Genomic DNA, 56753 nt, shown 5'->3' on the forward strand with positions numbered 1-56753 from the left:
GCACGCCGCGCCAAGGGCCGCAAGCGCCTGGCCGTCTAAGGCCGTTACGGTCTACAGCCTGCTCCCCGGTTTGAACCGTCAGGGTCGAAACGGGGTGCTTGCATGCAACGGCTGAAAACCCGTCCGCAGTTCCAGGCAGCCATGGCAGGGGGCACTGTCTCCCGCACAGCGCATTTTGCGTTGCACCGTCTGGTTCTGGACACTGGCGGCAGCACGCCTGCTGGACAAGCCGATGCACCTACAGGGCCCGGTTCCTTGCCGTCAACGCAAGGGCCGCAGGCCCTGTTTGCCGTGCAGGGCGTCTGGCTGGGTGCCATGGTGCCCAAGCGCTGGGCGCGCCGCGCCGTGACGCGCAATACCATCAAGCGGCAGATCTACACGGTGGGCGCCACGTTTGAAGCGCGGCTTCCCCAGGCGGCCCATGTGGTGCGCCTGCGCACGGCGTTTGACCGCAAGCAGTTCGTGAGCGCCACGTCCGACCAGCTCAAGCAGGCGGTGCGTGCAGAGCTTCTGCAGCTGTTTGGTTATGCCGCCCGGCGTTCGGGTGGTGCGGTCTCTGCCCCCGTTTCACCGGTGGCGGCAGAGGCGGTTGCACCATGATGCAGCGCTTGTTGATCGGTGTGGTCAAGGGCTATCGGCTGTTTCTCAGCCCCTGGCTGGGTTCGGCCTGCCGGTTCGAGCCCACCTGTTCGGTCTATTCGCTGCAGGCGCTGGAACAGCATGGCGCTGCGGCAGGCAGCTATCTCACGGTGCGCAGGCTGGTACGCTGCCACCCCTGGTGTGACGGGGGCCATGACCCGGTCCCGCAACAATTGCCGCGCAGCATGCGGCTTTTCTCGCGGTTTTCCCATTCCACCAACCAACCATCCTCACCAAAGAAGTCTTCATGAACGACATTCGCCGCACCATCCTGTGGGTGATTTTTGGCTTTTCCATGGTTCTGCTGTGGGACAAGTGGCAGCTGCACAACGGCAACAAGGCCACCTTTTTCCCCTCCACGCCTGCCGTGACGGCGCCCGCCGCTGCCGGTGCTGCGTCCAGCGCGACCGGGGCCGCCAGCGTGCCCGCCACGAGTGCGCCCGTGGCCGCTGCGGCGTCGGGTGCCTCGGCCGTGCCCGGCCAGCCCGCTGCGGCGGCAGCGCCCGCCACCCGCGAGCGCGTGGAGGTCAAGACCGACCTGTACCGCCTGGTGTTTGACAGCGAGGGCGGCTCGCTCACGCATGCCGAACTGCTCAGGCACGCCGACATGACCGACAAGGCCCGCAACTTCCTGCTGCTGGACGAGAGCGCGCAGCGCGTCTACGTGGCGCAGACGGGCCTGATCGGCGGGACCTTCCCTACCCACAAGACCGCGATGACCGTGGTGCCCGGCCCCCGCGAGCTCAAGGACGGCGAAGACGAAATCAGCATCCGCTTTGAATCGCCCGTGCAAGGTGGTGTGAAGCTGCTCAAGACCTGGACCATCAAGCGCGGCGCTTACGACATTGCCGTCAAGCATGAGGTTGTCAACGCCGGCAGCGCCGCCGTGTCGCCCCAGCTGTACCTGCAACTGGTGCGTGATGGCAACAAGCCGCCGGGTGAGTCGTCTTTCTATTCCACCTTCACGGGCCCGGCGGTCTACACCGACGCCAAGAAGTACCAGAAGATCGAGTTCAAGGACATCGAAAACGGCAAGGTCGATATCCCCAAGGATGCGCCCAATGGCTATGTGGCCATGGTGCAGCATTACTTTGCCACGGCCTGGTTGCTGGCCGATGGCGTGCAGCGTGAGCCTTTCACCCGCAAGGTCGACGCCAATCTGTACTCGGTGGGCATGCTCACCTCCCTGGGCGCGATCGAGCCAGGTGCGACCAAGACCCTGGACGCGCGCCTGTTCGCCGGCCCGCAGGTCGAGACCATGATGGAAAAGCTGTACCCCGGCCTGGAGCTGGTCAAGGACTACGGCTGGCTCACCATCCTGTCCAAGCCGCTGTACTGGCTGCTGGACCAGCTGCACAAGCTGCTGAACAACTGGGGCTGGTCCATCGTGGCGCTGGTGTTGCTGCTCAAGATCGCGTTCTACTGGCTCAACGCCAAGGCCTACGCCAGCATGGCCAAGATGAAGGCCATCAATCCCAAGATCATGGAGATGCGCGAGCGCCTGAAGGACAAGCCGCAGCAGATGCAGCAGGAGATGATGCGCATCTACCGCGAGGAGAAGGTCAACCCGATGGGCGGCTGCTTCCCCATCATGATCCAGATCCCCGTGTTCATCGCCCTGTACTGGGTGCTGCTGTCCAGCGTGGAAATGCGCAACGCGCCCTGGATCGGCTGGATCCACGACCTGTCGGCGCCCGACCCGTTCTTCATTTTGCCGCTGCTGATGACGCTGTCGTCGCTGCTGCAAACGGCCCTGAACCCCGCGCCACCCGACCCGATGCAGGCCAAGATGATGTGGTTCATGCCGTTGATCTTCAGCGTGATGTTCTTCTTCTTCCCGGCCGGCCTGGTGCTGTACTGGTTGACGAACAACATCTTGTCGATTGCACAGCAGTGGCTCATCAACACCCGCATGGGCGTGCCGCCGCAGTTCAACCTTCCCAGTTTCAAGTGATGCCGCAGCGGCAACGCTGACATCCATGAACTGACCCCCCGAAAGGCCGCGCAAGCGGCCTTTTTCTTGCCCATCAACCTTGTACAGTCGCCACCATGCTTGCCCGCCACCATGACCCCATCGTCGCCATCGCCACCGCCCCGGGGCGCGGGGCCGTCGGCATCGTGCGGGTGTCCGGCCGGGCCATCGGTGGGCTGGTGCAGGCGCTGTGCGGCCGGGCGCTGAAAGCCCGGGAGGCCACCTACCTGCCCTTTCGGGATGCGCAGGGGCAGGCCATCGACCAGGGGCTGGCGCTGTACTTCCCCGGCCCGCACAGCTACACCGGCGAAGACGTGCTGGAGTTGCAGGCCCATGGCGGCCCCGTGGTGCTTCAATTGCTGCTGGCGCGCTGCCTGGAGGCGGGGGCGACCGCCGACCCCGCCACTGGCCAGCCTTGCCTGCCCGGCCTGCGCCTGGCGCAGCCGGGTGAGTTCACTGAACGTGCCTTCCTGAACGACAAGATCGACCTGGCCCAAGCCGAGGCCATCGCCGATCTGATCGACGCCAGCACCGAGGCGGCGGCCCGCAGCGCCAGCCGGTCGTTGACCGGCGCTTTCTCTGCGGAAATCCACAGCCTGCGTGACGCGCTGATCCACCTGCGCATGCTGGTGGAGGCCACGCTCGACTTCCCGGAAGAAGAAATTGACTTCCTGCGCAAGGCCGATGCGCACGGGCAGCTATCAAAATTGCAGCAAACGCTGGCCTCCGTGATGCAGCGCGCGCGCCAGGGCGCGCTGCTGCGCGAGGGCATCAAGGTGGTCATCGCGGGCCAACCCAACGCGGGCAAGAGCTCGCTGCTCAACGCGCTGGCGGGCGCGGAGCTGGCCATCGTCACGCCCATTGCCGGCACCACGCGCGACAAGGTGCAGCAGACCATCCAGATCGAGGGTGTGCCCCTGCACATCATCGACACCGCCGGCCTGCGCGACAGCAGCGACGAGGTGGAGCGCATCGGCATTGCACGCGCCTGGGACGAGATTGCGGGGGCCGATGCCGTGCTGTTCCTGCATGACCTGGAGCGCATGGGTGCTCCTGAATACATAGCTGGTGACGCAGGTATAGCAAGCGCCATGGCCGAAAAAATGCCAAAAAGTATTCCAGTGATCGATGTCTGGAACAAGCTCGACCGCGCCCCGGCGGGAGCACCGGCCCCAGCGGCCGTGGAAACCCGGCCAGGTGTGCGCCTTTCTGCCCGCACGGGCGAGGGTCTGGATGGCCTGCGGCGCCTGCTGCTGCAGGTGGCGGGCTGGCAGTCCGCGCCGGAAGGCCTCTACATCGCCCGGGCCCGGCATGTCGAGGCGTTGCAGGCCGTGGGGGCCCACCTGCAAGAGGCAGCCGACCAGTTGCAGGCGCAGGGGCCGGCGCTGGATCTGCTGGCCGAAGAGCTGCGCCTGGCACAGAACGCCCTCAGTGCGATCACTGGCGAGTTCAGTTCGGACGACCTGCTGGGCGTCATTTTCTCCAGCTTTTGTATCGGCAAATAGGCCCGCAAAAAGCGTGCGGGGGGCGGCCACACCGCCGCTGCCCTCGGTGGATGGACGTGCTGGGCTCCGGCCAGGAAGCAGAGGCCGCCGCTTGTCGCTTATGTTGTAAACGGACGTAAACAGCGCTTGTGCGCAATCTGTAACAAGGGTACTTTCGGCGAACCATGAATGCTTCCACGCCTGTCACGCCTGTTGTTTCCAAGATAGACCTGTCGGGTCTGATCGATGCCATTGCCCAGGCCAGCGCCGACGACAGCATGATCAATCCGCTGACCCCTGCGCAGTGGGATGTCCTGTCGTCTTACCTGTTGCCCGTGGTGATGCCTGCTGGGCAGGTGCTGTTCACCCAGGGCGCCACGGACCGTACCCTGTATCTGGTGGAAAGCGGCAACCTGAGCGTGCACTACCAGGACGAAAAGGAGCGCTTGCGCCTGGCCATCGTGGGGGCGGGCTCCGTGGTGGGCGAGGGCGCGTTTTTCTCGCACCGCGCCCGCAGCGCCACCGTGCAGGCCAGTGCGCCGTGCAAGCTGTGGAGCCTGCCGGCGATCCGCTTTACCGAACTTTCCATCCGCCAGCCCGCCATTGCGCTGGGCCTGGTGATGGCCGCTGGCGCCGTATTGGCCAAGCGGCTGGGCAATCGCCGCCGCCGCGTTGCGGCCACCTGACAGACCACCGATGCAGTTGCGGCCTGCGGGCTTGTGCGGGGCAAAAATGTGTGTACAGCAAGTTACACTCAATTTGGATTTTTCTGGCGCCGTCCCGTAGAAAGCAAGCCATGTCTCTGTTCAGTTGGTTTAGCCGCAAACCTGCTTCCCCCAAGCCCCGGCCCATGGCCGAACCGTCGGGCCTGTTGAATGCCGATGCCACGGTACCTCTCTCGCCAGGCCGCCAAGGCAAACCTCTGGTGGAGCCCCTGCCGCCAGAACATGCCGCCAACCGCAAGAACGAGCGCATGGAGCGCCGCGAGCTGCTCTACACCGTGGTCCGCGACGCGATGGTGCGGGCTGGTGTGCTGTCGGCCAGCTACAAGTTCAAGGTGCTGTCGCTGGACCAGCGCGGCCGCCAGTTCCTGGTGATGATGGACCTAGCGCGCGAATACGGCGGTGAGACCGTGCGCCTGAGTGAAATCGAGGCGCTGATCGCCCAGACGGCCAAAACCCGCTACGACATCCTGGTGACCGCCGTGTACTGGCGCATCAATGACCATGTGGCGGTGGGCATTCCGCAGAAGGGTGTTGCGCCCCAGGGGGCTTCCCTGCAGGCAGCGCCACCCTTGGCCCGGCGTCCGCTCCCGGTGGCCGCGGCACCGGCTCCGGTGGCTGCACCGGCCCGCCCGGTGGCGCCCGTGCCGGCAGCCGCCGCCACGGCCCCTGCACCCCTGCGCCCTCCCCTGGCCGCTCCGGCGGTTGCGCCTGCGGCGGTGCCCGCAGTACCAGCCGCGGCACCGCGCCCGGCGCCACGGTACGAACCGATCGAGGCGGACGAAGTGGCTGCGTTCAAGCGCGCCCTGGCTTCGGCGGCAGGCACTACCGCTGCAGCGCCTCTGGCTGCGGCCAAGCCCGGTGTGCCCGTCCGTTCAGGGCCCTTGTTGCCACCTTCTCAGCCCACGGGCTTTGAGGACACCGAAATGCCCGGGGCCGATGGCCCGGCGCCGGACCTGAGCAGCACCCAGTACGGCGAATTGAACTGATCGGCTCGACGCCCACAGAGGCCAAGCCTTCCCTGCGGCGGGCTTTTTTCTTCTGCGGGCGTCAAATGTGGTGGATGCGCGGCCTCAATGCCCTGCAAAATCCACCAGGGTGTACAGCGGCAGGCCCGATTCACGCAGGCGCTGTGAGCCGCCCAGTTCCGGCAAATCCACGATGGCGGCACCCTCGGTGACCGTGGCGCCCAGCTTTTCGAGCAGCTTCTTGCCGGCCATCATGGTTCCACCCGTGGCAATCAGATCGTCGATCAGCAGTACCCGGTCGCCTGCCTTGACGGCATCGGTGTGCAGTTCCACGGTGGCGCTGCCGTACTCGAGTTCATAGGTTTCCTCGACCGTGGTGAAGGGGAGCTTGCCCTTCTTGCGGATGGGCACGAACCCCACATTCAGCTCATAGGCCACCACGGCGCCCAGGATGAAGCCGCGCGCGTCCAGCCCGGCGACCACATCGGGGCGCAATGCCTTGTCCATATAGCGGTGCACAAAGGCGTCGATCAGCACCCGGAACACCTTGGGGTCCTGCAGCAGCGGGGTGATGTCCCGGAACTGCACGCCGGGCGCGGGCCAGTCGGGCACGGTGCGGATGTGCTGGCGGAGGTATTCGTTGACGCTGAGTGGCTGCATGGGGTCCAGGGGATAGAGAAGGGCTGCACGGGCAAATGCGCGGAGGCCAGAGGCCGTTGCGGGGCAAAGTGTATCCAGCCGGGGCGGGGTGCTTCGGAGGCGTGCCCGGAGCGCTGCGAGCCCCCATAATGTTTCTGTGCTGTTACACCCCTGGTAGCAGCACGCTGGACCACTCCACCACGCCGATCGGCCATGCCCATCTCCATTCTGCTGATCGAAAGCGATCCCCACCACGCGCAGGCGGTGGTGGATGCGCTTGCAGACCCGTGGTCGGGTTGGCGGGTGGATGTGGCGGACTCGCTGGCACAGGCCCGGGACTACCTGGGGCGCCGCAGGCCAGACATCGTGCTGGCGGCGCAGCGCACGGTCGATGGCTCGGCCTTCGACCTGCTGCGGCTGCTCGATGGCGTCCCGGCCATGATCATCGTGCGCCGGGGCGCCGAGACCCATGCGGCCCAGGCCATGCGCCACGGCTTTGATGACTATGCCGTGCAGGACCCCGCACTGGACTACCTGTTGACTCTGCCCGCGCAGATTGATTCGGTGCTGGAGCGCAGTTCCAGCGCCCGTGCCCGGCTGGTGGCAGAGGCCATGCTGACGCGGCAGCACCGGTTGCTGCAGGCGATATCGCTCGCGCAGGCCATGTTCATCGCCAGCTCCGGGCCCCGCGCCGCGTTCGAAGCCTTGCTCAAGGAGCTGATGTCGCTCACGCAGAGCGCCTTTGGCTTGGTCGGGCAGGTGCAACGCGCCGCCGACGGGCATCCCTTCCTGCGGGTGCATGCGATGACGGACATCAGCTGGGACGAGGCCTCCCATGCCCTCTATGCCCAGCACGCGGAAGAAGGCATGGTGTTCGACAACCTGCACTCCCTGGTGGGCGCCGCGCTGGTGTCGGGCGAGCCGGTGCTCACCAACGATGCGAACCACGACCCGCGCAGCGCGGGCACGCCCCCGGGCCATCCCGCGCTGCGCACCTACCTGGGGCTGCCCATCCATGCGGCGGGGGAGCTGGTGGCCATGGTGGGCCTGGCCAACCGGCCCGAGGGGTATTCAGCGGCGGATGTGCAGTTCCTCCAACCCTTGCTGAACACCGTGGGCCAGCTGGAAATGGCCCGTCGCGCCGAGCTGGCCCGCAGGGCGGTCGAGGCAGAACTGGAGCGCACCAGCGCCTTGCTGGCGGAGAAGACGCGAGCCCTCGAAGGCACGCTGGCCAGCGTGTCGCAAGGCATCACCAACGTGGACGCCGAAGGGCGGATCCGGGTCTACAACCGGCGCTATCTGGAACTGCTGGATCTGCCCGAATCCCTGCTGGCCACCCAGCCCAAGGTCGAGGATGTGGTGCGTTTTCAGACCGAGCGGGGCGATTTCGGCACCGGGTTTGAGCTCATTGAGCCCATGGCGCGCAACTATGTGGCATCGGAATATTCGGCCCACGGCGGCAAGCTCACCATGCCGGACGCTTATGTGCGGCGTACCCACAACGGCCGCTACATCGAAGTGCGCACCCGTGCCCTGGAGCCCGGGGGGCGCGTGCGCACCTTCACGGATGTCACCGACTACCTGAGCACCCTGGAGGCCTTGCGCCTGAGCGAATCGCGGTGGCGCAGCCTCACCCACCTGTCCTCCGACTGGTACTGGGAGCAGGACGCGCAGTTTCGCTTTGTGCGCCTGGACGGCAACCCCTACAAGGAAGCCGGTGTGCCCGACGAAATGCACTACGGGCGCACGCGCTGGGAGCTGCCCAACAGCTTCGTGAGCGAGGGCCAGTGGCGCGCGCACCGCAGTCAGCTGGAGGCACACGAGGTGTTCCACGATTTCGAAATGCAGCGTCTGACCGAGGATGGAAAACCCGTATGGGTCTCCATCAGCGGGGAGCCCATCTTTGATGGGGCCGGCCAGTTCACGGGCTACCGGGGCGTGGCGCGCGACATCACCGAACGCAAGCTGGCCGAGGCCGAGATCCAGCGCCTGGCCTTCTATGACGAACTCACCGGCCTGCCCAACCGGCGGCTGCTCATGGACCGCCTGGACCGCACGGCCAACGCGTGCGCGCGGGAGGGTTGCCACGGGGCCTTGCTGTTCCTGGACCTCGACAACTTCAAGGGCATCAACGACACCATGGGCCACGAGTGGGGCGATCGGCTGCTCGTGCAGGTGGGCGGGCGCATCGCCGCTTGCGTGCGTGCCACCGACACGGTGGCACGTTTGGGCGGAGACGAGTTCGTGGTGGTGCTGCAGGGCCTCCATGCCGAAGTGGACGCTGCGGCCGCAGAAGCCGAGGCCGTGGCGCAGAAGGTGCTGGCGGCGCTGAACGAGCCCTATCTGGTGCAAAACAGCGAAGTGCACAGCACGCCCAGTATTGGCATTGCCCTTTTTCGCGGTGTGCAGCTGCCCGTGCAGGAGCTGCTCAAGCGCGCCGATCTGGCCATGTACCAGGCCAAGGCGCAGGGCCGCAACACGCTGTGCTTCTTTGACCCCGCCATGCAGGCGGCGGCGTCTGCAAGGTCGGCGTTGGAAGGCGACATGCGGCAGGGCATCCTGCGCAACGAGTTCCTGCTGCACTACCAGCCGGTGGTGGACGAGGCTGGCAAGGTGCTGGGGGCCGAGGCACTGGTGCGGTGGAACCACCCGCTGCGCGGCATGGTGTCGCCCGGGGACTTCATCCCCCTGGCAGAGCAGACCGGCCTGATCCTGGCGCTGGGCCGCCAGGTGTTGACCATGGCCTGCCGCCAGCTGGCGCTCTGGGCCGCAGCGCCGCAGACCGCAGGCTGGAGCGTGGCCGTGAACGTGAGCGCGCAGGAGTTCCGGCAACCCGACTTTGCCGAGGAAGTGATCAGCGTGCTGCGCGATTGCGGGGCGGACCCGGCACACCTCAAGCTCGAACTCACCGAAAGCCTGCTGCTGCATGACGTGGAGGACAGCATCCTCAAGATGCAGGCGCTGCGCACGCTGGGCGTGGGCTTCTCGCTGGACGACTTTGGCACGGGCTATTCATCGCTGAGCTACCTCAAGCGCCTGCCGCTGGACCAGCTCAAGATCGACCAGAGCTTTGTGCGCGACGTGCTCACCGACCCCAACGATGCCACCATCGCCTGCACCATCATCACCCTGGCCCACAGCCTGGGCCTGGACGTGGTGGCCGAAGGGGTGGAAACCGAAGGGCAGCGCGCGTTTCTGCTGCGCAACGGTTGCCAGCAGTTCCAGGGCTACCTGTTCGGGCGGCCCGGGCCCGCCGAGCTTTTGTAGATTGCTATTAAATATATAGCTATTGACGCTTGCTAGATAAGCGCTAGAGCCATATTTAAGTCAAATTTTCGCGTCAGCCTCAGCAACTGGCACGCATCAGGCGAGAGATGCCAAGCAAGGACCGCCCCGCAGCGAGGGCATCGTCCCCCTTCCCGGAGCGCGTAGCGCGTAGAGAGAAGGGGGAAGGCACGCAGTGCCTCAGGGGGATGTACCCTGCTACCCGCGCAGCAACTTGTCCTCCGCCAGCGCCAGCGCCGCCGGGTGGCCCGAGAGCACCAGCGTGTCGCCTTCGGCCAGCTGTGCGTCGTCCACGGCGTCGCTCATGTGGCCGTTGCCGCGCCGCAGGTTCACCACACGCACGCCCATGGCGGGCAGTGCCAGCTGGCCCAGGCTGCGGCCCAGGGCCGTAGCGCCGGGCGGCAGGTTGAGGGTGGACAGGCGCTCCTGGTCGCGCTCGTTGGCGGTGTCGTCGTCGGCGCCGTGGAAGTAGCCACGCAGCAGGTTGTAGCGCGCATCGCGCTGGTCCTGCACCAGGCGCAGCACGCGGCGCATGGGCACGCCCACCAGCGCCAGCGCGTGGCTGGCCAGCATCAGCGAGCCCTCGATGGCCTCGGGCACCACCTCGGTGGCGCCGGCGGCCTGCAGCTTGTCCAGGTTGGCGTCGTCCTGCGTGCGCACCACCACCGGCACGTGGGGTGCATGGGACCGCGTGTTGGCCAGCACCTTGAGGGCCGCAGGCACGTCGATGTAGGTCACGGCCACGGCACTGGCCCGCACCAAACCGGCCGCCATCAGCGCCTGCAGGCGGGTGGCGTCGCCGTACACCACCGAATCTCCGGCGGCGGCGGCCTGGCGCACTCGGTCGGGGTCCAGGTCGAGCGCCATGTAGGGGATGCCCTCATGCTCGAGCATGCGCGCCAGGTTCTGCCCGCAGCGGCCATAGCCGCAGATGATTACGTGTTTGTTGGTGTTGATGGACTTGCGCGCAATGGACGTCATCTGCAGCGACTGCTGCAACCAGTCGCTGGCCACCAGCTTCATCACGATGCGGTTGCTGTACATGATGAGGAAGGGCGTGGCCAGCATCGACAGCACCATGGCCGCCAGGATGGGGTTCATCAGCGCGGGCTGCACCAGCCCGTTGGCCTGCGTGAGCGACAACAGCACAAAACCGAATTCGCCCGCCTGGGCGAGGTACAGCCCGGTGCGCAGGGCCACGCCGGTGGTGGCCCTCATGCTGCGGGCCAGCACCAGGATGATCACCAGCTTGAGGAGCAAGGGCACCGTGAGCAGCGCCAGCACCAGCGCCCAGCGGTCCACCAGGATGTGCCAGTCCAGCATCATGCCGATGGTGATGAAGAACAGCCCCAGCAGCACGTCGTGGAACGGGCGGATGTCCGTGCCCACCTGGTGGCGGTATTCGGTCTCCGACACCAGCACGCCGGCAATGAAGGCTCCAAGGGCCAGGCTCAGCCCGGCCAGCTCCGTCAGCCAGGCAAGGCCCAGCGTGATCAGCAGCAGGTTGAGCATGAACAGTTCCTCGCTCTTGCGCCGTGCCACCAGCGTGAGCCACCAGCGCATGAACCGCTGGCCACCAGTGAGCAGAATGCCCACCAGCACGGTCGCCTTGATCAGCGCCCAGCCCAGTGACGTCAGCAGCTCGTCGGGGGACGAGCCCAGGGCCGGAATCAGCACCAGCAGCGGCACCACGGCCAGGTCCTGGAACAGCAGGATGCCCATCACGCGGCGGCCATGTTCACTCTCCAGCTCGGCCCGTTCGGCCATCAGCTTGACCACAATGGCCGTGCTGCTCATGGCCATCACGCCCGAGAGCGCCAGCGCGGTCTGCCAGCCCATGTCCCACACACCGCCCGCCCAGCGAGCCAGCAGCAGTGCGGTGCCGGTCACCACCACCATCGTCAGCACCACCTGCATCAGGCCGAGGCCGAATACCTGGCGCCGCATGGCGCGCAGCTTGGGCAGGCTGAACTCCAGGCCAATGGCGAACATCAGGAACACCACGCCAAACTCGCCCAGGTGCCGCACGCCTTCCGAGTTTTGCGCCAGCGCCAGCGCATGGGGGCCGATGAGCACTCCGGCGGCCAGGTAGCCAAGCATGGGTGGCAGCTTCAGGCTGCGGCAGACCACGACACCCAGCACTGCGGCCAACAGGTAAAGCAAGGTGAGGGCGAGGGAGGACATGGTTCGATGCTATCCGAGGCTCGCAGGCGGCCCGGGTGTTTTCTGCTCGAAGCAGGCTCCGTGCCAGAGCGATGGCAAAAAAATCTTCGCCCCGTGCGGGCATGCCCCCGGTCGATAGAATCCTCGGGATGACCCCTGCCCCCGCCACGCTGCCCCCTTTTGATGCCGAGCAGGCCTTGCGCCTGGCCCGTGAGACCTTCGACATCGAGGCGGCGGCGTTGACCGGGCTGGCGGCCCGCGTCGATGGCATCTTTGCCCAGGCGGTGCAGATGGTGCTGCAGGCCCGGGGCCGTGTGGTGGTGATGGGCATGGGCAAAAGCGGCCATGTGGGCCGCAAGATTGCCGCCACGCTGGCTTCCACCGGCACGCCAGCGTTTTTTGTGCACCCGGCGGAGGCCAGCCACGGCGATCTGGGCATGGTCACTGGCGACGACCTGGTGCTGGGCATTTCCAACAGCGGCGAAAGTGGCGAGCTCACTGCCATCCTGCCCGTGCTCAAGCGCCTGGGCGCCCCGCTGATCGCGATGACCGGCGGGCTGCAGTCCACGCTCGCCCGCCATGCCGATCTGGTGCTCGACTGCAGCGTGGAGCGCGAGGCCTGTCCCCTGAACCTGGCCCCCACTGCCAGCACCACGGCCCAGCTGGCCATGGGCGACGCCCTGGCCGTGGCCCTGCTCGACGCCCGGGGCTTTCGCCCCGAAGATTTCGCCCGCTCGCACCCCGGCGGTGCGCTGGGGCGCAAGCTGCTCACCCATGTGAGCGACGTCATGCGTACCGGCAGCGAGGTTCCGCGCGTGGCGCCCGACGCCTCTTTCAGCGACCTCATGCGCGAGATGAGCGCCAAGGGACTGGGCGCCTCGGCCATCGTGGATGCAGACGGCCAGGTGCTGGGCATCTTCACCGACGGCGACCTGCGCCGCCGCATCGAGGCCGGGGCCGACCTGCGCACGGCCACGGCGGCCGAGGTGATGCACCCCAAACCGCGCCGCATTGCCCCGGATGCCCTCGCGGTGGATGCCGCGGAAATGATGGAAGCCCACGGCATCACCAGCGTGCTGGTGGCCGATGCGGCAGGTGTGCTGATGGGGGTCGTGCACATCGGCGACCTGATGCGCGCGAAAGTCATATGACCCCCGTGGAGAGGACCCCCCTGAGTCGCTTCGCGCCTTCCCCCTTGAAGGGGGGACGCACCCCCTGGCCCGGCGAAGCCGGTTCCACGGGTGCGCTGGCTTTTGCCGTGCTTGTTCAAACGCTGCGTGATGGCTTCTGACGTGACTTTTCCTGTGCTGCAATTTCCCCCCGAGCTGCTGCTGCGCGCCCAAGGCGTGCGCATTGCCTTCTTCGATGTCGATGGCGTGCTGACCGATGGCGGCCTGTATTTCAGCGAATCGGGTGAAACGCTCAAGCGCTTCAACACCCTGGACGGGCATGGGCTCAAGCTGCTGCAAAAGGCGGGCATCACCCCTGCGGTCATCACGGGCCGTGACTCCGCGCCGCTGCGCGTGCGCCTGAAGGCGCTGGGCGTGGAACACGCCGTGTTCGGCACCGAAGACAAACGCCCCGCTGCCGAGCAGATGCTGGCCACGCTGGGGCTGGACTGGTCCCAGGCTGCCGCGATGGGCGACGACTGGCCCGACCTGCCGGTGATGCGCCGCAGTGCTTTTGCGTGTGCCCCGGCCAACGCGCAGGCCGAAGTGCGCCATGCCGCCCATTTTGTGACGCAGGCCCATGGGGGCGATGGCGCTGCGCGCGAGCTGTGCGATCTGCTGCTGGTGGCCACCGGGCGTTACGCCGCGCTGCTGGCGGAGTACACCGCATGAGCCTGCATTTCCTGCGCTCTTTGCCCCTCTGCCAGGTTGCCGTGCCCGGCCCGGAGGCAACGCCGTGACGCGCAACATGGTTCGCCAGGGCTGGGAACAGTTCTCGCTGTATCTGCCCGTCGTGCTCATGGGGCTGCTGGCGCTGGGCACCTGGTGGCTGGTGCGCAACGCGCCCATGCCGCTGCTACCTACTGCCGAGCGCCAGCAGGGGCACCAGCCCGACTATTTCATGAAGTCGTTTTCGGTAAAAAGCTTTGACGCCACGGGGCGCCTGCAAAGTGAAGTGCAAGGCGAAGAGGCGCGGCACTACCCCGACACCGATACGCTGGAGATCGACAACGCGCGCATGCGCTCGGTAACACCGCTCGGCCGCCTCACCGTGGCCACGGCAGACCGGGCCCTGACCAATGCCGATGGCTCGGAAGTGCAGCTGTTTGGCAACGCCATCGTCACGCGAGAGCCCCTGCCTGCCAAGCCAGGATCGCCCGCCCAGCCCCGGCTGGAGTTCCGCAGCGAATTTCTGCACGCTTACACCAACACCGAACGCGTGCGGTCTGACAAGCCCGTCACACTCACCCGCGGCAACGACCGTTTTACCGCCGATGGCATGGACTACGACAATCTCGACCAGGTGCTGCAGCTGCGCGGACGTGTGCGTGGCGTGCTCCAGCCCGGCGTGGCCAAGCCCTAGTACCTTGCCCCATTCGGAACCCGCATGACCACTCCCCTTGTTTTCATCACCGGCGCATCCAGCGGCATTGGCCAGGCCCTGGCCTTGCGCTTTCACCGCTCGGGCTACCGCCTGGCCCTCGTGGCACGGCGAACTTCTGAGGTGAAAACATGGGCTAGCGCTCAAGGAATAGGCGCTGATAGCTATGAAATTTATAGTGCTGACGTGGCCGTGACCGACAGCATCGTCGCTGCGGGCCGCGATTGCATCGCGCGCCAGGGGGTGCCCGATGTGGTCATTGCCAATGCGGGCATCAGCGTGGGCATGGACACGGCGGTGCGTGATGACATCGACGTGATGGCGCGCACCTTTGCCACCAACAACATCGGCGTGGCGGCCACCTTCCATCCGTTTGCCGACGCGATGGCGCAGCGGGGCAGTGGCACGCTGGTGGGCATCGGCAGCGTGGCAGGCATCCGGGGCCTGCCCGGGCATGGTGCGTATTGCGCCAGCAAGGCGGCCGTTATCAGCTACTGCGAGAGCCTGCGCGGGGAGATGCGCCCGCACGGAGTGCGTGTGGTCACCATTTCTCCGGGCTACATCGATACTCCGCTCACCCGCCAGAACCGCTACGGCATGCCGTTTCTGATGCAGGCCGATGATTTTGCGGACCGTGCGTTCCGGGCCATCACGGCCGGCGTCAGCTACCGGGTCATCCCCTGGCAAATGGGGGTGGTTGCCAAGTTGCTGCGCATGGTGCCGAACGTGCTGTTCGACAAGCTGCTGGCCGGGCGCCCGCGCAAGCGGCGCCAGAGCGAGCAGTAGCCGCCAACCAGGCCTCGGCCCCCTCTTTGGGGTCTTTTGTGCAGGCTCTTTGTAGCTGCGCGGGACGAAGGTACCGCCGCCAACCGCCGGAATCCCTTGCTTGTTGGTAGCGCATGAAAAAAGCCCCCGAGGGGGCTTTTAGAGAAATTTAAAGACAGTTTTCAGTAGCTGTTGCCGCCGCCACCGTAGCCGCCACCACCGCCGTTGCGGCCACCGCCGCCACCGCCATTGCGGGAACCGGAGCCGTAGGGGCTGCGGAATCCGCCTTCGCTGCGGCCGCCGCCCCCACCGCCGTAACCGCCACCTCCGCCTTCACGGCCACCACCATAGCCTCCACCGCCGCCGCCTTCACGGCCACCGCCGTAACCGCCGCCACCACTGCGGCCCCCACCGCCGCCGCCGTAACCGCCGCCACCACCACCGCCAAATCCACCACTGCGGGGCGGACGGGGTTCCATGGGGCGTGCTTCGTTCACAACGATGCTGCGGCCACCCAGTGGCTGGCCATTCATACCGTTGATGGCGGCCTGGGCTTCAGCATCGTTACCCATTTCCACGAAGCCAAAGCCCTTGGAGCGGCCCGTGTCGCGCTCCATCATGACCTTGGCGCTGGTCACCGCGCCGAATTGGCCAAAGGCCTGTTCCAGATCGCTGTCGCGCACCGAGTACGGCAGGTTGCCGACGTACAGTTTGTTGCCCATCGAGGGACTCCTCAAAAACACATGGATAAAGCGATGGAGTCCCGAAAACGCAGCCAGCTAATCTCAATGACGCTCTCAGCGCGAAACTGACGGATCACCGCAAACTTGGAAAACGGGCAAAGCCCGCGAACCCATTATGCGCCACACTTTTGGTGAAAAAGCAAGCGGCAATGCCGACTGTGGTGGCGATACCGCGCAGGCATGAAAAAAGGAGCCCTGGGGCTCCTTTGTTTTGCCTTTGGCAGACGAAAAGGTCTGCCAGCAAGGTCTTTTTAGTAGCTGCTACGGCCACCGCCGTAACCACCACCACCGCCACCGCCGCTACGGCCACCGCCGTAACCGCCGCCACCACCGCCGTAACCGCCGCCACCACCGTTGCCGCCGCCGAAGCCGCCGCTACGGGGAGCGCGTGGCTCCATAGGACGGGCTTCGTTGACCACGAGGTCACGGCCGCCGAAGTTGGTGCCATGCACGCCTTGGATGGCGGCTTGGGCTTCAGCATCGCTGCCCATTTCGACAAAGCCGAAACCCTTGGAGCGGCCGGTGTCACGTTCCATCATGACCTTGGCGCTGCCGACCGAGCCGTACTGGCTGAAGGTCTGTTGCAGATCTTCGTCGCGGAAAGAATAGGGCAGGTTGCCCACGTAAAGTTTGTTGCCCATGAAGGACTCCTGAAAAAACACAAAAACGCGATGGAGTCCGACGCAATCAACAAACCTGTGACGACTTCAAAGACGCGAAACTGACCATTCACCGCTAAGCCAACTGCTTTCCTGCAAGCAGAAAAGCGAACCCATTATTAATCACTTTATGAGGTGTGTGGGGTTTATTTCTGGGGGAAGCCACTCATCGGGCACAAATTTGTAGAGATTCCGGGCTGCGCGCAAGGGGTATTCAGGGGAAACCCGCACAGTTTGTGGTGCCATGCCGCCGTACTCAGGCGCCAGCCACCGACGGCCCAGCCCGAGGCCCCTGTCCGCCAGCAGGGTAAAATACGCGGGTCTTTGGGGAGTAGCCCGCCCGGCCGCGCAACGCGCCGGGGGCATGCGTCAACACACTTGGGTTCTTTGAAACCTATGGCGTATGCGGTTTTTTTGAACTGGGCGAGACCATTGACTGCAAACCGATCCACATGGCCGGAGTCGGGGTGCAGTCAATGCGTTTTTCACCCATCCGGCCGGATAGGACCCCCTCCCCCATGGAAGCCTTCTTCATTTCTACCGCCATCGTCGCGCTTGCCGAGATGGGCGACAAGACGCAGCTGCTCGCGCTGGTGCTGGCGGCACGTTTTCGCAAACCCTGGCCTATCGTGCTGGGCATTCTGGTCGCCACCCTGGTGAACCACGGCCTGGCTGGTGCTGTCGGTGCCTGGGTGACCACCTTCCTGGGCCCGCAGTTGCTGCGCTGGATTCTGGGTGCTTCGTTCATTGCCATGGCGGTGTGGATGCTGATCCCCGACAAGCTCGATGAGGGCGAAGCGGACGGATCGCCCCGTTGGGGTGTGTTTGGCACCACCGTGGTTGCGTTCTTCCTGGCTGAGATGGGCGACAAGACCCAGATCGCCACCGTCATGCTGGCTGCCAAATACAACGCCTACCTGTGGGTGGTGGCGGGCACCACGCTGGGCATGATGCTGGCCAATGCGCCGGTGGTCTGGCTGGGCGAGCGCATCACCCGCAAGGTGCCCATCCGCGCGGTGCACCTGGTGTCTGCCGCCATCTTTCTGGTGCTGGGGCTGCTGGCGATTTTTTCGTCTGCAGGTTGATCTGGTCGGTGCGACGGGCTGTGCGTCGGGGCTCTGCTTTGGTATATTTGCCAAACGCGCCGATTTGCCACAGCTTGCGGGCGCTTTATAAATCCTGCTAAAGACCCGTCCGACACATCTGCCCGGCCTCGTTTTTAGCGACGCCGGGTATTTTTTTGCGCTGGGTCCGGTCTCCAGGCAAAAGCGGCTTCCTTGTGGAGCAGCGGCGCGCGCAAGCGGTGGAACGTGAGGGCCCACCAGTTCCAACTATGTCGTTCATTGCCACACCCCAGTCCATGCACTTTGCGGAGGTGCTGCCGCTACAAAGCGGTGCATCCATCCGCGACTACCACCTGGCCTTTGAGACCTACGGCACGCTCAATACCGACCGCTCCAATGCCGTGCTTGTGTGCCATGCGCTCAACGCCTCGCACCACGTGGCGGGCGTCTATGCGGGGCAGGACAAGAGCGAGGGCTGGTGGGACAACATGATCGGCCCGGGCAAGCCGGTGGACACCGACCGCTTCTTCGTGATCGGCGTGAACAACCTGGGCTCGTGCTTCGGCTCCACCGGGCCCATGCACAACCACCCAGATACTGGCGAGGTTTATGGCGCGGACTTCCCGGTGGTCACGGTGGAAGACTGGGTCAACGCCCAGGCCCGCCTGCTCGACCGCCTGGGCATCCAGCAGCTGGCTGCCGTGTTGGGCGGCAGCCTCGGCGGCATGCAGGCCCTGAGCTGGACGCTGCAGTACCCAGACCGCGTGCGGCACGCCGTGGTGGTGGCCAGCGCGCCCAACCTCACGGCCGAGAACATCGCCTTCAACGAAGTGGCCCGCCGCGCCATCGTGACCGACCCGGACTTCCACGGCGGCCATTTCTATCGCCATGGTGCGATCCCCAAGCGCGGCCTGCGCATCGCCCGCATGATCGGCCACATCACGTACCTCAGCGACGACGTGATGAACGAGAAGTTCGGCCGTCAACTGCGGGAGGGCCTGGAGCTCAAATACAGCACCCAGGACATCGAGTTCCAGATCGAGAGCTACCTGCGCTACCAGGGCGACAAGTTCAGCGACTACTTCGATGCCAACACCTACCTGCTGATCACCCGGGCGCTCGACTACTTCGACCCCGCGCGCACCCATGCCGGCAACCTCACACGCGCACTCGCCCGGGCGCAGGCCAAATTCATGCTGGTGAGTTTCACCACCGACTGGCGCTTTTCACCCAAGCGCAGCCGCGAGATCGTCAAGGCCCTGCTCGACAACCGCCGCAGCGTGAGCTACGCCGAGATCGATGCACCCCATGGGCACGATGCCTTTTTGCTCGATGACGCCCGCTACATGGGCGTAATGCGCTCTTATTTCGATAGCATTTCCAAGGAGCTGCAGCCATGACCGAAAAAGCGGCAATGCAAGCCCTGGCGCGCCTGGTGCCCCCCGGCTCGCGCGTGCTCGACCTCGGTTGTGGCAACGGCGCCATGCTCGACTACCTGCAGCGCGAACGCGGCTGCAGCGGCTACGGCGTGGAAATTGACGACGCCAACGTGCTGGCCTGCGTGCAGCGCGGCGTCGATGTGATCCAGCTCAATCTGGACGAGGGCCTGGCCATGTTCGGCGACAACTCCTTCGACGTGGTGCTGCAGCTCGACACACTGCAGCATCTGCGCAATGCTGAAACCATGCTGCGCGAGACCGCCCGTGTGGGCCGCACGGGTGTGGTGGCCTTCCCCAACTTCGCACACTGGCCCAACCGCCTGTCCATCCTGCGCGGTCGCATGCCCGTCACGCGCCGCCTGCCCTACCAGTGGTACGACACGCCCAACATCCGTGTGGGCACCTACAAGGACTTTGAGGTGCTTGCCACCAAGAACAGTCTGCGCATCCTGGATGCGTTCGGTTTGCAGGATGGGCAGGAAGTGCGCTGGCTGCCCAATGCGCGGGCGGGCACGGCGGTCTTCCACTTCGAGCACGCATAGCGCTCGCTGGCGCGCTCCGAAGCTGCGACACGACACTGTCAAGCGCATCGGCTAAGGTGCGGGCTCTGTTTGTAGGAGACCCGCATGAAACGCATTGCACTGCGCGCCGTGACCGCTGCCGCGCTGCTCACCACCTGGGCGCTGGGCGCCGCCGCCCAGCAGACCTGGCCGCCCACCCCCACCGTGGTCGCCCACCGGGGCGCCTCGGCCCTGCGGCCCGAGCACACGCTGGCGGCGTACCAGAAGGCCATCGACGACGGCGCCGACATCATCGAGCCCGATCTGGTGATCACCAAGGACGGCGTGCTGGTGGCCCGGCACGAGAACGCTATCGCCATCCTCAACGCCGACGGCTCGGTGAAGGAGGCCACCACCGACGTGGTGGACCGCCCCGAGTTTGCGACCCGCAAGGCCACCAAGACCATCGACGGCCAGGCCCTCACCGGCTGGTTCACCGAAGACTTCACCCTGGCCGAGCTGAAAACCCTGCGCGCCCGCGAGCGCATCCCGGCGCAGCGCCCGGCCAACGTGGCCTACAACGGCCAGTTCGAGGTGCCCACCTTGCAGGAGGTGATCGACCTGGCCAAGACGGCCAGCGCCAAAACGGGCCGCGTGATCGGCATCTACCCAGAGACCAAGCACCCCACCTACTTCGAGTCCATTGGACAGCCGCTGGAGGCACCGCTGCTGGCCGTGCTGGAGAAAAACGGCTGGAACCACAAGGACGCCCCTGTGTTCGTGCAGTCGTTCGAGGTCAGCAACCTGCAGGCCATCCGCAAGCAGAGCAGCGTGCGCCTGGTGCAACTGGTGGCGCCCTCGGGCCGGCCGTATGACTTTGTGGCCCAAGGCGCGGCCAATGCGCGCAGCTATGCCGATCTGATCACTCCCGAAGGCCTCAAGCAGGTGGCCGCCTACGCCAACGCCATCGGCCCCTTCAAGACGCTGGTGGTGCCGGTGAAAGACGGTGTTCCCGGCGAACCCACGCCGCTGGTCGCACAGGCCCATGCCGCCGGGCTGGCTGTGCACATCTGGACACTGCGGCCTGAAAACGCCTTTCTGCCCGCTGGCCTGAAGAAGGCGCCCAACACCGATGGCACCGCGCGCGGCGACAGCGTGGGCGAGATCACGGCGTATCTGCGCGCAGGCATCGACGGTTTCTTCACCGACGACCCCGCCGTGGGCCGCGCTGCCGTCCAGGCCTTCACGGCGAAGGGGATGACGGCGACGAAGTAACAGGCGCCGGGCGCGGCTTGCCCGGTGTAGCGCGCGTGCCCTGGCGCTGTCCCAGTTGCCGCGCCTTTTCCACCCACAACGCCAGCCGCTCGGCGCTGGCGCTGCGCACGGGGCCAAAGCTGTGCACCTGCACGGGCCGGATGCCACAGAACTCCAGGATGGCCTTCTTCATCTGGTGGTGCCCCGGCATGCGCGTGACCCAGCGGAAGTACCAGGGCGGCGAGTCCATGGTCACCAGCAGCTCGGCCGAGCGGCCTGCCAGCAGCCTGTCCCATAACGCTGAGCCCTTGCGGTACTTGAAGGCGTAACCCGGCAGCAGCACGCGGTCGATAAAACCCTTGAGCAGCGCCGGCATGGCGCCCCACCAGATGGGGTAGACCCACACCAGGTGGTGGGCCCAGGTGATGTCGGCCTGCGCCGCCAGCAAGTCGGGTTCCAGCGGCTGGACGGCGCTGTAGCCCTGAAACAGCGGGTTGAATGCGAGCTGCCCCACATCCAGAAACCGCACCTGCGCCCCGGCGTGCCGGGCGCCCTCGGCATAGGCGCGTGCCATGCCTGCGCACAGGCTGTTGGCGGCGGGGTGGCCCAGGATGACCAGAATATTGTGTGGTTCTGCCACAGACGCTCCATCACGGTGTTGTTGATGGCGCCATGGTCACCTTGCCCCACGGGACAGAGTCAAGCGGTCAGGTCAAGGGGTGGCGAATCTTGCGGCGCCCGCCGTGGTGGCTGCGCTGAATGGTGCGGATTTGTGTTCTGGCGGCATCACTGGCAATGCGGGCGGTGCTGCGCACGCCTGGGGCGTGACGGGCACGGCCAGCGTGTCGCAGGTGTGCAGTTCGGCCTCCAACACGGCCAACTGTGTGTCCAGCGCGGCCAGGCGCGCCAGCTCCAGCGCCACGGCGGCCCGCCGCCCGGCGACGAGCTGGGCCATGCGTTCCCAGCCCGCAGCCGTGTCGATGTGGGGCAGGCCATCGAGTTCAGACAGCCGAAAGCCCAGCGCCTGGGCCTGGCGGATCAGCAACACGCGCGCCACGTCGGCCTCGCCATAGTGGCGGTAGCTGCCCGCGCGCGCCACCGCGCCCAGCAGGCCACGGGACTCGTACAGCCGGATGGCCTTGGGCGTGGTGCCGGTGCGGTGGGCGAGTTCTCCGATGCGCATGGGAGGTCCTGGTGTGGAGTGAAAACTATCAAAATAATAGCTGTTAGCGCTTATAGGTAAAGCGCTAGCGGCCAATTTGACTCATATTTTGGTTGGGTGAAGTGTCGGAGGTCCCGCAGATCCCGATGCCACACGATAAGCTGCGGCGCTCTGATTCCTCTTCCATCTCCCGCCCGCACCCGCCATGCCCCAGTTTGCCGCCAACCTGAGCCTGATGTACACCGAGCTGCCGTTTCTGGACCGCTTTGCCGCTGCGGCGCGCGACCGGTTCACGGCGGTGGAGTTCTTGTTTCCCTACGCCTTCGAGCCCGCCGAGGTCGCTGCGCGGCTCACGGACAACGGCCTGCAGCTGGTGCTGTTCAACGCCCCGCCCGGCGGTACCGACCGCATCCAGATGGCGGCGGCCTGGGACCAGAACGCGCGCGGCACCGCAGCGCTGCCCGGGCGTGAGGCCGAGTTCCGCGCGGGCGTGCAAGAAGCCCTGCGCTATGCCGAGGTGCTGGGCTGCCCGCGCATCCACGTGCTCTCGGGCATCGTGCCGCCCGGTGTGGAGCGCGAATCGCTCAAGGACCTGTGTGTCAGCAACCTGCGCTGGGCGGCGGCCGAGGCTGCGCGCGCGGGGCGCGACATCCTTATCGAGCCCCTCAACCTGCGCGACGTGCCGCGCTACTTTCTGAACCGGCAGGACCACGCCCACGAGCTGCTCGACGCCGCGCAGGCCAACAATCTCAAGGTGCAGATGGACCTGTACCACTGCCAGATCGTAGAAGGTGACGTGGCCACCAAGCTGCGCCAGTACCTGCCCACGGGCCGGGTGGCGCATATCCAGATTGCCGGAGTGCCTGGGCGCCACGAACCGGACCAGGGCGAGTTGAACTACCCCTTCCTCTTCGACACCATCGACGCGATGGGCTACGGCGGCTGGGTCGGCTGCGAATACCGGCCGGCGGCGGGCACTTCGCAAGGCCTGGGCTGGATGAACAGGAAGACCCCCTGAGTCGCTTTGCGCCTTCCCCCTCGAGGGCGCGCCTTCGCTGCGGGGCGGCCCTTGCTCGGCTTCCTCGGCGCGGGCAGCGCCGGTTTCGCAGGCTACGGCCCACGTGGCGGCCGCGATGGGGTACGCAGCTTTGCGTAAGGGAATGCGTGAATAAATGTAACAAGTCTACGGACTTAGAGTGAAGAAGCGTGTTCTCAGGCGTTTGAGAACCCTTTCTGAGACCGGCTCAGCTGGCTTGGGGCTTTCAATCTAGAGGAGACACACTGCATGGCCGCTTCCCTTGCCAACAACCGTTCCGTCGCGCGCCAGGTCACGCTGACCGCCATCGCGCTGGTGGCCCTGGTGCTGGTGTTGGTGGGGTTGGCCATTGCCGTGCTGACCGAGCGCAGCACGCGGGCGCAGGTGGTGGCCAGCGTGGGCGACACCGCGCAAAGCGTGGCCCAGTCGCTGGACGCGGCCGACAACACCAACCGCGAACTGGTCCAACTCACCATGCGCGGTTTTCAACGCTACTTCGAGGCCACCATGCAGCTCGACGAAGCCACGGGCGAGCTGCGCAGCTATGGCGCGCTGGTCAACGAGGACTACGGCTCGGTCGACAAGTTCGCCAGCGAGACGGGTGGCATTGCCACGGTGTTCGCCAAAAAAGGCGACAACTTTATGCGGGTGACCACCTCGGTCAAGAACGACAAGGGTGAGCGCCAGCAGGGCACGCCGCTGGGCAAAGACGACCCGGCCTATGCCACCGTCACCAAGGGCGAGCCTTATACAGGCGTCACTGTGGTGGGCGGCAAGCCCTACATGGGCCACTACCTGCCGGCCAAGGATGCGTCGGGCAAGGTGATTGCGCTGCTGTTCATCGGCAACGACATCAGCGTGTTCCACACCATGCTGCAAAAGCAGGTGGCGCAGACGAAGTTCTTCGAGCACGGCGGCACCTATGTGATCAACCCCGGCACCTCGCTCGACCAGGCCGTGTTTGTGTACCACCCCACGGCGCGGGGCAAGCGTGTGCTGGAGGCCTACCCGCAGGCCCGTCCGTTTTTTGAGGCGCTGGCCGCGTCGCAGGACGGCTTTGTGCGCGAAGCCGCCCCGGTGCTGGGCGCGGGCGCCGAAGATCCCTGGGCCCTGGTGCGCAAGACCGGCGGCGGCTGGTGGGTGGTGGCCGAGGTGCCCGACGGCGAGGCCATGGCCAGCCAGCGCCGCGTGACGCTGGCCGTGTGGGGCCTGATGGCGGTGGCCGTGGTGCTGCTGGCCGTGGGCCTTTTTCTCATGCTGCGCCGGGGCGTGAGCCGCCCGCTGCAGGACCTGACCCAGGCCATCACGCTGGTGGCGCAGGGCGATCTGACAGAGGCCTTCCGCACCACGCGGCGCGACGAGATCGGCGCGCTGGTGCAAGAGGTCGAAGGCATGCGCCAGCGCTATACGCAGATGCTGCAGCAGGTGCGCACGGCGGTCGACAGCATCACCACCGCCAGCGCCGAGATTGCCAGCGGCAACCAGGATCTGTCGGCCCGCACCGAGGCCACGGCCAGCAGCCTGGCCCAGACGGCGCAGAGCATGGAGCACCTCACCTCCACCGTGCGCCAGTCGGCCGATGCAGCGCGCCAGGCCAACCAGCTGGCCAGCACCGCCGCCGAAGTGGCAGCGCGTGGCGGCAAGGTGGTGGGTCAGGTGGTGACCACCATGGGCGACATCAACCAGAGTTCGCGCAAGATTGCCGACATCGTGGGCGTGATCGACTCGATTGCGTTCCAGACCAACATCCTGGCCCTGAACGCGGCGGTGGAGGCGGCCCGCGCCGGTGAGCAGGGCCGGGGCTTTGCCGTCGTGGCCAGCGAGGTGCGCAGCCTGGCCGGGCGCTCTGCCTCCGCCGCGCGCGAGATCAAGGCGCTCATCGGCGCCTCTGTGGAGCGCGTGGAATCCGGCGCGCGCCTGGTGCAGAACGCGGGCACCACCATGGATGAGATCGTGGGCTCGGTCCAGCGCGTGGGCGACATCATTGGCGAGATCACGGCGGCGTCGAGCGAGCAGTCGGACGGCATCGGCCAGGTCAACACCGCCGTCAACCAGCTCGACCAGATGACGCAGCAGAACGCGGCGCTGGTGGAGGAATCCGCCGCAGCGGCTCAAAGCCTGCGCGAGCAGGCCATGCGCCTGGCCGGGGCGGTGCAGGTGTTCAAGCTCTCGCCCGGCGACGGCAGCGGTGGGTACCCTGCGGTGGCCGCGCTGGCCGCGCCTTCGGCGGGCCCGGCCCTGCAGGCCCCGGGTAGCGGCGCGTGGGCGCCAGCGCAGTTGCAATGACGGGAAAGGGGGCGCGCGCGCAGCGCGCTCCAGGGCGCGGTGGTCATCCTCTGGTTTGTTCTGCGGGGCCCTTGGTTTATGCTGGCCTGAACTTCCCCTGTCCCGACCACGCCACCTAGCCTGCCATGGCCGCCCACGTTCCCACCATGCTGGTCATGATCATTGTGAGCTCGCTCATGATGGCCGCGTCCATGGCCGTGGTGGGGTGGGGCCGACGGCGCGATGGCCTGGGGCGGTGGGCCGCCGCCCTGCTGGTCAATGCCATTGGGCACCTGCTGATCATGCTGCGGGGCCAGGTGCCCGATGTGCTGTCCATCGTGCTGGGCAACCTGCTGCTGTCCTGCGTGTTCGTGGGGATGATCGCGGCGATCTATCAGTTCCAGGGGCGTGCCCCACGGTGGCTGCTGCTGTTCACACCGCCTGCGCTGGTCACGGCTTTTGTGGTGGTCTTCATAGACAACTTTCCGGCGCGCGCGAGTTTTGTGGGTCTGGTCATCGGGCTGCAGGCCGTGTGGGCCCTGGCGGCGGCCCTGGAGCGCCGCCACGCCACGGTGGGGCGCGCGCAGTGGCTGCTGGTGGCGGGGCTGGGGCTGGAGGCGGTCGTGCTGGGTGGCCGCGCGCTGCTGGCCTTCGGCGGCAGCCAAGCGGCGACCAGTATCCTGCAGAGCAGCCTGCTGCAGACGCTCACGTTCATGGGCACGTTTTCGGTGGTGCTCATCAGCTCCATGGGTTTTGTGTTCATGTCGCGCGACCGTGCCGACGAAAACAACCGCATCATGGCGGCGCTGGACCCGCTCACCGGTGTGGCCAACCGCCGCTCGCTGATCGCGGCGCTGGACCGCGACGTCTCTCGCGCCGTGCGCTCGCGCGAGTCCATTGCGCTCATGATGGTGGACATCGACCACTTCAAGCGGGTCAATGACCGCTATGGTCACCCCGCAGGAGACCAGGTGCTGTGCAGCGTGGTCAACGTGCTGAGCGAGCGCGTGCGGGCACAGGACCTTGTGGGCCGCTACGGGGGCGAGGAATTCATGGTGGTGCTGCCCGACACCACACTGCTGGGGGCCGAGCAGCTGGCGCGGGAACTGTGCAAGGCGGTGGAAGAATCACGCTGCCGCATCCGCGCAGCCGGCGGGGCCGCGCCAGACGCCGGCACCGACGCTGCCCTGGGGATTGCCGTCACGGTGAGCATCGGCGTCTTCGGCGGCCGGCTGGAGCCCGGCGACAGCTGGGACATGCTCATCGCCGCTGCCGACCGTGCGCTCTACCAGGCCAAGAACAATGGCCGCAACCGCGTGGAGGTGGCCACCGGACTGCGGCGCCCCGCCTCCCTGGCGGCGGCACAGGCCAATCCCGACACGCATCCTGTTTCCCGGTATTGACCCCCAAGAGGGACGCGGGACGGGCACGCTGGGCACGCCCCTGAAGAAGGGCGGAACCCCATGCTGCAGCGCGGCGGGAGCGCTGTCAGGGTGTTTGGAGATCTGCGATGGCGCGCGTACAGGCGTTGTGTTGGAATGCTGGTTTCGGTCCACAAGATCACCCGTATTCAGGAGAGCCGCCCATGAACGCCCGAGTCCCCGCCCACGCCCTTCAACCCGCCCTGGCCCTTGAAAGGGTCAGCCAGGCGTGGGACAACGACATCGTTCGTCAGCTCACCGACTACATCGCCATCCCTGCCAAGTCGCCCATGTTCTCGCCCGACTGGGCCGAGCAGGGCCTGCTCGACACGGTGGTGCGCAATGCTGCCGCGTGGGTCGAATCACAAAAGGTCGCAGGCCTCACGCTCGAGATCGTGCGCCTCCCAGGCCGCACCCCCGTGCTGTTTTTTGAAATCGAATCCACGCAGCCCGGCGCCACCGACACGGTTCTGATGTATGGCCACCTCGACAAACAACCCGAGTTCAGCGGCTGGCGCAACGACCTGGGCCCCTGGACCCCCAAGTACGAAGACGGCAAGCTCTACGGCCGCGGCGGCGCGGACGACGGCTACGCGGTGTACGCCAGCATCGCCGCGGTGCAGGAATTGAAGCGCCAGAACGTGCCGCACCCGCGCATCGTGGGCCTGATCGAGACCTGCGAGGAAAGCGGCTCGCGCGACCTGCTGCCCTACATCGATGCCTTGAAGCCCCGCATGGGCAACGTGGCACTGGTGGTGTGCCTCGATTCGGGTGCGGGCAACTACGACCAGCTGTGGCTCACCACCAGCCTGCGCGGCATGGCCACCGGCACGCTCAAGGTCGAGATCCTGACCGAAGGCATCCACTCCGGCGACGCCTCGGGCCTCGTGCCCTCGTCGTTCCGCATCATGCGGCAGGTGCTTGATCGCCTGGAAGACAGCGCCACCGGCCGCCTGCTGCCCCAGAGTTTCCATTGCGAAGTGCCTGCCGACCGCGTGGCCCAGGCCCGCGCCACGGCGGCCATTCTGGGCGAAGAGGTGTACAAGCGTTTCCCCTGGGCGCATTACGACTGCGGCGGTTCCACCACCTTTGCGCTGCCCACCACCACCGACCCGCTGCAGGCCCTGCTCAAGCGCACCTGGGAACCTACGCTCAGCGTGACCGGGGCCGAAGGCTTTCCCGCACTGCAGGACGCGGGCAATGTGCTGCGCCCCTACACCGCCTTCAAGCTCAGCCTGCGCCTGCCGCCCCTGGTCGATGCTGGCCAGGCCGTGCAGGAGCTCAAGGCACTGCTCGAAGACAACGCGCCCTACCAGGCCAAGGTCACCTTCCAGGGCACCAGTGGCGCCACGGGCTGGAACGCCCCCGCCACCACGCCCTGGTTCGAGCAGGCGCTCAACGAAGCCTCGCAGGCGCACTTCGGCGCGCCCTGTGGCTACATCGGCCAGGGCGGGACCATCCCGCTCATGAACATGCTCAGCGAAGGTTTTCCTGCCGCGCAGATGATGGTCTGCGGCGTGCTGGGCCCCAAGAGCAACGCACACGGTCCCAACGAGTTTTTGCATGTGCCCTATGCCAAGCGCCTCACGGCCTCGGTGGCGCAGGTGATTGCCTCGATGGCGCAGCAGGTGGTGGCACCGGCGGCTGTTGCGGGCTAAAGCTGTCTCTTCCTACCCCTTGCCCGGCCCTTCGCGGCCCCCTCTGGAAGCCCGGGGCCTGTGCCCCGGGCTGCACGGGGTGTGCTGTTCCTGACGGATCTCTCCTTCTGCCATGACCTCTGAAGAAACCCTTCCCTCCACACTCACCACCTTCACCGCCAGCGATGGAGAGAACCTGGCCGTGCAGGACTGGCCCCTGCCGGAAGGCGAGCCCCAGCGCGGCACCGTGCTGCTGGTGCATGGCCTGGGCGAACATGTGGGCCGCTACGACGCGGTGGCGCGGCGGCTGAACGCCTGGGGGTTCGCAGCGCGCGGCTACGACCAATACGGCCACGGCGAATCGAGCGGGCCGCGCGGCGGGCTCACCTCGGACCTGCGCCTGCTGGACGATCTGGCCGACATGGTCGATGCCACGCGCGCCCGTTTGCCCGCCGGCCAGCCGCTGGTGTTGCTGGGCCACAGCATGGGCGGGCTGGTGGCATCGCGTTTTGTGGCGATGAACCTGCGGCCTGTGGACGCGCTGGTGCTGTCATCCCCCGCACTCGATGCGGGCCTGGGCGCCGTGCAAAAACTGCTGCTGGCCACGCTGCCGCGCATCGCGCCCAACCTGCGCGTGGGCAATGGGCTGGATGCACAGTACCTTTCGCACGACCCCGCTGTGGTGGCTGCCTACCTGGCCGATCCGCTGTGCCACGACCGCATCAGCGCACGCCTGGCGCGTTTCATCGCCAACGGCGGCCCCGCCACCGTGGCCCGCGCCGCGCACTGGTGCGTGCCCACGCTGTTGATGTGGGCGGGCGGCGACAAGCTGGTCAACCCGGCGGGCAGCCGCGCCTTTGCAGCGGCCGCACCCAAGGCGCTGGTGCACGCGCATTGTTTCGAGCCCCTGTTCCACGAGCTGTTCAACGAAAGCCCGGAACTGGCCGATCCGGTGTTCGACCTGCTGCAGCAATGGCTCGTGCAGCGCTGCCCGGTGGCCTCCTAAGAACGTGTTCACGATCTCCCAGGAGTCGCGCAGCGGCCTTGGCGGGATGGGATGCTAGGCGCGGTGCGCAGCCAATAGCTTGGCTATTGGCAAGCTGCATGGGCATGAGCCCATGCGGTGCATCCGAAGCATCCACTCATCCCGATTGCGCTCCAACGCGACCCCTGCGAGATCGTGAACACGTTCCAAGCGCTGCCACCCAGAATTTCAAATAAAAATGGCCGCCAGCGCTTATTCATCAAGCGCTGGTAGATATCATTTTTGTAGCAAACCGCCCAGCATTCCGAACAGGTCGTTCGATGTGCCAAACCCGCCCTGCGGGGCCTCGCCGCGTGGGCTGAGCTGGTCGATCAGGCCCGGCAGCACCTGGGCCAGCTGGCCTGCGGCGGCTCCGGGGCCTACGCCCAGTTGCGACGCGATCTGCGACAGCGGGCCGCTGCCCAGCACATCGGACAGCTGCTCGCCCGAGATCGCCTGGTTGGGCCCCGCGCTGAGCCAGGACGCAATCACATTGCCCAGCCCAGCCTGCTGAAACTTGGCCATCAGGCCCGGCAGGCCACCCACCGGGCCGTCGTTGCTGATCAGGGACATCACGGCCTGCACCAGCTGCGGGTTTTGCGCGGCCATGCTGATCAGCCCCCCCAAGCCACCTCCGGCCCCACCGGACGCAGCGGCGCCGCTGCCGCCTTGCGATGCATTGTTGATGACGGCACCCAGAACGGAATCGAGCAAACCCATGGTGTTCTCCTGCAGAAGGAATAAAAGACAACCGCAGAGCGGCCGGACCGTGACCACGGTCTGCTAACTGCCGATGGTACGCAGGCAGGGGCTGGCTGCTGTGTCAACAATCGTGAATTCTTCTACCGCAGGCCCCTTGGCGATAGGCAAGCGGGTGCCGAATGCCACGAAACACCTGGTTCAGGTGCGTGGCAGAGCGACTGCGTTAGTGGGCGCGGGGTGGGCGCTTGTCCAGCAGCGGCGTGCTCACGCCTTGCACCCCCACCAGCCCCAGCACCGTGACCAGCGAGCTTTGTGCGCCCTTCCAGGCATCCGTCAGGTCGATCCATTCGGACAGCGCGTGGAAACCGCCCGTCTTGCCGCCGCCCCCGATCACGATGGCGGGGATGCCCAGCGACATGGGCACGTTGGCATCGGTGCTCGCGCCGCCCAGCACCGTCTTGCGGCCAAACGCCGTGTTGGCGCGCACGGCCGCTTCCACAATGACCGAATCCGCCGCCGTACGGCCACCGGGCCGGTCGCCGATGAGTTTGGTCGATGCGCTCAGGGTGTTCACACCCCAGCGCGCGTTTTCTTCGGTCACCGCGCTGTCCACGGCGGCCAGTACCTGCTTTTCGGTGGCCAGCATCGGGGCTGTTTCGTCGGAGCGGATGTCCACCGCCATGCGCGCATCGGGCGCGATGGTGTTGACGGATGTGCCGCCGCCCACCGTGCCCACGGTGAAGGTGGTCTTGGGGCTCTTGGGGGTGCGGATCTCGGCGATCTTGGCAATGGCGCGGCCCATGCCGTGGATGGCGCTGGGCACCTCTCCAAACGCGGCGTAGCTGTGGCCGCCCGGGCCCTTGAAGGTGACTTCATGGCGGTGGCTGCCCGTGCCCAGCACCAGCACCGTGCCGTCCGGCGCGGGCTCCAGCGCCACCAAACCGTCGATGTCGAGGTGCTCCTTGAACAGGTGCTTCATGCCGCGCAGGTTGCCCAGTTCTTCCTCGCCCACATTGCCCACAAACACCAGGTCGCCCACGGTGGCGATCTTCTGGTCGTTCAGCATCTTGAGCCACGACAGCAGCACGGCCAGGCCGCGCGTGTTGTCCGAGATGCCGGGCGCATACAGCTTGCCGTCGCGCTCCTTCACCTTCACGTCGGTGCCGGCCGGGAACACCGTGTCCAGGTGGGCCGAGATCACGAGCTTGGGGCCGTTGCCCGTGCCCTTGCGCACGCCCACCACGTTGCCTTCGGCGTCGATGGCGGCGCTGGCCAAGCCCAGGGTCTTCAGGCGTGCGAGGAACGCCTCGGCGCGTTTTTGCTCCTTGAACGGCGGGGCCTCGATCTCGGTGAGCATGCGCAGGTCTTCGGTGGCGCGGTCGTGGTCGGCCTTCACTGCGTCGAGCAGCTGCAGGATCTGGGGCGCAGCCATGAGCTGGCCATAGGCCTTGTCCACGGCGGGACGCAGCGCGGTGGGCGTGGGCGCCACGGCGCCGAACTGTGCATAGGCTGCAGAGGGCAGCAAGGCGGCGCAGGCGAGGGCCATGGCACCAGCAAGGGCTGTGGCACGGAAGGTATGGAGAGGGAGAGTCATGGTGATCCAGCGAAACACGAACACAAACGGAAGGAGTGACCGGCCTGTCCAGCCATCGTGGATGGAGCCGTGGGCCGGCACGCAGGGCCATGCAATTGTTGGACCGAACCCAACCCGCGGGCTCTGCTTTAATCTGTCCAGCCGACAGTTTTTCTTACATGCGCCGACACATCCCCAGCACCCGCGCCCTGCTCGTTTTTGATGCCGTGGCGCGCCACCACGGTGTGAGCAAGGCCGCCGAAGAACTCTGCCTCACGCACAGCGCCGTGAGCCAGCAGCTGCGCCTGCTGGAGGGCCAGCTGGGCCTGCAACTGGTGCAGCGCGGCTCACGCGGCTCCACGCTCACCGAGGTGGGCCGCCGCTACCACGGGCAGATCGTGGGCGACCTGCTGCGGCTGCAGAACCACACGCTCGAAGCCATGGCCCAGCGGCCCGATGGCGCGCGCCTGCTGGTGGGCTGCGTGCCAGTGTTTGCCGAGCGCTGGCTGTTGCCCCGGTTGCCCACCTTCCTCGCGCAGCAGAAGGGATGCAGCCTGCATTTGCAGGTGTACCCCACGCAGATCTACATGGCGGAGGTTCCGTTTGATGTGGCCGTGCAGTACGACGACGCGGCCTGGCCCGGGGTGGTGCCCGCGTCCCTGATGCCCGAGGTCTGCGTGGCCGTGTGTGCACCGCAATCGCGCCACCGCCGCGCGATGGAGCGCGGCGACTTCCGCGCCGTGCCGCTGCTGCAGCTCAGCTCGCGCCTGGGCGCGTGGGACGAATGGTTTGGCCGTGCCGGCATCACGCGCATCCCCGGCCACACTTTGGGAGGCCACCGATTCGACCTGTTCTCGATGCTGGTGGAGGCGGTGCGCGCCGACTTGGGGCTAGGCGTGGTGCCCCGGTACTTTGTCGAGCGCGAACTGCAGTCGGGCGAGCTGGTGCTGGCCCATCCGCACCACGACAGCGGCGTGCGCGGCTACAGCCTCTTCGTGGCGCCGGGGCGTCTGGAAGACCCTGCGGTGGCGGCCTTTGCACAGTGGCTGCGCACCACCGTGGCGGCGGAAGGCGCCACGGCTGCCGTGTCCTCAGGCGCTGGTTGAAACGCGCTTGCGCTGCACGCCCAGCCAGGCCAGTGCCAGCCCCGTCACCACAATCGGCACCAACGAGCCGGCGTTGAGCAGCGTCCAGCCCTGCGTGGTGACCAGCACGCCCGACGAGAACGCACTCAGCGCCAGCGTGGCGTACACGCAGAAGTTGATGGCCGCCTGGGCGCGGTCCTTCTCCTCGGGGCGGTAGGCCGTCATGGCCAGCGTGGTGGAGCCGGTGAACAGGAAGTTCCAGCCCACACCCAGGAAGAACAGCGCAATGCCGAAGTGGTGCAGCTCCACCCCCATCAGCGCCACGGCCACGCAGGCGAAGTTGAGCAACACCCCCGTGCCCATGATGGGCAGCACGCCAAAACGCTTGATGAGGTGGCCAGTGACAAAGCCGGGCGCGAACATGCCGATCACATGCCACTCCAGCACCAGTGCCGAGGCGTCGAAGTCAAAGCCACACACCTGCATGGCCAGCGGCGTGGCCGCCATCAGCAGGTTCATCACGCCATAGCCCAGCGCGGCGCCCACAATGGCCACGATGAAGGCGGGTTGGCGCATCAGCACAGAAAGGGGGCGCCCTTGCTCGCGTTGCCCCGCAGCATTGAGCACCACAGGCTGCGCTTCGAAACGGATGGCTGTCATGCACAGCATGGACAACAGTGCCACACCGATGAGCGCTATATAGGCGCCCGCAAACGGCACCGGGAACAGCGTGCGCGTGGCGCTGGCCAGGTTGGGGCCTGCCACGGCGCCCAGCAGGCCGCCCGCAAGCACCAGCGAGACGGCCTTTTCGCGGTAGTCCGGCTTGGCCAGTTCGGCGGCGGCAAAGCGGTACAGGCCGCCGTTGGCGCTGTAGTAGCCCGCCACCAGGGTGGCCGTGCACAGCAGCCAGAAGCTGGCGCTGAACGCCGCCCAGGCACACAGGGCGGCCGATGCCACGGCCACGGCCAGCCCGACTTGGAACGACACCTTGCGGCCCCAGCGCATCTGCGTCCTGGCCACCAGGGGCGTGGACAGCGCGCCGCCCACCACGTAGCCCATCACCGGCAGCGTGGCCATCCAGCCAAAGGGCGCCAGCTGCAGGCCCACCAGCCCATTGATGGCGATGAAGACGACGTTGTTGGTCAGGAAAAGGCCTTGGCACAGGGCCAGCAACCACAGGTTCTTGTTCACGGCAGGGCAGCGCTTGGAGCGGGCAGAAGGGCGTTAAGGGACGGCGGCATAGATGCAAGTCAAGGCCGGACGGCAGTGGGATGCGCCGGGAAGGTGGGGCATATCAAAACCCGACTGCTTTGCTCCAGCATTGTGCACCGCCGTTGATGAAGATCAGCGGATGCGTTGGGCGGCCCCCGTATGGTGGCGCCCAGTGCTGTGGCTCCCCACCGGGGCCAGCGTTTGAATGCTTGTGATGGAACCCCTGAAATCGATGGAGGCTGCGCTGCCTGAGGCCCCGGAGCCCGCCTCGCCCGCCCTGGAACTGGTCTGCCCCGCGGGCAGCCTGCCCGCCCTGAAAGCGGCCGTGGACCACGGCGCCAACTGCGTCTACCTGGGCCTGCGCGACGCCACCAACGCGCGCAATTTTGCGGGCCTCAACTTTGACGAAGCGGCCATCGCCCAGGGCATTGGCTATGCCCACGCGCGCGGCTGCAAGGTCTTCATGGCGCTCAACACCTACCCGCAGGCCGCCAACCCGGGGCCGTGGCGCAGCGCACTGGACAAGGCGGTCGACCTGGGCGTGGACGCGGTCATCCTGGCCGACCCGGGCCTCATGCAATACGCGGTGCAGCGCCACCCCCGGCTGCGGCTGCACCTGTCGGTGCAGGGCTCGGCCACCAACTACGAGGCCATCAACTTCTACCGCGAGCAGTTCGGCATCGTGCGCGCCGTGCTGCCGCGCGTGCTGTCGATGGAGCAGGTGCGCCAGGTCATCGACCGCACGCCGGTCGAGATCGAGGTGTTCGGTTTTGGCAGCCTGTGCGTAATGGTCGAGGGGCGCTGCGCGCTGTCGTCGTATGTGACCGGCGAATCGCCCAACACGCACGGCGTGTGTTCACCCCCGAAGGCCGTGCGCTGGGTGGAGACGCCGCAGGGCCGCGAGTCGCGCCTGAACGGCGTGCTCATCGACCGCTATGCACCCGGCGAAAACGCGGGCTACCCCACGTTGTGCAAGGGCCGTTTCGACGTGGGGGATGACGAGAACTACTACGCCATCGAAGAGCCCACCAGCCTCAACACGCTGGAGCTGCTGCCCCAGCTGCTCAAGATGGGCGTGCGCGCGATCAAGATCGAAGGCCGCCAGCGCAGCCCCGCGTATGTGGCGCAGGTCACCCAGGTCTGGCGCGAGGCCATGGACCAGTGCCTGGCCTATCCCCACCGCTACGCGCCCAAGACGCGCTGGATGGCCAGCCTGGACCAGGTGGCAGAAGGCCAGCAGCACACCCTGGGGGCCTACCACCGCCCCTGGAAATGAAATGATCAGGCGACAACCCCCTGAGCCGCTGCGCGGCTTCCCCCTTCTCTCTACGCGCTTCGCGCTAGGGGAAGGGGGACAACGCGAGCGCACGCCAGCGAAGCGCCGCATACGCGGCTTGGCGGCCCTTGCGCGGCGTCCCCTGGCCTGGATCGCGCCAGATCGAAGGTCGGTGCGCCGCTTTGAATCCGAAATATCACGATGAAACCCCGGAGACCGCCCCATGAAACTCTCTCTCGGCCCGCTGCTGTACTACTGGCCCCGCGACACCGTGTTCGCGTTCTACGAGGCCATGGCCGCCACGCCCGTGGATGTGGTGTACCTGGGCGAAACGGTGTGCTCACGCCGCCATGAGCTGCGCCTGGTCGACTGGCTGGCGCTGGCGCGCATGCTGCGGGACGCGGGCAAGGAGGCGGTCTTGTCCAGCCAGGTGCTCATCGAGTCCAGCGCCGACGTGGGCGTGATGCACAAGATCACAGGCAACGGCGAATTTCTGGTCGAGGCCAATGACATGGGTGCGGTGAGCTGCCTTGCGCGTGCACCCGCCGGGCCGCAGGCCTTTGTGGCCGGACCGCACCTGAACCTGTACAACGCGCACTCGCTGCAATGGATGGCGCAGCTGGGTGCCACCCGCTGGGTGATGCCACTCGAAATGTCGCAGGACGCCCTCTCCGCCGTGCTGGCGCAGCGGCCCGCAGACATCGAGACCGAGGTGTTTGCCTACGGGCGCATGCCACTGGCCTATTCGGCACGCTGCTTCACCGCGCGCCACCGCAACCTGCCCAAGGACGACTGCCAGTTCAGCTGCCTCGACCATGCTGACGGACTGCCGCTGCGCACGCGCGAGAGCGAGGGTTTTCTGGTGCTCAATGGCACACAAACGCAATCGGCCCGCGTCTACAACCTGGCCAACGAATTGGCCGCGATGCGCGCCCAGGGTGTGGACGTGGTGCGGCTGAGCCCGCAGGCGCACCATATGCCGCAGGTGATCACCGCGTTTGACGAAGCCCGCCGCGCAGTGGTTGCGAAAGAGACTGCTGAAAAGACCCCCGACTTTGTGGAGCGCATGCAGCCCTTCATGCCCGATCTGCCCTGCAACGGCTACTGGTTCGGGCGCCCAGGCCTGGAGCAGGGGCTGCAAGGGGCCGCGGGTGGTGGTGCCGCGCGGCCTGCGATGAATCCATAACGCGAAGCGAATCACCGCATGTACCCCGGAGAACGCTTCAACAGCATCAGCCACCTGGTCGGCGCCCTGCTGGCCACGGCGGGCGCGGCCGTGCTCATCACGCTGGCGGCGCGCCTGGGTGACCCGTGGAAGGTGGTCGCGTTCAGCATCTATGGCGCCATGCTGGTGGCGCTGTACGCGGCGTCCACCGCGTACCACAGCGTGCGCCGGCGCGCCATCAAGGCCGTGCTGCAAAAGCTGGACCACTGCAGTATCTATCTGCTGATCGCCGGCAGCTACACGCCGTTTGCGCTGGTGTCGCTGCGCGGGCCCTGGGGCTGGTCGTTGCTGGGCATGGTGTGGGGCCTGGCCCTGCTGGGCATCGCGCAGGAGATCTGGTGGGCACGGGGTGCGCGCGTGTTGTCGCTGGTCATCTACGTGCTCATGGGCTGGCTGGCGCTGGTGGCTGTGGTGCCGCTGTGGCACGCGCTCACGCCCGGGGGTTTTGGCGGGCTGCTGGCGGGTGGGGCCTGCTACACGCTGGGCATCGTCTTCTATGCGCTGGACCACCGCGTGCGCCATGGCCACGGGCTGTGGCACCTGTTTGTGCTGGGCGGCAGTGTCTGCCATTTTTTCACCGTGTTTTTCTACGTGGCCTGAGGGCCCGTCTTCTACCTATGGCTGCTTTCCCTTCTTCGCCCACGCCTGCCGCGAACCCACGGCTGGTGCCGCCGCCCGTGGGGGCTTTGCTGTCGCGCCTGCCTGCCTACCCCGGCTCGATGCTGCTGGTGACGGCGCTCAACCTGGCGCTCGCGCGGCACCTGCCTGGTGATGTGGGCCGCTTGCTGCTCCACAAGAAGATGCGGGTGCAGGTGCGCGATGCGCGCGTGGCCTTCGACTTTGCCTGGACGGGCCAGCGTTTTGCACCCCACGCCCCGCTGGTGGCCCCTGCGGTGGCCGACGTGACTCTGAGCGCCACGGCCCACGACTTCCTGCTGCTGGCCCAGCGCCAGCAGGACCCGGACACGCTGTTCTTCAGTCGCCGCCTGTCGATGGAGGGCGACACCGAACTGGGCCTGGTGGTGAAGAACGCGCTCGACGCCATCGAGCTGCCGGTGCTGGACCCGCGCCAGTGGGCGCAGAAGTTGGCGCCGCGCCAGGTGCTGGGTCACCTGCGGCGCCGCCTGGACCCGACACCACGCAACGGAGGGTGAGCATGACCACCGACACCCATCCCCAGAACCACCCTTTGGTCTATTCCTGCTCCGGCTGCTCCAGCGCCGCGCAGCTGGCCAACCACGTGGCGCTGCAGCTCGACCGGCACGGCGTGGCCGAGATGTCGTGCATTGCGGGCGTGGGGGGCGATGTGCCGCACCTGATGAAGATCGTGCGCTCAGGCCGGCCCATCATCGCGCTCGACGGCTGCCCTCTGGTCTGCGTGAAAAGCACGCTGGCGCGCCACGGCATTGCGGCTGACCGGCACTACCAGCTGCAACAGTACGGCGTGAAGAAGCGCGCGCACGAAGACTTTGACCCCGTGCAGGCCGCGCTGGTGCTGGAGCAGGTGGAGGCCGACCAGCAGGCCCAGCCCCTGCGGCGCCCCACTGTGGTGGAGGCCTCCCATGGCTGAGCCCAGCACCTTGCGCCGCATCATCGTGGGCATCTCCGGCGCCAGCGGCGCCGTGTATGGCGCGCGCCTGCTGCAGGTGCTGCAGGGCCAGAGCGGCATCGAGACGCACCTGGTCGTCTCCGACGCCGGCTGGCGCAACCTGCAGCACGAGCTGGACATGGACCGCCCTGCGGTGGAAGCGCTGGCGCACCGCGTGCACGACGTGGCCAACGTGGGCGCGGCGATTGCGAGTGGCTCGTTCCAGTGCCATGCCATGGTGGTCGCGCCGTGTTCCATGCGCACACTCGCCGCCATTGCGCACGGGCTGGCCGACAACCTGCTCACGCGCGCGGCCGATGTGGCGCTCAAGGAGCGCCGCCGCCTGGTGCTGATGGTGCGCGAGTCGCCCCTGCACCTCACGCACCTGCGTAACATGGTGGCCGTGACCGAGATGGGCGGCATCGTCTGCCCGCCGCTGCCCGCCTTCTACCTGCGCCCGCAGACCGTGGGCGAGGTGGTGGATTACAGCGTGGCCCGCGTGCTCGACCTCATCGATGTGCCGCACGACCTGGCGCCGCGCTGGGTGGGCTTGGAATTGAATGCTCTCTAATTGATAGCTGTCAGCGCATGATGAATAAGCGCTGCCGGCCTATTTTGTTCGAATATTGGTACTGATATGGCCTACCGCGACCTGCGCGACTTCATGGCCCAGCTCGAAGCCACGGGCGACCTGCGCCGCGTTGCGGAGCCGGTTTCGCCCCACCTGGAGATGACCGCGCTCAGCGACCGCGTGCTGCGCGCAGGCGGCCCGGCGCTGCTCTTCACCCAGCCCACGGGCCACTGCATGCCGGTGCTGACCAACCTGTTTGGCACCACCGCCCGCGTGGCCCGCGCCATGGGCGTGGCCGACCTGCACGGCGTGCGCGCCCTGGGCGAACTGCTGGCCACCCTCAAGGAGCCCGAGGCCCCCAAAGGCTTCAAGGACATGCTGGGCATGGGCCAGCTGCTCAAGACCCTGTGGAACATGGCACCCCACACCGTGGCGCGCGGCGCACCCTGCCAGCAAGAGGTGTGGGAAGGGCCCGATGTCGATCTGGCGCGCCTGCCCGTGCAGCACTGCTGGCCCGGCGACGTGGCTCCGCTCATCACCTGGGGCCTGACCATCACGCGCGGGCCGCGCAAGGCCCGGCAGAACCTGGGCATCTACCGCCAGCAGGTGCTCTCGCGCAACCAGGTCATCGTGCGCTGGCTGGCCCACCGGGGCGGGGCGCTGGACTTTGCCGACCACTGCGCCGCCCACCCCGGCCAGCCCTACCCCGTGGCCGTGGCGCTGGGGGCCGACCCGGCCACGCTGCTGGGCGCCGTGACGCCCGTGCCCGATGCGTTGAGCGAGTACCAGTTCGCCGGCCTGCTGCGCGGCGCGCGCACCGAAGTCACGCCCGCGCTGGGCGTGCCCCTCTCGGTGCCCGCCACCGCCGAAATCGTGCTCGAAGGCCATATCCAGCCCGACGCTCAGCATCCGAGCGGCTGGCAGCATGCGCTGGAAGGGCCGTATGGCGACCACACCGGCTACTACAACGAATGCGCCGAGTTCCCCGTGCTCACCGTGGACCGCATCACCCTGCGCAAGGACGCGATCTACCACAGCACCTACACCGGCAAGCCGCCCGACGAGCCTGCCATGCTGGGCCTGGCGATGAACGAGCTGTTCATCCCGCTCTTGCAAAAGCAGTTCCCCGAGATCGTGGATTTCTACCTGCCGCCCGAAGGCTGCAGCTATCGGCTAGCGGTGGTCAGCATCCGCAAGGCCTACGCAGGTCACGCGCGGCGCGTGATGATGGGCGTGTGGAGCCACCTGCGCCAGTTCATGTATACGAAATTTATCGTGGTGGTGGACGACGACGTGGACGTGCGGGATTGGAAGGATGTGATCTGGGCCATTACCACCCGCATGGACCCGGCGCGCGACACCCTGCTGGTGGAGCACACGCCCATCGACTACCTGGACTTCGCCTCGCCCGTGAGCGGCCTGGGCAGCAAGATGGGGATGGATGCGACGAATAAGTGGCCAGGGGAGACGCAGCGGGAGTGGGGGAGGCCGATGCGGATGGAGGAGGGAGTGGCGGCGCGGGCGGAGGCGCTGTTTGCGGGGTTGGGGTTGTGAGGTGTACCGCCAACGCCTTGCAAATGTTCGATGAGGGGCACCCGACGCGATTTCTGACGTCTGATGACGTTGGCTTGATCGACCAATTTGGCGCGTTGCACTTCTCATGACGTTAGTTCTTGTACATGCCGCATAACTCTGGCAGACAGGATGAAGAGGTCTTTTGCGGATATCTGATACTTCTCCGAAAGTTCGAATATCAACGTTGCATTGTCCTCTCTGCCTGAGCCGGGATCTGGATAGCGACCTGCCCACATCAGGAAGTGAGTTAGCAAGGCAAGAATTGCTTTGTCTTTTTCGCTGAGGTCGGGCATGAAACTGGAGAGTTTCACCAAATCATGGTGTCTATGCTTGCGCTCTTCTGCGGAGTATGTTTCCACCCCAAGACGCAAAATGAGCATAGCCTTCAAGCAGATTTCCAGGCTATAGCCGACGAGCATAAGGCCGACGGCACAATACTGGCTATCGCACACGCCTCTGGTTAAAGCGGGCATGTGCTCGACATTCGGCATGTTCCGAATAACTGTTGCCGCTGCCTCAGAGAGTGCGTGAGCTTGACTCAACCAAAGGATTGGGGACTTCAGATCCTCGCTTGTGGGTGCCTTTGTCGGATCTCCTGGAAACCCGGCAATCTCTTGTGCAATAACCCAGCGTTGCCACGCAAGGGCTGAGTAGCCAAACGGGTCAGCTGCGAATTGGTCTCGATTCGGGCTGATGTGGGTAAACAGTGGATGCACGGTATTTACAGTCTAAACGTGGAAGTCACCGGCGCCGCGCAGCTTTGGCATTTAGCGTCAAGTGGATTGCGGCGTTAGCAGTCTGGATCAAATTCATCATCAAGCTTTCTGGTTATGCAGCCTCCGCATGCCGAAAGAGAATTCCAGTCAACGATGTGATCTGGCCAGCCATACAGCTGTCCGGGAGTGGCGACAAGTGAGCGGACCCAAGAAACAAACTGATCAAAATAAGGTGCGTTCGAGTTACTTCGGTGACCTTGAGTTTGATGGCAGATTGAGAGTAGGTCGTCAGGAAGCTTTGCAGCTCGACTGCCAAAGTAGTAGAAATCTTTCGATATCAAAACGTTCTTGCCACTGAGATCGATTGAGACGTTTCTTGGACCATGAACACCAGCTCTTTGAACGGGCGCACCACCCGAAAAATCGTAGATGCAATCGCCAAGACGCTCTTGGAGAGCGGTACTCCGAATATTCGGAATCCGGTGCAGCCAGCGGGTGCTGGCTTGAAGGTCGTAGTCTCGCAAAGACAGAACCTCTTCGACGCGCATGGCATACACCAAGTGGCCGCTTAAATCGCCGCTTGGCGCATTCGTTGAGCCAAGGCCTGCAATCCAATCGTTCCGTTTTGCAACTCGTCGAATACCGGGCTTGCAAATGGCGAGGGAGCACATGCCATGGAACGGATTCGGGGCAGCCCCGTCGTCGACTCGAATGGTATAGGTGAATAGTCGTGGCATAAACCTCCGTGACTTAGCCCGCAAACCAGGTTGCAAAACAAAGTGGGACTATGGGGGATATTTCGGACACTATCTCTTACGCGGGTGGCTTGTAGCCGGGGGTTGGAGGGCGCTGTGCTGTCGGAACCTCCAGGTATAGAAGCTTCGCAAAATTCGGCGAGCCCCACCTGCGCAGACTATACCGAGCGAGTCCGCAAGCCAGCAATTCCAAGGGCAGGATCACTTTGCCGACCGCGCCCTGCGAGCGCGAGGGTGCATGCCTTTCTCTGATTGGCTGGATGAGTCACCCAGACGACAAGTACCCACCGCGTTGTTTGCGACGATGTGCCAGCCCCAGCACAGAGGGCTCTGCACCGGCATCCCACGGATGCCGCGATGCAGCACCGCGCACACCACAAGGAGACGACAGCAATGCAGCAGCCCGGCAGCATGATGGATCGGCCGTTACTGGTCTCGGCCATCCTCGAGCATGGTGAGAACCAGTACGGCGACCAGCAGATCGTCTCGCGCGACACCAATGGCAGCCTGCACCGCTACCGCTTTGCCGACATGGCCCGGCGCGCCCGGCAGCTGGCCAACGCACTGCAGGCGCTGGGCCTGCGCCCTGGCGGCGTGGTGGGGTCGCTGGCCTGGAACAACCACCGCCACCTGGAGGCGTACTACGCCGTGTCCGGCAGCGGCATGGTCATGCACACCTGCAACCCACGCCTGCACCCCGAGCAGCTGGCCTACATCGTCAACCACGCCGACGACGAAGTGGTTCTGTTTGACACCACTTTTGCACCGCTGGTGCGCGCCATTGCGGCGTCGTGCCCCCGCGTGCGGCACTGGGTGGCGCTGTGTGATGCCGAAATGCTGGGCAGCATCGACCTGCAAGGGGTGTCCAGGGTCGAGGCCTACGAGACACTGGTGGCCGGCCAGCATGACCGCTTTGAGTGGCCCGAATGTGATGAAAAGACCGGCGCAGCGCTGTGCTACACGTCGGGCACCACCGGCAACCCCAAGGGCGTGCTGTATTCGCACCGGGCGCTGGTGCTCAGTGCCTTGTCGGCCTGCATGCCGGGCGTGCTGAGCATCAGCGCGCGGGAGACCATCCTGCCCGTGGTGCCCATGTTCCACATCAACGCCTGGTGCCTGCCCTATGCGGCCCTGATCGGCGGCGCCAAGCTGGTGTTGCCCGGCCCGCGCCTGGACGCCGCCAGCCTGTACGAGCTGATGGAGTCCGAGCGCGTTACCGTCAGCGCGGGCGTGCCCACGATCTGGATGGGCCTGATCCAGCATGTGGAGCAGCACCAACTGCGGTTCACCACCATGCGCCGCACGGGCGTGGGCGGCTCGGCCATGCCCAAGGCGCTGATCGCCAAGTTCAACGACGTGTACGACGTGGAGGTGCGCCACGGCTGGGGCATGACCGAGACCACGGCCATTGCCACCATGAGCGTGCTGGGCGCGGCCGATGCCGAGCTGCCGCCCGAGGACCGCCATGCACTGGTCGCCAAGCAGGGCAAGTCGGTGTTCGGCATCGAACTCAAGCTGGTGGATGAACAGGGGGCGAACCTGCCGCGCGACGGCGTGGCGCAGGGCGAGCTGATGGTGCGCGGCCAGTGGATCGTGGACCGCTACCACAAGGCCGAACGTTCGGCGCTGGCCGATGGCTGGTTCCCCACCGGCGACATCGCCACCATCAACCCGCAGGGCGTGGTGCAGATCCGCGACCGCACCAAGGACGTGATCAAGTCGGGTGGCGAGTGGATCAGCTCCATCGACCTGGAGAACGCCGCCGTGGCCCACCCGGCGGTGGCCATGGCGGCCGTCATTGGCGTCAAGCACCCCAAGTGGGACGAACGCCCGCTGCTCTTCATCGTGCGCAAGCCCGGCCAGTCGCTCGACAAGACGCAGATCCTGGACTTCCTCGCAGAGCGCGTGGCCAAGTGGTGGCTGCCCGACGACGTGCTGTTTGTGGACAGCCTGCCGCTGGGCGGCACCGGCAAGGTCCAGAAAAACGAGCTGCGGCAGCGCCATGGCGCGGTGTTCGGCGGCGAGTGACGCAACCACGCGTTGACGGCTTTCCTTTCTTTCCCACTCACCCACCCCACGGAGACAGACATGAATTTGGTTCCCAGGAAATGGCTTCAGGTCGGCGCATGCGCCACAGCGCTGGTGATGGCCGCGCACGCCGGGGCGGCCGAGACGGTAAAGATCGGCTTCATCGATCTGCTGTCCGGCCCGTTCGCGCTCACCGGCCAAAGCTCGCTCAACCAGCTGCGCGAGGTGGTGGCGCAGGTCAATGCCAAGGCCGGGCCCAACGAGCCCAAGTTCGAGGTGATGGACTTCGACAACAAGGGCACGCCGCAAGAGAGCCTGAACGCGCTCAAGGCCGCTACCGACCGAGGTGTGCGCTACATCACCCAGGGAGGCGGATCAGGGGTGGCCCTGGCGCTGGTGGACGGGCTCAACAAGCTCGCCGAGCGCGACCCAGAGCGCGCGACGGTGTACCTGAACTACGCCGCCATGGACCCGCAGCTCACCAACGAGCGCTGTAGCTTTTGGCACTTCCGTTTCTATCCATCGAGCGAGATGAAAATGGAGGCGCTGACCACCTACCTGCAAGGCCGCAAGGATGTGAAGCGCGTGTACCTGCTCAACCAGGACTACACCCACGGCCGCCAGGTCTCCAAGGCCGCCAAGGAATACCTGGCGCGCAAGCGGCCCGACATCGAAATCGTGGGCGACGACTTCATCCCCATCGCGCAGACGCGCGACTTTGCCCCCTACGTCGCCAAGATGGCCGCCGCCAAGGCCGATACGGTCATCACTTCCAACTGGGGCAGCGACCTGACGCTGCTGTTCAAGTCGTCCCGCGACTATGGGCTCAACATCAACTACTTCACGCTCAACGCCAACAACCCCGGCACGCCCGCGCAGATCGGGCCCTGGGGCGAGGGCAAGGTCGGGGTGATCTGGAACTGGGTGCACAACGCCCCCACGCCCGAGCTGGAAAAGATCTACGTGGACTACAAGAAGAAGACCGGCGACGACTTTGTGTTTGCCGCGCACTGGAACAGCATGCACATGCTGCGTGAAGCCATGCGCAAGGCCCAGTCCACCGACGCGAAGAAGGTGGCCCTGGCCCTGGAAGGCATGACCTACAAGAGCCCCATGGGCGAGGTGCGCATGCGCAAGACCGACCACCAGCTCGAAGCGCCGCTGTACCTTGGCATCTGGGCCAAGCAGGGCAGCAAGGGCGTGAAGTACGACGCCGAGAAAACCGGCTATGGCTTCCGCTCCGAAGTGGCCTGGGACAACTACATCAGCGCCCAGCCCACGTCCTGCCAGATGAAGCGGCCTTCCTGATCGCCCTGGCGTCCTGCTATCTCCGTGCCTGCACGCTACGCACTTTGCGTAGGTGCTGCAGGCGAAAACGCGTTTCGCAAGGCCAGGTTGAGGAGCCTTGCCGTCAGTGCGGTATCGGTCTGCAGTGACAAACGGCCGTCCATCGGCACAAGCCACTTTTGACTGCTGGCGCAAGCCGGTGACTCTTTGAGTGGCGTGGCTGGCATCGGCCCCGCTCCTTCTCGCTCGTGAGCGTGGCTTGCACACGGCACGCGCTCAGGGGCTCTGTGCGTGATCGCATCAACGCGCCAGCCCGGGCATGAAGCCCGCAGCCCCCGCTGACGGGCGCCCCGCACCTCCAAGACTCCTCCTGCGCCGCAAGCCCTGAATCGGCGTGTGCCGCCTGCGGCGCTTTCCTGCCCCTGGCTCCGCGCGGGTGGCGCAAGCCTCGCAGAGGCGAGCCCTTCCTCCGTGGGGCGCGCGGCAAGCCAGTGCCTCCTTCTTTCGCTTTCAGTGCCTCTCTTCAGATGATTTGGTTGTAAAGAAAACGATTTTTATTCGTTTGGTTTTGGCGGGCCACCGCATAGATTGGTGGCTATCCCCACCCAAAACCGCTTTCCCCCACGTTCCAGGAGACCCTGTCCATGTCCGCCGAAGCCCTTGAGATCACCTTGCCCGAAGCCCTGGAGGCTGCCCGCGCAGATGCCGCTGCCCAGGGGCTGAGCTACGCCGGTGGCGTGCGCCCGCCCGTGGCGTGGGAACTGGTGCGGTCAGGTCAGGCGGTGCTCGTGGACGTGCGTTCGGCCGAAGAGCGCAAGTTTGTGGGCCATGTGCCTGGCAGCCAGCATGTGGCCTGGGCGACGGGCACGGCGCTCACGCGCAACCCGCGTTTTGTGCGCGAGCTGGAGGCCCGACTGGCCAAGGACGGTGGCAAGGACGCCGTGGCGCTGCTGCTGTGCCGCAGCGGCAAGCGCTCGGTGCTGGCCGCTGAGGCGGCAGCGGCGGCAGGGTTTCACCATGTGTTCAACGTGCTCGAAGGGTTCGAGGGTGAGATCGACGCCCACCAGCACCGGGGCGGTGGCGATGGCTGGCGCTTTCACCAGCTGCCCTGGGTGCAGGACTGAACAGCGCGCTGACCTCCCGAACTTTGCATTTTGGATGGACCGGCCCGACCGGTGTGGAATCCCATGGCCCTTTTTGACATTGAACAGATCGCGCAATCCTTGAGCGCGGCCCGGCGTGAGTGGCGCGATGCGCACAACCGCGTGCAGGATGCGGGCGAACGCGAGTTCCCCTCGCGCGACGCACTGGCGCAGGTGGTGCACCAGCTCAAGGGTGCGCTCTTTCCCATGCGGCTGGGCCCTTACGACCTGCGCCAGGAGAGCGAGGACTTCTACGTGGCCCACACGCTGGACAGCGCCTTGCACACGTTGCACGTGCAGATGGGCCTGGAGCTGCGCTACAGCGCCCGCCGACAAGGCCTGGACGGAGCGGATGTGGACGCGCAGGCGCGCCAGTCGGCCCAGGCGTTTGCGCAGTCGCTGCCCGCCATCCGCCGCCTGCTCGACAGCGATGTGCTGGCGGCCTACCAGGGCGACCCGGCGGCGCGCAGCGTGGACGAGGTGCTGCTGTGCTACCCCGGCATCCTGGCCATGATCCACCACCGCCTGGCACATCGGCTGTACCAGCTGGGCTTGCCGTTGCTGGCGCGCATCGTGGCCGAGCTGGCGCACAGCGAAACCGGCATTGACATCCACCCCGGTGCGCAGATTGGCGCGGGCTTTTTCATCGACCACGGTACGGGCGTGGTGATTGGCGAGACCGCCGTCATCGGCCAGCGCGTGCGGGTCTACCAGGCGGTCACGCTGGGCGCCAAGCGTTTCCCCACCGATGCCGAAGGTCACCTGCAAAAGGGTCTGCCACGCCACCCGGTGGTGGAAGACGACGTGGTCATCTATGCGGGCGCCACCATTCTGGGCCGCGTCACGCTGGGCAGGGGCGCCGTCATCGGTGGCAACGTCTGGCTCACGCACGACGTGCCGGCTGGTGGCAATGTCACCCAGGCCAGCTCGCTGGAGTCGGGTCGTTTTGCCTCCGTGCTGGCGGGGGCTGCGCTATGAGCACGTTGGTCCAAGGTTTCGGCATTGCCGTGCGCCAGTCGCGCGAGGCCCGGGGCTGGTCGCAGGAGCGCCTGGCCGAACACTCTGACCTCAACCGCTCCTATGTGGGCGAGATCGAGCGCGGCAGCGTGATTGCCTCGCTGGCCACCGTCGAGAAGCTGGCCGGTGCGCTGGGCGTGGCGGCTTCGGGCCTGGTGGTGCGGGGCGAGACCGTTCAGCAGGCCAATCTGGTGCGCGGCATCCAATTGGCGGCTATAGCCTGTTGAGCCCACAGCCCCGCCACGGGACACTCCGCGCGTTCCATTCTTCATCACTGTTTTTTTACCCCAGGGAGTTTCACTATGTCGGCAACAGTGGGCGGCACGACCGCACTCGGCGATAGCGCCGCACGGCAACTAGCCAATGCAACCAAGACCGTCCCCCAACTGGAGACCATCAGCCCCCGCTGGCTGACCCACCTGCTGCAGTGGACGCCGGTGGAAGCGGGCATCTACCGCCTCAACAAGGTCAAGAACCCCGAAGCCATCAAGGTGGCCTGCACCGCCAAGGAGTCGGAGAACCAGCTCCCGCGCACCTTCGTGGACTACGAAGAGAACCCGCGCGAGTATTTCCTCAACGCCGTGAGCACCGTGCTCGACGTGCACACCCGCGTGTCGGACCTGTACAGCAGCCCGCACGACCAGATCAAGGAGCAGCTGCGCCTCACGATCGAGACGATCAAGGAAAACCAGGAAAGCGAGCTCATCAACAACCCCGACTACGGCCTGCTGGCGCAGGTGACGGACGAGCAGCGCATCTTCCCGCTCACCGGTGCCCCCACGCCGGACGACCTGGACGAACTGCTGACCAAGGTCTGGAAGGAGCCAGCGTTCTTCCTGGCGCACCCGCTGGCCATTGCAGCGTTCGGGCGCGAAGCCACCCGCCGTGGCACGCCACCGCCCACCGTGAGCCTGTTTGGCTCGCAGTTCATCACTTGGCGCGGCATTCCGCTGATCCCTTCGGACAAGGTGCCCGTGGCCGATGGCAAGAGCAAGATCCTGTTGCTGCGCGTGGGCGACAAGCGCCAAGGCGTGGTGGGCCTGTTCCAGCCGGGCCTGCCGGGCGAGCAGGGGCCGGGCCTGTCGGTGCGTTTCATGGGCATCAACAACCATGCGATTGCGTCGTACCTGATCTCGTTGTACTGCTCGCTGGCGGTATTGACCAGCGACGCGCTGGCGGTGCTGGATGACGTCGAGGTCAACAAGTACCACGACTACCCCGACACCTACAAGTAATCTGCGGTGAGCAACATTCCCTCCACCTCTGTGGGCGTGCCCGACGCGCCCGAGGCGCCGATCAGCCCGGCGCTGCTGGCACAGATGGCCACGGCGTTCTTCTCGGCCCGGCCGGGCGAGACGCCCCAGCTGCCCACCGGCAACCCTTCCGGCCCGGCAAGTCCGCTGGCCGGGCTGGGGTTGCCATCGACACCACCGGCCACGGTCCCGAGCTTTGCCCAGGCATCGCCCGGCCCGGCCGGTGTGCAGGTGCCCGTCAACATTGCGCCTGCGGGCTCGCCGCTGGCCAGCCCTGCGGGCTTGGGGCCCAGCGTGCCAGGTACGCCGTTTCCGCAAGGACAAGTGCCGGGTGCCAACCTGGTGCCGGCCTCGCCCACGCCTGTACTGTCGTTGGCGCACAGGGCGCCTGCCCTGCTGCCCCACGCCACCGCCGCCAATGGCGTGCCCGACACCGTGGTCACTGCCGTGCCGGGCTATGAGCCCCGCTTTGGCAGTGGTTTGCTGGGTGTGCCCGAGGCGGCGGGTGCCAGCGGCGCATCTGCTGGCAGCCACCCTGCGGCCAGCGCATTACCGTTCTACTTCCTGTCGCCCACCCATGGACAGCCTTCGCCCGGTGGCCACAGCGGCACGCCAGGCAATGCGCTGGGCCCCACGCGTGTCAACGACGAGCTGGCCCGCCAGCCGTTTGCCAACCTGCAAGGGGTGGACCTGCGCGGCACACCAGCGCCCTCGTCTGCACCTTTGGCGCAGGCGTCTCCTGGCACTGCCCCGCAGTTCTACTTTGCCGATGCGGTGGTGTTGCCCAGCGGCTATGTCACCCCGGCCAAGCCCGCGCCGCACGCCACGGTGCCGCTGGCGGGGCAGGGGCAGCATCCGCCGTTCGACGTGCATGCCATCCGCCGCGACTTTCCCGTGCTCTCCGAGCGCGTGAATGGCCGGCAGCTGGTGTGGTTCGACAACGCGGCCACCACGCACAAGCCCCGGGCGGTCATCGACCGCATCAGCTACTTTTACGAGCACGAGAACTCGAACATCCACCGCGCCGCCCATGAGCTGGCTGCACGTGCCACGGACGCCTACGAAGGCGCCCGCCAGCGTGTGAAGAACTTCATCAACGCGCCCGATGTGAACGAGGTGATTTTTGTGCGCGGCACCACCGAGGCCATCAACCTCGTGGCCAAGAGCTGGGGCGCTCAACACATTGGCGAGGGCGACGAGATCATCGTCAGCCACCTGGAGCACCACGCCAACATCGTGCCCTGGCAGCAGCTTGCGGCGGCCAAGGGGGCCAGGCTGCGCGTGATCCCGGTGGACGACTCGGGCCAGGTGCTGCTGGATGAATACCAGAAGCTCCTGAACGACCGCACCAAGATCGTGTCCGTCACGCAGGTGTCGAACGCGCTGGGCACGGTGGTGCCCGTCAAGGAGATCGTGGCCCTGGCACACCGCGCAGGGGCCAAGGCGCTGGTCGATGGCGCGCAGTCCATCTCGCACATGCGGGTGGACGTGCAGGACATCGGTGCCGACTTCTTCGTGTTCTCCGGCCACAAGGTGTTCGGACCCACCGGCATTGGCGTGGTCTGGGGCAAGCGCGAAGTGCTGGAAGACATGCCCCCCTGGCAGGGCGGCGGCAACATGATTGCCGATGTGACCTTCGAGAAGACGGTGTTCCAGCCCATCCCCAACAAGTTCGAGGCTGGCACCGGCAACATCGCCGACGCCGTGGGCCTGGGTGCCGCCATCGACTACGTAAACCGCGTGGGCATCGAGAACATTGCGCAGTACGAGCATGACCTGCTGGTGTACGGCATGCAGCAGCTCGGCGCCATCCCGGGCGTGCGCCTGATCGGCACGGCGGCGCACAAGGCCAGCGTGATGTCCTTCGTTCTCGCGGGCTACACCACGGAAGAGGTCGGCAAGGCGCTCAACCAGGAGGGCATTGCGGTGCGCACGGGCCACCACTGCGCCCAGCCCATCCTGCGCCGCTTTGGCGTGGAGACCACGGTGCGGCCGTCGCTGGCGTTCTACAACACGTTTGACGAAATCGACTGCCTCACGACCGTGGTACGCAGGCTGGCGGCGCAACGGCGATAGCCCGAGCCCACACCGGCTGCAGTGCCAGCCGGGTGGCGATCAAAAAAGAGGGGGAAGTGGGTGTTGTGCCCACTTCCCCCTTTTTATGGTGCGGCAGTGCGTGGATCAGCCGCTATCAGGCCACCGCCAACTCAATGGCTGCTCCGTGGGTCTGGTCCAGTCGCCATGCCGGGGCAGTCTGTGCTGCAGGCGAGCTGGTGCCCAGTACCACGGCAAACGGCCCGGGGCCACGCGTGGCAAGCTGCTGCGCTCCGGCGGCGTGCGGCGCAGCATTTTGGGTTGGCTGCGTCAGTACCAGCGTGGTGGCGCCCAGGGCTATGGTGGCTACCCGCGCGCTGGCGCCAGGCAACACAAACGGCGTGCCAATGTGTGCCGCCTGTGCCTCACCCAGCAAGGCGCGGTAGTGGGCCAGGCTGGCATCAAGGTCTTCCACCGCAATCGACAGGCTGAGCACGCCGCGTGCGCCGTTGGGGTGCACGCGGGCGTCGCCCTCGGGCACACGCAGCGCGCGGGGGGTGAGGTCTCCGCACAGAAACGGCAGATCGGCCGACGGCGGGCGGTTTGCCATTGCAGGCGCTCGCCATCGGGCCGCAGGCGGCCTCCGTCGTGCGGGCCGCTGTAGGCCAGGCCCCGGGCCCGTGCGTTGCTCACGGTGGCCGCAGTCCCAGGCGGCAGCAGCGCAAAGTCCACAATGCCGTCCCCATGCTGGTTCAGCAGTTCCCACCAGCGGTCGCCGGGCGAAGGGGAACGCCAGGCGATGAGTTCAAAGTAGGCGCCATCGGCCAACACGACCAGCGCGTTGTAGGTGGGCCGGCCCGGGTGCTCGCCACCCTGCAGCACGTTAAAGCCAAGGGCGCGGTAGTCGGTGATGGCCTGCTCCAGATCCTTCACCGCGATCACGATGTGGTCGAGTGTCAATGCCATGGGGTTCCTGTTGCTTTCGTGGAGTTCAGGCCGCCACGGCTTCTGCGTTGGCCCGTTGGGGTGCGGAGGCGGCGGAGTTCACCAGCTTCACTTCGGCGCGAATGTTCTGCGGGTTGCGCAGCAGGTTGAGGATGGGGCAGGTCTGCTCGACCGCCTGGAACAGCGCGTCAATGTCAGCCCGGCTGGCGGGCGAGTCGATATGCACCGTGTAGGCAATGTGGTGCGGCCAGATGGGCGTGGCCTCGTGCCCAGGCTTGCCGCCGCGCGGGTCGATCACACCGCTGACTTCCACCTCCAGGCTCGTCAAAGGCACCTGGCGCAAGGCCGCTTGGATCAGGAAGATGTGTGTCACGCAGCTGCCCAGCACACCGAGCTGCAACTCGGGCGAACTGGGGCCCAGGTTGTAGCCCGCGAAGTCGGGCGGGCTGTCGCTGATCACCTGGTGGTCGCGGATGCGGATGCGGCGCACGCCGCTGCGGCCCTCGGCGCTCACGCGCGCCTGCAGGGCGGCCGGTTGTGCAGTGCCTGCGTCGATGGCGGCATTGCGCGCTAGTACGGCGGCACGCTTTTCAGCCAGGTAGTCGTTGAGGTGGCTATTCGAATGGGGCATGGATGTTCTTTCCAACGCCTTCTGCGCCCGGACATCGGGCGTGGGTAAAGCGGCGTCGCACATGCATTGTTCGGGGCCATACCCGCGCTGGAAACAAACAAAACTGCGCTCGCATATGCGGGTTTCAGATATGCCTGGCGGGGCTGCGTTCTGCGGCCTGCTTCGTCGTTTTCCGAATATGCATGCTACGTAATAGGTGCACGTTTGGATGGTGCGTCGATAGCATGCATACACATGAATCAGCTCACTTTGGGGCTGGTGTTTCATGGTCTGTCAATGCCGGTCCGGCGACGAGGTACGAACGTGTTTTCTCTGAAGAAATCAATGGGATGGAGGGTGTGGGGTGCGTCTGCGCTGGCGCTGGGCGTGCTGGTGGCGGGCTGCTCCAAGCAGGCCAGCGAGCCAGCCGCCTCCACTGGTGCGACCACCGACCAGCCCGTGCAGGGCGGCACGCTGGTGTACCTGGAACAGCAGGCGCACACCAACCTGTACCCACCGGCGGGGGGCTTCTATCCGAACGGCGGCATCCTCAACCAGATCACCGACAAGCTCACCTACCAGGACCCCAAGACGCTGGAGATCCAGCCCTGGATCGCCGAGTCGTGGGAGGTCAACCCTACCGCCACCGAGTACACCTTCAAGCTGAAGAAAGGCGTGACCTTCTCGGACGGAACCCCGCTGGATGCCGCCGCTGTGGCCAGGAACTACGACACCTACGGTCTGGGCAACAAGGAACTCAAGCTGCCCGTGTCCGAGGTCATCAACAACTACGAACGCAGTGAAGTGGTGGACCCGCTCACGGTGAAGTTCTACTTCAAGAAGCCCTCGCCCGGCTTCCTGCAGGGCACTTCCGTCATCGGCTCGGGCCTGGTGTCGCTGGCCACACTGGCACGGCCCTTCGAGGAACTGGGCGATGCGACCAAGATCATCGGCTCCGGCCCCTTCGTGGTGACCGCCGAGACGCTGGGCAAGGAGCTCACGCTCACCGCCCGCAAGGACTACACATGGGGCCCCGCCAAGCACGCCCACCAGGGCCGTGCGCGCCTCGACGAGATCAAGCTCATCGTCACGCCCGAGGACAGCGTGCGCATCGGTGCGCTGCTGTCGGGCCAGGCGGGCTTCATCCGCCAAGTGCAGGCCTACGACGAAAAGCGCGTGCTCGACCAGAAGTTCGCCATCTACGCACCCTCTACGCGCGGCGTGAACAACAGCGTGGTCTTCCGCCCCGACAACGCGCTGGTGGCCGATGTGAAGGTGCGCCAGGCGCTGCTGCACGCCACCAACACGAAGGAGATCGTGCAGACCCTGTTCTCGGCCAACTACCCGCAGGCCACCTCGGTCATCGCGTCCACGGCCCTGGGCTATGTGAACCTGTCGGCCAAGCTGGGTTACGACGAGGCCAAGGCCAAACAATTGCTGGACGACGCCGGCTGGAAGCTCAATGCCAACGGCCTGCGCGAGAAGGACGGCAAGGAACTGGTGCTGGCCGCATACGAGTCGCTGCCGCAGCCACAGAACAAGGAAACCCTGCAGCTCGTGGCCCAGCAGTGGGCCAAGGTGGGCGTCAAGCTCAACGTGCTGGCGGGCGACTCTGGCAGCCGTACCGTGGACAGCCTCGACCCCGAGAAGACCCCCGTGGCCCCCGGCATGGTGGGCCGCGCCGACCCGGACGTGATCAAGAGCAACTACTACCCCACCAACCGCAACGTGCTGCTGCAAAAGGGCGGAGTGAGCAGCAAGGTCAAGGCGTTCGAGGACATCAAGCTCAATGGTTTGCTCGACGCCATCGCCGCCGAGACCGACGCGGCCAAACGGCTCGCGTTCACGGCCGATGTGCAGAACTACCTGATCGACCAGGCCTATGTGATCCCGGTGTTCGAAGAGCCGCAGGCGTTTGCAGGATCGCCTTCGGTGAAGGGTGTGGGCTTCGAGGCAGTGGGCCGCCCCAGCTTCTACGGCACGTGGATCGCCGCTAGACATTGATCCCCCTGAGTCGCTGCGTGCCTCCCCCCTGGGGGGGACGCCACCGGTGGCCCGGCGGAGCCGGTTCCACGGTGGCACTGGCTTGGGACGCGCCAGTTTCTAACGCTGTGCGGCTGCTGGCTGCTGCTGTTGCTTTGCTGAAGGAGTGACTTCCATGTTCAAGTACCTTGTCCATCGCACGGGCCAGGCCCTGCTGGTGCTGTGGGCGGCGTTCACGGCGTCGTTCGTGCTACTGCAGCTGCTGCCGGGCGATGCGATCCTGATCAAGTTCCTGAACCCTGAGTTTGGCCTGGGCCCGCAGGAGATCGCGGACATCCGTGCGGCCTACGGCGCGGACACGTCGGTGTGGCAGCAGTATCTGCACACGCTGCTGGGCTTCCTCAGCGGCAACTTCGGGTACTCGGTGCAGGCGGGTGTGCCGGTGAGCCAGGGCTTGGCCACCAACCTGCCTCCCACGCTGCGCCTTGCGGGGCTGGGTTTTGCGGCGGCGCTGCTGCTGGCGGTGGTGCTGGCGTTTGCCTCGCAGCTCACGCGCTGGGGCTGGCTGCGCTCGGCGTTGCAGTCGCTGCCCTCGCTGTTCATCTCGGTGCCGGTGTTCTGGCTGGGGATCATGCTGATCCAGGTGGTGTCGTTCCGCCTGGGGTGGATTCCGGTGATCAACCCCGGCAAGTGGCAGGGCCTGGTGCTGCCCACGCTCACGCTCGCCATCCCCATCGCCGCGCCGCTGGCGCAGATCCTGATCCGCAACATCGACGAGGTGCTCACGCAGCCCTTCGTGGCCGTGGCGCGCGCCAAGGGTGCCACGCGCCAGTGGGTGCTGTGGAAACACGTGGCGCGCAACGCGGTGCTGCCCACGCTGACGATTGCGGGCGTGCTGTTTGGCGAGCTACTGGCTGGGGCCGTGGTGACCGAAGCAGTGTTCGGCCTCAACGGCCTGGGCAGCCTCACGCAGCAGGCCGTGGGCAACCAGGACACCGCTGTGCTGCAGGCCGTGGTGGTGGTCTCGGCCACGGCCTTCGTGTTCATCAACCTGGTGGTGGACCTTCTGTACCCCGTGTTCGACCCCCGCCTGCGCACCCGCCTGGGTGCCTGAGGAGATTTCCATGACCACCACTTCATCGACCGCCGACCTGGGCGCTTTCGCGGGCACTGCACAGCCTGCCCCGCACCGCTGGGAGCGCGCCGTGGCGGCGCCTGCCGCTGTCGTCGTGCCCACGGTGCCCATCCCTGCGGCACCCCCGCCCCGTACCCGCGACGGCGCGTGGGGCCATCGCTGGCTGCGGCGCGCGCGCAGCGCACCGGCAAGCCTGTGGCTGGCCTGGGGCGTGATCGCGCTGGTGGCGCTCTGGGCGCTGGCGCCCGGGCTCTTCACCAGCTACAGCGCCACCGTGGGCGTGGCGGGCCAGCAGCTGCAGGCACCGTCGGCCGCGCACTGGCTGGGCACCGATGCGCTGGGCCGCGACGGCTATGCGCGGCTGGTGTTCGGCGCAGTGCATTCGCTCTCCGGCGCGTTCCTGGCCGTGGCCGTGGGGCTGCTGCTGGGCACGCTGCTGGGCGTGCTGGCGGGCTCCATCGGCGGCTGGGTGGAGGACGTGATCATGCGCACGGTCGATGTGCTGCTGTCGGTGCCTGCGCTGCTGCTGTCGCTCTCCATCATCATCATCCTGGGCTTTGGCACGCTGAATGCCGCGGTGGCCGTGGGCGTGGCATCGGTCGCCAGCTTCGCGCGGCTCACGCGGTCCGAGGTGGTGCGCGTGCGCCGCTCCGACTACGTGGAGGCGGCCTTTGGCAGTGGCGGGCGCTTTGGCGCGGTGCTGTGGCGCCATGTGCTGCCCAACTCGCTCACGTCGGTGATCGCGATGGCGGCGCTGCAGTTCGGCTCGGCCATCTTGTCGATCTCGACGCTGGGGTTTCTGGGCTACGGCGCACCGCCGCCCACGCCCGAATGGGGTCTGCTCATCGCCGAGGGGCGCAACTACATCTCGACGGCCTGGTGGCTCACCACCGTGCCGGGGCTGGTGGTGGTGGCTGTGGTGCTGGCGGCCAACCGCATCAGCGCGGCGTTGACGAAGGGGCGCGCATGACCACCATCGACCAGGCCGTGGCGCAGCCGCCGGTGCTGGAGGTGGAGAACCTCTCCATCGCCTACCGCGACAAGGACCATGAACAGCGGGTGGTGCACGGCGTGTCGTTCGCCATTGCGCCCGGCGAGGTCGTGGCGCTGGTGGGCGAGTCCGGCTCGGGCAAGACCACCACCGCGCAGGCCCTCATCGGCCTGCTCGCCGACAACGGCCGGGTAGAGCAAGGCGCGATCCGGCTCAACGGCACCGACATTGCCGGCTGGTCGCCCGACCGCTTCGACACCGTGCGCGGCCGCGTGGTGAGCCTGATCCCGCAGGACCCGACCAGCTCGCTCAACCCCGTGCGCACGGTGGGCGAGCAGGTGGGCGAGATCTTGAAGATCCACCGCTACGGCGACCGCCAGGCGATCGCGCGGCGCGTGGTGGAACTGCTGGCCAAGGTGGGCCTGTCGCAGCCCGAGTTGCGCGCGCGGCAGTACCCGCACGAGCTGTCGGGCGGCATGAAGCAGCGCGTGCTGATCGCCATTGCCATTGCGCTGCAGCCTGCGCTCATCATTGCCGACGAGCCCACCAGCGCGCTCGACGTGACGGTGCAGCGGCGCATCCTCGACCTCATCGACGAGCTGCGCAGCGAGTTCGGCACCGCCGTGCTGCTGGTCACGCACGACCTGGGCGTGGCGGCT

The 56753-nt window shown here is 66.3% G+C and carries 52 protein-coding genes, 1 pseudogene and 1 riboswitch (2 of these 54 only partly in view); of the genes and pseudogenes, 40 read left to right on the plus strand and 13 right to left on the minus strand.

Features of this window, described 5'->3' with window-relative positions:
• The 7 genes from rpmH to ASE39_RS11630 form a co-directional block, all read left to right on the plus strand.
• On the plus strand, positions 1-39 hold the 3' portion of the coding sequence (gene rpmH, locus ASE39_RS11600; RefSeq protein WP_005798102.1) for a 50S ribosomal protein L34. The gene continues 96 nt to the left of window position 1, outside the view; the window shows 39 of its 135 coding nt (coding positions 97-135); its start codon lies beyond the left edge, outside the window; its stop codon occupies positions 37-39.
• Between the two features lie 63 nt (positions 40-102).
• Positions 103-600, plus strand: coding sequence for a ribonuclease P protein component (locus ASE39_RS11605; protein WP_057271226.1), 498 nt, complete (start codon positions 103-105; stop codon positions 598-600).
• Positions 597-890, plus strand: coding sequence for a membrane protein insertion efficiency factor YidD (gene yidD / locus ASE39_RS11610; RefSeq protein WP_010464896.1), 294 nt, complete (start codon positions 597-599; stop codon positions 888-890). Before ASE39_RS11605 ends, yidD begins: the two co-directional genes overlap by 4 nt.
• The gene (gene yidC, locus ASE39_RS11615; RefSeq protein ID WP_057271227.1) at positions 887-2593 is read left to right on the plus strand and encodes a membrane protein insertase YidC; all 1707 of its coding nucleotides are present in this window, start codon (positions 887-889) and stop codon (positions 2591-2593) included. The genes yidD and yidC overlap by 4 nt, the downstream gene beginning before the upstream one ends.
• Before the next feature lie 95 nt (positions 2594-2688).
• A complete protein-coding gene (gene mnmE, locus ASE39_RS11620) occupies positions 2689-4116 on the plus strand; it encodes a tRNA uridine-5-carboxymethylaminomethyl(34) synthesis GTPase MnmE (RefSeq protein WP_057271228.1) in 1428 nt (475 codons plus the stop codon).
• Between the two features lie 164 nt (positions 4117-4280).
• Positions 4281-4781 carry a cyclic nucleotide-binding domain-containing protein gene (locus ASE39_RS11625; RefSeq protein WP_010464890.1) on the plus strand — a complete coding sequence of 167 codons (501 nt, stop codon included), beginning with the start codon at positions 4281-4283 and terminating at the stop codon, positions 4779-4781.
• 110 nt (positions 4782-4891) lie between these two features.
• Positions 4892-5806 carry a hypothetical protein gene (locus ASE39_RS11630; RefSeq protein ID WP_057271229.1) on the plus strand — a complete coding sequence of 305 codons (915 nt, stop codon included), beginning with the start codon at positions 4892-4894 and terminating at the stop codon, positions 5804-5806.
• An 84-nt stretch (positions 5807-5890) separates the two neighbouring features.
• Here the strand turns inward: ASE39_RS11630 and ASE39_RS11635 are convergent, their stop codons facing one another.
• Complete coding sequence (locus ASE39_RS11635) at positions 5891-6445, minus strand: adenine phosphoribosyltransferase (RefSeq protein WP_010464886.1); 555 nt, start codon at positions 6443-6445, stop codon at positions 5891-5893.
• A 192-nt stretch (positions 6446-6637) separates the two neighbouring features.
• Here ASE39_RS11635 and ASE39_RS11640 point away from each other — a divergent pair, with 192 nt between their 5' ends.
• Entirely contained in the window at positions 6638-9691 is a 3054-nt protein-coding gene (locus tag ASE39_RS11640) for an EAL domain-containing protein (protein ID WP_010464884.1), read from the plus strand.
• 216 nt (positions 9692-9907) lie between these two features.
• Here ASE39_RS11640 and ASE39_RS11645 read toward each other — a convergent pair whose 3' ends face one another.
• On the minus strand, positions 9908-11893 hold the full coding sequence (locus ASE39_RS11645; RefSeq protein ID WP_057271230.1) for a monovalent cation:proton antiporter-2 (CPA2) family protein: 1986 nt from the start codon (positions 11891-11893) through the stop codon (positions 9908-9910).
• A gap of 128 nt (positions 11894-12021) precedes the next feature.
• Here ASE39_RS11645 and ASE39_RS11650 point away from each other — a divergent pair, with 128 nt between their 5' ends.
• The 4 genes from ASE39_RS11650 (at position 12022) to ASE39_RS11665 (ending at position 15208) form a co-directional block, all read left to right on the plus strand.
• Positions 12022-13023, plus strand: a complete 1002-nt coding sequence (locus tag ASE39_RS11650) for a KpsF/GutQ family sugar-phosphate isomerase (protein ID WP_057271231.1) — start codon at positions 12022-12024, stop codon at positions 13021-13023.
• Between the two features lie 129 nt (positions 13024-13152).
• Entirely contained in the window at positions 13153-13713 is a 561-nt protein-coding gene (locus tag ASE39_RS11655) for an HAD hydrolase family protein (protein WP_029414183.1), read from the plus strand.
• A 76-nt stretch (positions 13714-13789) separates the two neighbouring features.
• Positions 13790-14404 (plus strand): LPS export ABC transporter periplasmic protein LptC, encoded by a 615-nt coding sequence (lptC, locus tag ASE39_RS11660; RefSeq protein WP_035197631.1) that lies wholly within the window; start codon positions 13790-13792, stop codon positions 14402-14404.
• A gap of 24 nt (positions 14405-14428) precedes the next feature.
• Positions 14429-15208, plus strand: coding sequence for an SDR family oxidoreductase (locus tag ASE39_RS11665; protein WP_057271232.1), 780 nt, complete (start codon positions 14429-14431; stop codon positions 15206-15208).
• 161 nt (positions 15209-15369) lie between these two features.
• Here ASE39_RS11665 and ASE39_RS11670 read toward each other — a convergent pair whose 3' ends face one another.
• Both ASE39_RS11670 and ASE39_RS11675 read right to left on the minus strand, forming a co-directional pair.
• Positions 15370-15909: an RNA-binding protein gene (locus ASE39_RS11670; protein WP_057271233.1), complete on the minus strand. Its 540-nt coding sequence runs from the start codon at positions 15907-15909 to the stop codon at positions 15370-15372.
• 272 nt (positions 15910-16181) lie between these two features.
• Positions 16182-16571, minus strand: a complete 390-nt coding sequence (locus ASE39_RS11675) for an RNA-binding protein (RefSeq protein ID WP_057271457.1) — start codon at positions 16569-16571, stop codon at positions 16182-16184.
• A 332-nt stretch (positions 16572-16903) separates the two neighbouring features.
• Positions 16904-17098, plus strand: a riboswitch (yybP-ykoY riboswitch).
• Between the two features lie 9 nt (positions 17099-17107).
• Here ASE39_RS11675 and ASE39_RS11680 point away from each other — a divergent pair.
• The 4 genes from ASE39_RS11680 (at position 17108) to ASE39_RS11695 (ending at position 20867) form a co-directional block, all read left to right on the plus strand.
• Entirely contained in the window at positions 17108-17674 is a 567-nt protein-coding gene (locus ASE39_RS11680) for a TMEM165/GDT1 family protein (RefSeq protein WP_057271234.1), read from the plus strand.
• A gap of 248 nt (positions 17675-17922) precedes the next feature.
• Positions 17923-19053 (plus strand): homoserine O-acetyltransferase, encoded by a 1131-nt coding sequence (locus tag ASE39_RS11685; RefSeq protein WP_057271235.1) that lies wholly within the window; start codon positions 17923-17925, stop codon positions 19051-19053.
• Entirely contained in the window at positions 19050-19634 is a 585-nt protein-coding gene (gene metW, locus ASE39_RS11690) for a methionine biosynthesis protein MetW (protein WP_010464865.1), read from the plus strand. The genes ASE39_RS11685 and metW overlap by 4 nt, the downstream gene beginning before the upstream one ends.
• A gap of 84 nt (positions 19635-19718) precedes the next feature.
• Positions 19719-20867 (plus strand): glycerophosphodiester phosphodiesterase, encoded by a 1149-nt coding sequence (locus tag ASE39_RS11695; protein WP_057271236.1) that lies wholly within the window; start codon positions 19719-19721, stop codon positions 20865-20867.
• On the opposite strand, the gene ASE39_RS11700 is transcribed toward ASE39_RS11695, so the two are convergent.
• Together ASE39_RS11700 and ASE39_RS11705 are read right to left on the minus strand one after the other, a co-directional pair.
• The gene (locus ASE39_RS11700; RefSeq protein WP_057271237.1) at positions 20836-21486 is read right to left on the minus strand and encodes an NAD(P)H-dependent oxidoreductase; all 651 of its coding nucleotides are present in this window, start codon (positions 21484-21486) and stop codon (positions 20836-20838) included. The genes ASE39_RS11695 and ASE39_RS11700 overlap by 32 nt on opposite strands.
• 72 nt (positions 21487-21558) lie before the next feature.
• A complete protein-coding gene (locus tag ASE39_RS11705; RefSeq protein ID WP_057271238.1) occupies positions 21559-22029 on the minus strand; it encodes a MerR family transcriptional regulator in 471 nt (156 codons plus the stop codon).
• 184 nt (positions 22030-22213) lie between these two features.
• Here ASE39_RS11705 and otnI point away from each other — a divergent pair, with 184 nt between their 5' ends.
• The 5 genes from otnI (at position 22214) to ASE39_RS11730 (ending at position 29373) form a co-directional block, all read left to right on the plus strand.
• Positions 22214-23026 (plus strand): 2-oxo-tetronate isomerase, encoded by an 813-nt coding sequence (gene otnI / locus ASE39_RS11710; RefSeq protein ID WP_057271239.1) that lies wholly within the window; start codon positions 22214-22216, stop codon positions 23024-23026.
• Positions 23027-23293: 267 nt separating this feature from the next.
• Positions 23294-25330, plus strand: a complete 2037-nt coding sequence (locus ASE39_RS11715; RefSeq protein WP_057271240.1) for a methyl-accepting chemotaxis protein — start codon at positions 23294-23296, stop codon at positions 25328-25330.
• Positions 25331-25455: 125 nt separating this feature from the next.
• On the plus strand, positions 25456-26712 hold the full coding sequence (locus tag ASE39_RS11720; RefSeq protein WP_010464854.1) for a GGDEF domain-containing protein: 1257 nt from the start codon (positions 25456-25458) through the stop codon (positions 26710-26712).
• A 182-nt stretch (positions 26713-26894) separates the two neighbouring features.
• Positions 26895-28388: a M20 family metallopeptidase gene (locus tag ASE39_RS11725; RefSeq protein WP_057227723.1), complete on the plus strand. Its 1494-nt coding sequence runs from the start codon at positions 26895-26897 to the stop codon at positions 28386-28388.
• Between the two features lie 112 nt (positions 28389-28500).
• Positions 28501-29373, plus strand: coding sequence for an alpha/beta hydrolase (locus ASE39_RS11730; RefSeq protein WP_057271241.1), 873 nt, complete (start codon positions 28501-28503; stop codon positions 29371-29373).
• A gap of 255 nt (positions 29374-29628) precedes the next feature.
• Here the strand turns inward: ASE39_RS11730 and ASE39_RS11735 are convergent, their stop codons facing one another.
• Both ASE39_RS11735 and ASE39_RS11740 read right to left on the minus strand, forming a co-directional pair.
• Complete coding sequence (locus ASE39_RS11735; protein WP_010464850.1) at positions 29629-30111, minus strand: YidB family protein; 483 nt, start codon at positions 30109-30111, stop codon at positions 29629-29631.
• Positions 30112-30316: 205 nt separating this feature from the next.
• On the minus strand, positions 30317-31687 hold the full coding sequence (locus ASE39_RS11740; protein WP_057271458.1) for a M20/M25/M40 family metallo-hydrolase: 1371 nt from the start codon (positions 31685-31687) through the stop codon (positions 30317-30319).
• 158 nt (positions 31688-31845) lie between these two features.
• On the opposite strand from ASE39_RS11740, the gene ASE39_RS11745 reads away from it, so the two are divergent.
• Complete coding sequence (locus tag ASE39_RS11745) at positions 31846-32772, plus strand: LysR family transcriptional regulator (protein WP_057271242.1); 927 nt, start codon at positions 31846-31848, stop codon at positions 32770-32772.
• On the opposite strand, the gene ASE39_RS11750 is transcribed toward ASE39_RS11745, so the two are convergent.
• Entirely contained in the window at positions 32758-33942 is a 1185-nt protein-coding gene (locus ASE39_RS11750; protein ID WP_057271243.1) for an MFS transporter, read from the minus strand. The genes ASE39_RS11745 and ASE39_RS11750 overlap by 15 nt on opposite strands.
• A gap of 253 nt (positions 33943-34195) precedes the next feature.
• Between ASE39_RS11750 and ASE39_RS11755 the strand changes: the two genes are divergently transcribed.
• The 7 genes from ASE39_RS11755 to ubiD all read left to right on the plus strand — a co-directional run bounded on the left by ASE39_RS11755 (position 34196) and on the right by ubiD (position 40177).
• Positions 34196-35239, plus strand: coding sequence for a peptidase U32 family protein (locus ASE39_RS11755; RefSeq protein ID WP_057271459.1), 1044 nt, complete (start codon positions 34196-34198; stop codon positions 35237-35239).
• 223 nt (positions 35240-35462) lie between these two features.
• Complete coding sequence (locus tag ASE39_RS11760) at positions 35463-36425, plus strand: U32 family peptidase (RefSeq protein WP_057271244.1); 963 nt, start codon at positions 35463-35465, stop codon at positions 36423-36425.
• Between the two features lie 18 nt (positions 36426-36443).
• Positions 36444-37064, plus strand: a complete 621-nt coding sequence (locus ASE39_RS11765; RefSeq protein ID WP_057271245.1) for a hemolysin III family protein — start codon at positions 36444-36446, stop codon at positions 37062-37064.
• Between the two features lie 17 nt (positions 37065-37081).
• Entirely contained in the window at positions 37082-37618 is a 537-nt protein-coding gene (locus ASE39_RS11770; RefSeq protein WP_057227710.1) for an SCP2 sterol-binding domain-containing protein, read from the plus strand.
• Positions 37619-37620: 2 nt separating this feature from the next.
• Positions 37621-38034 (plus strand): putative zinc-binding protein, encoded by a 414-nt coding sequence (locus tag ASE39_RS11775; RefSeq protein ID WP_057227708.1) that lies wholly within the window; start codon positions 37621-37623, stop codon positions 38032-38034.
• Positions 38027-38623 carry a UbiX family flavin prenyltransferase gene (locus ASE39_RS11780; protein WP_057227706.1) on the plus strand — a complete coding sequence of 199 codons (597 nt, stop codon included), beginning with the start codon at positions 38027-38029 and terminating at the stop codon, positions 38621-38623. Before ASE39_RS11775 ends, ASE39_RS11780 begins: the two co-directional genes overlap by 8 nt.
• 66 nt (positions 38624-38689) lie before the next feature.
• Positions 38690-40177, plus strand: a complete 1488-nt coding sequence (gene ubiD, locus ASE39_RS11785; RefSeq protein WP_057271246.1) for a 4-hydroxy-3-polyprenylbenzoate decarboxylase — start codon at positions 38690-38692, stop codon at positions 40175-40177.
• Positions 40178-40281: 104 nt separating this feature from the next.
• Here the strand turns inward: ubiD and ASE39_RS11790 are convergent, their stop codons facing one another.
• Together ASE39_RS11790 and ASE39_RS26380 are read right to left on the minus strand one after the other, a co-directional pair.
• On the minus strand, positions 40282-40914 hold the full coding sequence (locus ASE39_RS11790; protein WP_242421417.1) for a HEPN domain-containing protein: 633 nt from the start codon (positions 40912-40914) through the stop codon (positions 40282-40284).
• Between the two features lie 74 nt (positions 40915-40988).
• Positions 40989-41651, minus strand: a complete 663-nt coding sequence (locus ASE39_RS26380; protein WP_140426753.1) for a hypothetical protein — start codon at positions 41649-41651, stop codon at positions 40989-40991.
• A 411-nt stretch (positions 41652-42062) separates the two neighbouring features.
• On the opposite strand from ASE39_RS26380, the gene ASE39_RS11795 reads away from it, so the two are divergent.
• From ASE39_RS11795 to ASE39_RS11825, 7 genes are all read left to right on the plus strand, one after another.
• Positions 42063-43697 carry a long-chain-fatty-acid--CoA ligase gene (locus tag ASE39_RS11795; protein WP_057227702.1) on the plus strand — a complete coding sequence of 545 codons (1635 nt, stop codon included), beginning with the start codon at positions 42063-42065 and terminating at the stop codon, positions 43695-43697.
• Between the two features lie 60 nt (positions 43698-43757).
• On the plus strand, positions 43758-45005 hold the full coding sequence (locus ASE39_RS11800; protein ID WP_010464826.1) for a branched-chain amino acid ABC transporter substrate-binding protein: 1248 nt from the start codon (positions 43758-43760) through the stop codon (positions 45003-45005).
• A gap of 623 nt (positions 45006-45628) precedes the next feature.
• Positions 45629-46108 carry a rhodanese-like domain-containing protein gene (locus tag ASE39_RS11805; protein WP_057227697.1) on the plus strand — a complete coding sequence of 160 codons (480 nt, stop codon included), beginning with the start codon at positions 45629-45631 and terminating at the stop codon, positions 46106-46108.
• Positions 46109-46171: 63 nt separating this feature from the next.
• Entirely contained in the window at positions 46172-47104 is a 933-nt protein-coding gene (gene epsC / locus ASE39_RS11810) for a serine O-acetyltransferase EpsC (protein WP_057227696.1), read from the plus strand.
• Positions 47101-47370: a helix-turn-helix transcriptional regulator gene (locus tag ASE39_RS11815; protein ID WP_057227694.1), complete on the plus strand. Its 270-nt coding sequence runs from the start codon at positions 47101-47103 to the stop codon at positions 47368-47370. The genes epsC and ASE39_RS11815 overlap by 4 nt, the downstream gene beginning before the upstream one ends.
• Before the next feature lie 75 nt (positions 47371-47445).
• Positions 47446-48378, plus strand: a complete 933-nt coding sequence (locus ASE39_RS11820; protein ID WP_057227692.1) for a family 2A encapsulin nanocompartment shell protein — start codon at positions 47446-47448, stop codon at positions 48376-48378.
• 6 nt (positions 48379-48384) lie between these two features.
• Positions 48385-50472, plus strand: coding sequence for a family 2A encapsulin nanocompartment cargo protein cysteine desulfurase (locus ASE39_RS11825; protein ID WP_199864269.1), 2088 nt, complete (start codon positions 48385-48387; stop codon positions 50470-50472).
• 115 nt (positions 50473-50587) lie between these two features.
• Here the strand turns inward: ASE39_RS11825 and ASE39_RS11830 are convergent.
• Positions 50588-51396, minus strand: a pseudogene (locus tag ASE39_RS11830) (VOC family protein).
• A gap of 25 nt (positions 51397-51421) precedes the next feature.
• On the minus strand, positions 51422-52006 hold the full coding sequence (locus ASE39_RS11835) for an OsmC family protein (RefSeq protein ID WP_057271247.1): 585 nt from the start codon (positions 52004-52006) through the stop codon (positions 51422-51424).
• 324 nt (positions 52007-52330) lie between these two features.
• Here ASE39_RS11835 and ASE39_RS11840 point away from each other — a divergent pair, with 324 nt between their 5' ends.
• From ASE39_RS11840 to ASE39_RS11855, 4 genes are all read left to right on the plus strand, one after another.
• Positions 52331-53989 (plus strand): TIGR04028 family ABC transporter substrate-binding protein, encoded by a 1659-nt coding sequence (locus tag ASE39_RS11840; RefSeq protein WP_057271248.1) that lies wholly within the window; start codon positions 52331-52333, stop codon positions 53987-53989.
• Between the two features lie 154 nt (positions 53990-54143).
• Complete coding sequence (locus tag ASE39_RS11845) at positions 54144-55082, plus strand: ABC transporter permease (protein WP_057271249.1); 939 nt, start codon at positions 54144-54146, stop codon at positions 55080-55082.
• A gap of 10 nt (positions 55083-55092) precedes the next feature.
• A complete protein-coding gene (locus tag ASE39_RS11850; protein WP_140426754.1) occupies positions 55093-56073 on the plus strand; it encodes an ABC transporter permease in 981 nt (326 codons plus the stop codon).
• Positions 56070-56753: the 5' end (the start) of an ABC transporter ATP-binding protein gene (locus ASE39_RS11855; RefSeq protein WP_057271250.1), read on the plus strand. The gene runs 1026 nt beyond the window's last position; only the first 684 of its 1710 coding nucleotides appear in the window; the start codon lies at positions 56070-56072; its stop codon lies beyond the right edge, outside the window. Before ASE39_RS11850 ends, ASE39_RS11855 begins: the two co-directional genes overlap by 4 nt.

This window comes from Acidovorax sp. Root267 (genome assembly GCF_001429215.1).
Taxonomy (GTDB): Bacteria; Pseudomonadota; Gammaproteobacteria; order Burkholderiales; family Burkholderiaceae_C; genus Acidovorax; species Acidovorax radicis.

Excerpts from the sequence above, each read along its gene's own strand:
- yidC (WP_057271227.1), top strand. The coding sequence starts at position 887 with ATGAACGACATTCGCCGCACCATCCTGTGGGTGATTTTTGGCTTTTCC.
- ASE39_RS11805 (WP_057227697.1), top strand. The coding sequence starts at position 45,629 with ATGTCCGCCGAAGCCCTTGAGATCACCTTGCCCGAAGCCCTGGAGGCT.
- ASE39_RS11765 (WP_057271245.1), top strand. The coding sequence starts at position 36,444 with ATGTACCCCGGAGAACGCTTCAACAGCATCAGCCACCTGGTCGGCGCC.
- metW (WP_010464865.1), top strand. The coding sequence starts at position 19,050 with ATGACCGAAAAAGCGGCAATGCAAGCCCTGGCGCGCCTGGTGCCCCCC.
- ASE39_RS11755 (WP_057271459.1), top strand. The coding sequence starts at position 34,196 with ATGGAGGCTGCGCTGCCTGAGGCCCCGGAGCCCGCCTCGCCCGCCCTG.
- ASE39_RS11665 (WP_057271232.1), top strand. The coding sequence starts at position 14,429 with ATGACCACTCCCCTTGTTTTCATCACCGGCGCATCCAGCGGCATTGGC.
- ASE39_RS11605 (WP_057271226.1), top strand. The coding sequence starts at position 103 with ATGCAACGGCTGAAAACCCGTCCGCAGTTCCAGGCAGCCATGGCAGGG.
- ASE39_RS11770 (WP_057227710.1), top strand. The coding sequence starts at position 37,082 with ATGGCTGCTTTCCCTTCTTCGCCCACGCCTGCCGCGAACCCACGGCTG.
- ASE39_RS11675 (WP_057271457.1), bottom strand. The coding sequence starts at position 16,571 with ATGGGCAACAAACTTTACGTGGGCAACCTGCCCTATTCTTTCCGCGAC.
- ASE39_RS11845 (WP_057271249.1), top strand. The coding sequence starts at position 54,144 with ATGTTCAAGTACCTTGTCCATCGCACGGGCCAGGCCCTGCTGGTGCTG.
- otnI (WP_057271239.1), top strand. The coding sequence starts at position 22,214 with ATGCCCCAGTTTGCCGCCAACCTGAGCCTGATGTACACCGAGCTGCCG.
- lptC (WP_035197631.1), top strand. The coding sequence starts at position 13,790 with ATGGTTCGCCAGGGCTGGGAACAGTTCTCGCTGTATCTGCCCGTCGTG.
- ASE39_RS11630 (WP_057271229.1), top strand. The coding sequence starts at position 4,892 with ATGTCTCTGTTCAGTTGGTTTAGCCGCAAACCTGCTTCCCCCAAGCCC.
- ASE39_RS11835 (WP_057271247.1), bottom strand. The coding sequence starts at position 52,006 with ATGCCCCATTCGAATAGCCACCTCAACGACTACCTGGCTGAAAAGCGT.
- ASE39_RS11695 (WP_057271236.1), top strand. The coding sequence starts at position 19,719 with ATGAAACGCATTGCACTGCGCGCCGTGACCGCTGCCGCGCTGCTCACC.
- yidD (WP_010464896.1), top strand. The coding sequence starts at position 597 with ATGATGCAGCGCTTGTTGATCGGTGTGGTCAAGGGCTATCGGCTGTTT.
- ASE39_RS11740 (WP_057271458.1), bottom strand. The coding sequence starts at position 31,687 with ATGACTCTCCCTCTCCATACCTTCCGTGCCACAGCCCTTGCTGGTGCC.
- ASE39_RS11635 (WP_010464886.1), bottom strand. The coding sequence starts at position 6,445 with ATGCAGCCACTCAGCGTCAACGAATACCTCCGCCAGCACATCCGCACC.
- ASE39_RS11715 (WP_057271240.1), top strand. The coding sequence starts at position 23,294 with ATGGCCGCTTCCCTTGCCAACAACCGTTCCGTCGCGCGCCAGGTCACG.
- ASE39_RS11775 (WP_057227708.1), top strand. The coding sequence starts at position 37,621 with ATGACCACCGACACCCATCCCCAGAACCACCCTTTGGTCTATTCCTGC.
- ASE39_RS11650 (WP_057271231.1), top strand. The coding sequence starts at position 12,022 with ATGACCCCTGCCCCCGCCACGCTGCCCCCTTTTGATGCCGAGCAGGCC.
- ASE39_RS11625 (WP_010464890.1), top strand. The coding sequence starts at position 4,281 with ATGAATGCTTCCACGCCTGTCACGCCTGTTGTTTCCAAGATAGACCTG.
- ASE39_RS11800 (WP_010464826.1), top strand. The coding sequence starts at position 43,758 with ATGAATTTGGTTCCCAGGAAATGGCTTCAGGTCGGCGCATGCGCCACA.
- ASE39_RS11720 (WP_010464854.1), top strand. The coding sequence starts at position 25,456 with ATGGCCGCCCACGTTCCCACCATGCTGGTCATGATCATTGTGAGCTCG.
- ASE39_RS11640 (WP_010464884.1), top strand. The coding sequence starts at position 6,638 with ATGCCCATCTCCATTCTGCTGATCGAAAGCGATCCCCACCACGCGCAG.
- ASE39_RS11705 (WP_057271238.1), bottom strand. The coding sequence starts at position 22,029 with ATGCGCATCGGAGAACTCGCCCACCGCACCGGCACCACGCCCAAGGCC.
- ASE39_RS11655 (WP_029414183.1), top strand. The coding sequence starts at position 13,153 with ATGGCTTCTGACGTGACTTTTCCTGTGCTGCAATTTCCCCCCGAGCTG.
- ASE39_RS11795 (WP_057227702.1), top strand. The coding sequence starts at position 42,063 with ATGCAGCAGCCCGGCAGCATGATGGATCGGCCGTTACTGGTCTCGGCC.
- ASE39_RS26380 (WP_140426753.1), bottom strand. The coding sequence starts at position 41,651 with ATGCCACGACTATTCACCTATACCATTCGAGTCGACGACGGGGCTGCC.
- ASE39_RS11680 (WP_057271234.1), top strand. The coding sequence starts at position 17,108 with ATGGAAGCCTTCTTCATTTCTACCGCCATCGTCGCGCTTGCCGAGATG.
- ubiD (WP_057271246.1), top strand. The coding sequence starts at position 38,690 with ATGGCCTACCGCGACCTGCGCGACTTCATGGCCCAGCTCGAAGCCACG.
- epsC (WP_057227696.1), top strand. The coding sequence starts at position 46,172 with ATGGCCCTTTTTGACATTGAACAGATCGCGCAATCCTTGAGCGCGGCC.
- ASE39_RS11725 (WP_057227723.1), top strand. The coding sequence starts at position 26,895 with ATGAACGCCCGAGTCCCCGCCCACGCCCTTCAACCCGCCCTGGCCCTT.
- mnmE (WP_057271228.1), top strand. The coding sequence starts at position 2,689 with ATGCTTGCCCGCCACCATGACCCCATCGTCGCCATCGCCACCGCCCCG.
- ASE39_RS11820 (WP_057227692.1), top strand. The coding sequence starts at position 47,446 with ATGTCGGCAACAGTGGGCGGCACGACCGCACTCGGCGATAGCGCCGCA.
- ASE39_RS11730 (WP_057271241.1), top strand. The coding sequence starts at position 28,501 with ATGACCTCTGAAGAAACCCTTCCCTCCACACTCACCACCTTCACCGCC.
- ASE39_RS11735 (WP_010464850.1), bottom strand. The coding sequence starts at position 30,111 with ATGGGTTTGCTCGATTCCGTTCTGGGTGCCGTCATCAACAATGCATCG.
- ASE39_RS11685 (WP_057271235.1), top strand. The coding sequence starts at position 17,923 with ATGTCGTTCATTGCCACACCCCAGTCCATGCACTTTGCGGAGGTGCTG.
- ASE39_RS11670 (WP_057271233.1), bottom strand. The coding sequence starts at position 15,909 with ATGGGCAACAAACTGTACGTCGGCAACCTGCCGTACTCGGTGCGCGAC.
- ASE39_RS11840 (WP_057271248.1), top strand. The coding sequence starts at position 52,331 with ATGGGATGGAGGGTGTGGGGTGCGTCTGCGCTGGCGCTGGGCGTGCTG.
- ASE39_RS11645 (WP_057271230.1), bottom strand. The coding sequence starts at position 11,893 with ATGTCCTCCCTCGCCCTCACCTTGCTTTACCTGTTGGCCGCAGTGCTG.
- ASE39_RS11850 (WP_140426754.1), top strand. The coding sequence starts at position 55,093 with ATGACCACCACTTCATCGACCGCCGACCTGGGCGCTTTCGCGGGCACT.
- ASE39_RS11815 (WP_057227694.1), top strand. The coding sequence starts at position 47,101 with ATGAGCACGTTGGTCCAAGGTTTCGGCATTGCCGTGCGCCAGTCGCGC.
- ASE39_RS11745 (WP_057271242.1), top strand. The coding sequence starts at position 31,846 with ATGCGCCGACACATCCCCAGCACCCGCGCCCTGCTCGTTTTTGATGCC.
- ASE39_RS11760 (WP_057271244.1), top strand. The coding sequence starts at position 35,463 with ATGAAACTCTCTCTCGGCCCGCTGCTGTACTACTGGCCCCGCGACACC.
- ASE39_RS11780 (WP_057227706.1), top strand. The coding sequence starts at position 38,027 with ATGGCTGAGCCCAGCACCTTGCGCCGCATCATCGTGGGCATCTCCGGC.